Source organism: Wenyingzhuangia heitensis (assembly GCF_011762155.1).
Lineage (GTDB): Bacteria > Bacteroidota > Bacteroidia > Flavobacteriales > Flavobacteriaceae > Wenyingzhuangia > Wenyingzhuangia heitensis.
Map to the genome: position 1 here is coordinate 1 of NZ_JAASQL010000008.1, position 46637 is coordinate 46637.

Below are 46637 nucleotides of genomic sequence, written 5' to 3' on the forward strand. Positions count from 1 at the left end.
TAGCTCCAAATGATACAATTTTTAAAATTACATCCTTATCTTTAGTTATAGCTTTTAAACCTCTTGAAAAAAATGAGTCTTTAGAAGAGAATAAATTTGAAAAAGTTAGTGTTTCACTCAAGTTTTTTACTTGAATAATCTCTGTTAATTTACCCTTAGAATCGAATATATCTAAATCTTCGTATTTACCTTCAGGCTTATATTTATATGTTTTATTAGTTTCACTAATTATATTATATAGTGTATATAAAAATTGCGTTCTATATCCTCTTAAAGCTGAAATTGCACTCATTCACGAAACTATTTTTTTAAAATAAATATACATTTATTTATTAGTTTAATAATTGTCATAAAAATTCCATTAAGGATTTAAAATAATTAGGATAGTGTTTTATGAAGTTTTTTCGTAGAAATCGTTTGTTCTTTCCCTTTTAATGTTGTCAATATATCCTTAAAAATGATATAAGATGTACTAGCTTAAAAAGCAGTAAAATCAAACTGATTTTACTGCTTTTTAGGTTTTTTTAGCATTTAGAACAATTGGTATAATTAACACTAAATTATCTTGATATTATATGTTTGTTAGTTACAATACGTGACTTTTCTAGTTTTTCATTTAATTCATGTTTTTGTTCTGGACTTCCATTTTTTAAAATGTTTTGATTTACAAATTGTTCTAACAACGGTCTCTTGTAGTTAAAGATTTTATCGAAGATGGCTTCATTTCTTTCTATCCATTTTAACCTATCGAAACCAATACTGTAACTATTTCCGTTTATTACTCTGTTGATAGTGTGTTTTTCGTTTGCTAAGGGACTCAATTTCATTTTCTGAGTAATATCCTTTCTACTTACTACTAAATGAATATGGCTGTTTAAACCAGGTTTGTTGTTCCCTGAATTATAACTACCATTTTTTACTTCAGAATCATGCCCTTTAAACTTTCTGTAATGTTCCACTTTTCCAAAATAAACCAAATCAGCTCCAGATTTTAATCCTTTGTCTTGACGATTAAAATTAACAGCATAATTATCCATAACTTTTTTAGCATATTGTTTAATCAAGCTATTGTATTTTAAAAACTCTTTGGTGTTAAATTCCGAAATTTCTTTTACCACTTTACTTGAGGCTATTTTAGATAAATGTTCAAGTTCACTCTGACTAAAATTAATTGTTGGAGCAAAGTATTTAGCATCCTCTTTTCCAAGTTTCTTTTTATTGTTATCTATTTTATCGATGACGTCAATGGCATTAAAATCATTCCGTTCATGATTAAAAAAAGGTTGTTTTTTTATTTGAAACTCGCTAAAGTCTAATTTTTTTTCTAATTCGATGTTTTCTTTCTCTAGGTACATTACCAAAGAATAAGAGCTACCTGTATTGGTAGCTCCTAAAGTACTATGAGGTTTGCTTATAGGCATTACTTAAATATATTTTGAATGTTAGAAATAAGTCCATTTTTATTCTTTTTATCTAAAAAGTCTGAAATGATAATTAAAGCTTTTTGTTGCTTTTCTAATTGAAGTAAAATTGATTGATTTCTTAGGTGGTTATTTTTATCTATCTGTTTTAATATATCAATCGTTTTAGTCTGATTGTTAGAAATTAAGTGTTCTTGTTTTTTATAATAATCAAATACTTCTTGTCTTAAAGGCTTTAAAATGTCCCTTTCCTGTACCTTTAGAAAAGAGACTAATCTCTTATCTAAATTTTGTAGCTTTTCTGAAGCACTATAATTTTTTACATCGCAAGGGTTATTGCCAGATTTTCTGAAGTAATTAACCATATCTTCTATGAATGCTCCGTAATTTCTACCGAAGCCTTTTGCTAATTTTTTTAACTCATTGTGAGCTGTGTCATTAATGATAATACTTTTCTTTGCCATGTGTTAATTTTTAATACTGAATATCAATTACTCATATTTTTGTAGAATATTTAGGTGTTAAGTATTCGAGTTCAAATTTGTTGAACAACTTAAACTCGAATACTTTCTTTTTCTCTAAACGAGACTCTTTTAAAACCGTCTAGAATTTCCTGTTAGTTCCATAAAATTGAACATTTCATATAACCTGTCCATCACCCTTTCTCCATACTTTAGCTGTAATTCTTTGTGAGTAAGATTGGTAGTTATATAGGTTTTAAGTCCGTTAGATTTATAATTCATGTAGCGTAGCTCTATTATTCTGCACATTATATTTTCTTTAATACCCCAATAATTTGCAATTTTCTCTGAACCTAAATCATCAAATAGAACCGTTCCTGTTACGTAATTGTTTATGAAGAATTCCCCTTCAGTTTCAAATTTTGAAACAAAATCTTTGGTGTGAATAATTCTATGCCACAAATGTTTTAAATCATTATTTTTTCTACTCATGTTTTGAATAACATTAAATAGAGAAGATTTACCTGTTCCATGAGTTCCCATGATTAATAATCCTTTACGTAATTCACCATTATGTTTTTCTTCAAACTCTAATGAATTGTTAAAATAAAGTGATATTTTATGGAGAAATTTTTCATTGTTGTTATCTACAACAAATGTTCGATTCATTTTTGAAAAATAAATTTTAGACTCCAAATAGAATATTTTTTTAAACTTTTCTAAATTATACATCCTCTTTGATTTTGATTATTTTCTTTTTTTTCTAAAAGATTAGTATTACTATTTATTTTATTACTATGTTTAATAGTATCCTTCAAGATTTCTTTAATAGGCCTGTCTATATTTTTTGAATAGGGTATGCCATTTATGGTTATGTACCTATTCAAAATATGCTTAGTACCTTTTTTGTAAACAAGATGTCTTTTGATGTACTTATTATCTTCTAGGTTCTTTAGCCAATTATTTATAGTTTGTACAGATACATTGTATAGCTCCATAAAATGATGATTGCCACAATAACAAAATCCATACTGAGTGCTTAATGCCTTGATTTCCGCAAACAATAATTTTGCTGAGGGGATGATCTTTTTATCATATCTTATGTTTGCAGTTACAATTGCATAATATGAAGGAGAGTCTTTGTTAGGTTTAACGATGTTAGTATTGTCATTAACAGCGTTTGTCTTTTTAAGATCCTCTCTTGATTTTGAGTGATTTTCCATACCTATTTATTGTTTTTGTTATGCTCTTTGATTAATTCTAAAGCCATATCAGCGTTCACAATAATTTTTCTGGAGTTTTGAATGATAGCATCATTTATAATTCCAGATTTTTTCATTCTGTTAGCTGTTGAACGACTACATCCTAAAAGATTTTGAATACCTCTTATTCCATAAACATATTTGTTATTTAGAGTACTAGGTGTTGTCTCAATGATTTTTTCATTAGTTTTGTTATCGATGCTTAAGAGAAATAGAAACTCTTCAACAGTCAATTGAAATAGTAGTTTTGTCTTTAATACTTCTACATTCATAGTGTTAAATTTTGATTAAACTAAAACTGTGTACATCAGCTTTTAATTCGTTCGAACACTTACAAATATGGGAAGATTTTGGGGTGGGGTGTATGTGGAAATATAAACACCCTATAATGCTAGATTACTAACATTATAGGGTGTCTTATCGTGGGGGTAGAGTGGGGGTTGAATCTAAAGAACTCTTATGAGGCTAATTTATGCATATGGTTTTAAAATAATTTACCAACTTTGTTTGCAAAATCTTTATTCTCATCAGAACTGCCTTTCCAGGCTACAGATCTGTATTTACTTAGATAATATTTCTTGGTAATTCTAATTTCTTTTAGAATACTAGGTAACCATAGAGCACTTGCTTTGTTATCTAATAAATTATTTAATCTGTCAATAATGTATAAGAATTTTTGCATATCTTTTATCTTAAGATGTTTTATCGAGTTTTGTAAATTCAAAATCTTATATAGCTCTAATTCTGTAATTTCTTCAAAAAGGAAACCTGAGTATTCTTTTTCGATTAAGTGAATTATTCCCATATTAAAGAAAATGTTATGATGAATCATTAAATAATTTGAATTATACTTGTAGTACGATTTAAAATTATTCTCAATTTGTTCTATTATATACAGGCTATAATGGTATATTTCTTCATGATAGTTATGTTTAAGAAAGCCTATTTCTTTATATAAGCTTGAATTAAAATATTCCTCTCTAAGTTTTGGTTCAGCCATAGAATTAAAAATAAGCTCAAGCTCATGGTCTGTTTTATCACTTGTTGAGTAATTTCTCCTTCTAAATTCATCAATCATCAATTTTTGTCTTGGAAGTTTTTCAAAAGAAGAAATGTATTTATCATAAAGATTAATATTAGTACTAACAGACTCTTTTAGACTCTCTAGTAATACATTCCTTTCTTCTTTTTCTAGCTCAGGATCTATTTTTTCAATTAGTTCAACTTTTAAAAGAATGTTTTTAAATAGGTGACAATATATGTCTTGTGAGTCAAAGTCAAAAGAATCTCCCTTTGTATTAATTTCTTTCGTCCAGTAATTGTTTACATCATCATACACTTTTTTTAGTAATACAATATTTCCATCAATATTGTTCACATTAATTTTTTCTTTTACCATATTTGTTTTTTTAGCAATTAATAATTATCAAATGTTCTCACTATGTGTGCATTGTATATGCATTTTTAATAAAGAATTGTACAATTATTGAATTTCTAAAATAGTAGAGGAGTTAAGAATAGGGCTTGTAAAATCAGAATAATGATATTATATGTTGCGTATAGTATCCAAAGAAAATAAAAAGCAGAAATGATGTTTTAACTATTTCTGCTTTTAAGTTGTGTATTTAAGTTAAAGCACTTATTTCATGGTTGGCAATTTATTGACAATTGAGAAATAAGTAGAATTTGGAGTTACCCTTAAAATAATACTTGTGAATACTGATATACTCTTAATCATAATAGATTAAATTTATTCATTTCACTTTTTTTAGTTTCATCAGCTATGTCAATATAAGGTTTCATTGATTTGTAATCAGAATGTCCAGTCCACTTCATTACAACTTGTACAGGAATTCCAATAGACAGAGCTGTACAAATAAAGGTCCTTCTGCCTACATGTGTACCTAAGAGTTCGTACTTAGGTTTATCCTCATTGTATCTTTTATTACCTACATAATAAGTTTGTCTTGTAGGTGTATTTATCTCTGCTAGCTCTCCTAATTCTTTAATGTAATCATTCATTTTTTGATTAGAAATAACAGGTAGAGCTTTTTCATTTTCATAAGGAATATCTTTATATTTCTGTATAACGGCTTTACTATACTTATTAAATTCAATGATTAAATTATCACAAGTTTTAATCGTAGTAGTATCAATATGATTCTCTTTAATATCACTTCTTTTTAAATTATAGATATCTGAATATCTAAGACCTGTATAGCAAAGTAAAATTAGGATATCACGGACTCTGTGTAAATACTGTTTTGATTCAGGAATATAAACTTCTATTATTTTTTTCTTTTCTTCTTCTGTTAAAAAAATAATAGTTTTTGGAGCATCTTTCAGTTTTGGTTTAAAAATTTTGTAATCCTCATTTTGATGATGGTTATTTTCATTAGACCATCTTAAAAACCATTTTAAAAAACCCAGCTGTTTTTTAATGGTACTATTTCTCATGAGTTTTTCAGTTCTAAGAAATATCAAATAATCAGCAAGTCCTTCTTGATTCATGTCAGAAAACTTTAATTCAGGATTAAAGGTATGTAAATGTCTTTTAACTGTTAAGAGTTTGCTAATTGTGGCTTCACTCCAATCATTAAGTTTTTTATTTATTTTCACGAATAAATCAAAGACTTCAAAAAGAGTAATTTCATTTTTTTCTTGAAGTCCTGATACACCTTTAGTTTTATAGTTTTTAACAATTGTTTTTATTTCTTGAGGAGTAGGTATTCTTTCTTCTACTTCACAAGATTTAAATAAATCTTCAATAACTATTTCTAGGTCAGAAATTCCTGAATTGATATCTGAAGAACTTTGTCCTCTTTTGTTAAAAGCTCCATTTTTTACTTTTTCTTTATCACTATTCCATTTAGCAATATCAATACGATATCCTGTTTGTAAATCCACCCTGTTTCCATGATAGTTTATACGTAGACGAATAGGAACATTTTCAGAAATAAGAATTCCCTCTTTTTTTCGTTTTTCTATTGAACGAATTAAGTTTCTTTTTATTTGAATCATATTAGCAATTTACACCGAAAAAAACACCCGTTTTTTGTGAATACAAGTGAGATTTTATGGAATTAGAATACAAATATAAATAACAAATCCCTTATTTAAAAGGGATTTTGTACTTAACAATACTCTGTGATACACTAGGTTCAAGAGCCTCTTTCTCCGCAAAAAAAACCTACAACATTTGTTGTAGGTTTTTTTTTGTTTCTAAATTTAAAGTAATATTTTTTTAATCTGTAATAACAGTACACTCCATTAATCTAAATTGTATTTATAGCTAAATTTTTATGTAGATAGCTCAAAAAAAAGTCTTTAAGAAACATATTTAAAACTTGAATGAAACCTGTTAGTAATGAGTATTACCCTATGACTCCAAGAAGTATAAATATAGTTACTTGGTTAAAAAAAGAACAACCAAAAGAGTTTAAAAGGCAATAAATCATAGTCTTATAATTTTTCTACCGGTATTTTTGATCAGGAATCAACATTGATCAATTCTGATTTTAAAAGATATAATGTACGTGCTAATGCAAAACTAACTACAGGGGCTTTTACTTTTACGCTTGGAGTTTCTTTTCAGTATGAAAACGGTAATTCAGTACCAGCTACAGTTTATAAAAGTGCTATAGTGCTATTGGGTCAGATATAAAACTAGTAGAACTAGAATTGTCTAGTTTTACTACTAATGGAGCTATTATTCAAGATGTTTATGGTGTATTAAAGGCTTTTAATACAAATACCGAAAAAAAGAGAATACGTTTATCTTTTAGCAATCATACACAAGTTAAAGTAACAGATGATTTATCTATTATTTCTAATTTAGGATATACACAAGATATAACAATTTCAGATAATTATGTAGCAAGATTAAGTTTGTTTGCACCAAGTAAAAGGATAGATGAAATAGAAAGATCTAATAATAAAGGAACAGATGGAAGTCGTCAATTTGATTATAAATGACAGGGGTTTAAAGTAGAACACATTTTTCTACTAAGTTTAAAGATAAATTTAAAGTACCCCCCAAGTACTTATGCTAAAAAAAAAATGGAAAAGAGAGTCTAGACGATTTATGGGCGATCATATTTTTATAGAAAGCGACTTAACAGGTCATGCTCATTTTGAAGATGCGGTTGGTTATGGTGGTTGGTCTTTAGATGAACATAACCCAGGAAGAATTGAAAACCTTGTCCATCCACCAAGTTTTTTTATGAAAAGTTTTCCAAGGTATATGAAATTCCCTTTCCGAGTTTGTATTCTGTTAATGTACCAAATTTAATCCTTGCAGGAAAAAATATAAGTGTGAGTCATATAGCGCTTTCAGGGGATCTGTGCAACAATGGGACAAGCAGTAGGAAATGCAGCAGCACTTTGTTTTCATAAAAACATAGATGTCCGAGAATTAAGAAGAAAATCATCGTTGATATTTGCAAGTTCAACAAGTTTTGGAGATGCAACTTCATTAAATAATGTATCTTCAAGAGATGTTCAAGAAACAAAAGTAATCAATCACTGGCAGTTGGAATTTTTACCTGCGAATGTTGTATTGGAGTGGAAGTACCCTCAAAGTATTTCTAAAATAGAAATAAAATGCGATACCAATACTCGAAAAAACATTTTAATGCTACATGATTCTAGAGATAATTTGAACAGTTTACGAATACAGTTCCTCCGAAAATGATGCTATAGAATATGAAAATTGTGATTAAAAAAAATAGAACTAAACTATAAAAGCTTCGTTATAATTTATATAGTTTTTTCTTTCAAGTAAGCATACCAGAGGAACTTAAGACAAACATTTTTGTTTAAAAAACAACAGTTAATCTGTTTTTTTTAAAGTATATAAACTGTTATTTATCAATAAACTCAATTTTTTCTAGTTCAGAATTTAGTCCCGTTCTTTTATAACCTGTAACTTTAAACAATGCGTTAAATTGTTTAGTGTCTTTAGGAAATTGAGCATAAAATTTTTTAAGCCAAGTTTGATTCGTAAAATTTTTAGTTGTACTAATTACTCCAATATCGTGATTTGAATAAAAAAATAGGACACTATTGCCATTGTCCATTTTTCTGTAAGATACCATAGCATAATCTAGAGATTTATCAGACTTTCCGTTGTTAAAATACTTTATTGTTTCGTTACCTAAATTATATATAAATCGTCCTTTGTTGTTGCTAAAAACTTTACTGTTATCTAAAAATAAAGTTTCTGATTTGTGTAGCGATGAAAATTGACCAATAAAAATAAGATTTGCATTTTTTAAATCGTCATATTTAAAATCACTTTCTAATTCAATCGAAAAATCAGCATTGTTTTCCCAAAATTTTCTAGATAGTGATTGAATAGCAATAGGAGCCATTTTTGTAACATATGAGAAATTAACTAAAGTATAAGCAGTATCCTTTTTTTTAGCTTTGTAAATATTCAATTCAGCCTCGTTATCAATTTCTGAAATGTGAGAAAACACATTATGACGACCTTCTTTTTTAGAAACAATATATTGGTCAGATATAAAACATATTGTTTTGTTTTTAGAGTTAAAAAAAGAAGTCCATAAATAATGATCTGTTTTTAGGAGTGTGTTTATTAAATAAAACAGTAAAAAACTAGTAAATAATAATACAATCCATTTTAGTAGAGAAAAACTAAATTTATTTTTTTTTATTTTTTTAAAAGTAATATTATACTGTCCTTTTTTTATTTCAAATTGTATCTTATCAACCTTTCCTTCATTGGCATAATACTCAATTAATTTTTGACGTAGTTGATACATATAAACCCTAACCTTACTATTTCTTTCATTAGGATCGTAATCTTTTTCAAATAATTCAAATCCAACAACATGTTCTTTAACAAATTCCTTTTTTAAGGCTTTGTTAGTAAGAAATTTTAGCAAACGAGAATTCCTTCCAGAATTAGCAAAACTTTTGCTGTTGCAAATTTTACTTAACGCAAAGGTGATTTCTTCGGTTTTAATATCATTCATAGTAAACAAATATAGCTAAAATCAATTTATTTATTAGTTAGAGTTATTATGCTTTAGATGTTTTATTTATAGTGTTTTAAATAGGTTTTTAACGGTTGATTTACGGCTAAAATACCGTTTTAAAAGGTTAAAGTAATGTACTTCATGTATTTGATTGTTATTTAGCACCGACTTTAAAAATATTTAGAATTAACAAAGGAAATCAATGAGGGGAAAAAACGATATCTATTGTTTTTTATTGAGAGTTTTAGTTTCTGGAATAGTATTTTCTATGACTACTGTAAATTCTCAGAAAAAGAATATTTTATTTATAGCGGCAGATGATCTTAATTGTGACATAAATGCTTACGGAGTTTCTCAAGTAAAAACACCAAATTTAGATCGTTTGGCAGCTATGAGTATGCAATTTAACAACGCTTATTGTCAACAACCACTTTGTGGACCTAGTAGAGCTAGTGTAATGACAGGATTAAGACCTAATAATATTGGGGTTTTTAGACTGAATGATAAACTCCGTAAGGAAAAACCAGATGTTATAACTCTTGGACAATTCTTTAAAAATAAAGGATATTATTCTGGTCGTGTAGGTAAAATATATCATTATGGAAATCCATCTGAAATAGGAACCAACGGACATGATGATGAGGCTACTTGGAGCGAACGATTTAATCCTGCAGGGATAGATAAAACTCGAGAGAATGAAATTATAAGTTATGGTAACAATACTAAAGCAGTAAAAAGACAGCTTGGTATTTCTATGGCTTGGTGGGATCCTGTGAGTGAAGATGAAGAACATACAGATGGTATGGTGGCAACTAAGGCTATTGAAATGATGGAGTCACATAAAAAGGAACCTTTTTTTATAGCAGCAGGTTTTTTTAATCCACACTGTCCCTATATAGCTCCCAAAAAATATTTTGATATGTATGATATAAAAGATATCGAAATGCAAGATTTACAAGAGGCTAAAAAAGATTTAGAAGATGTGCCTGCTATGGCTATTTCTCGTGATTTAAAAGCATGGCCTTATTATTTTGATGGTGTTTCTGTAAAAGAAGCCAAACAATGCAAATTGGCTTATTATGCTTCAATTTCGTTTGTAGATGCGCAAATAGGGAGATTGTTAGATGCGTTGGAAGAAAAAGGCTTGATGGACAATACGATTGTTATCTTTTGGTCAGATCATGGTTACTTTCTTGGCGAAAAAGGACTTTGGTATAAACGTAAAGCTTTTGAACGTTCAGCACGAGTTCCTTTGTTTGTAAAGGTTCCTAAAGGACCAGAAGGAGAAATTTCAAAAGAACCTGTGGAATTAATTGACATGTACCCAACAATCGTCGATTATGCTGGTTTTAATGTTCCAAAAGAGTTGGATGGAAATAGTATGCGTCCATTGTTAACTGGGAAATCAAAAGATTGGAAAGATTTTGCCATCACACAAATTCATTACAAACCAAATGAACAAGGGTATTCTTTACGTACCAAAAAATGGAGGTATACAGAATGGAATAAAGGAGAGGCGGGAAGAGAACTTTACAATCATGTGAACGACCCTGAAGAAGTCACAAATCTAGCTGAGGATAAAAAGTATAAGAAATTGATAGATAGGATGAGTCGTAAATTACGTGAGTATAGTGATACTTACAAACCAAACCCGTCTAAAAAGAAAAAGAAGCACTAAAAAACAATAAACCAGAAATAAAACAAATGAAAAATATTAGCATACTAATAGCATTTTTAACTCTTGGAGTCTTAAGCGCTCAAGAAAAAAGCATAGAACAACGAATAGATTCAGTGATGAGTCTAATGACCTTACAAGAAAAAATAGGTCAGATGAATCAAGTAAATGGACGTAGTGCTATTACTGGACCTAATACTTATGAACCAGAGTTCGAAAAAATAATTAAAAAAGGAATGCTTGGTTCTGTTTTAAATGCTTCTGGTGTTGATTATACCAGAACTTTACAGAAACTTGCTGTTGAAGAAACACGATTAGGAATTCCTTTACTATTTGGTTATGATGTAATTCATGGTTGGAAAACAATTTTCCCTATACCGTTAGCAGAGTCAGCTTCTTGGGATTTAGAAGCAATAGAAAAAGGAGCTAGAATTGCTGCAATAGAGGCTTCTGCTGCGGGTCAACATTGGACATTTGCTCCTATGGTAGACATTGCTAGAGATTCTAGATGGGGTAGAATTATGGAAGGAGCGGGTGAAGATCCTTATTTGGGATCAAAAATAGCCGCCGCTAGAGTACATGGTTTTCAAGGGAATGATTTATCTGCTAATAATACCATTGCCGCTTGTGCAAAACATTTTGCAGCCTACGGAGCTGCTGAAGGTGGACGTGATTACAATACTGTAGATGTATCTGAACGTACATTACGTGACATTTATTTACCTCCTTTTAAAGCTGCTCTAGACGCAGGAGTGCAAACATTTATGAGTGGTTTTAATGAAATTTCAGGAGTGCCAGCAACAGGAAATAAATTTTTATTAGATCAGATTTTACGCAAAGAATGGGGGTTTGATGGTTTTGTAGTTTCTGATGCAAATTCAGTAGCAGAAATGATCAATCATGGTTTTACTGAAAACGAATATGAAGCAACTAAACTTGCTGTTAATGCAGGGTGTGATATGGATATGAGTTCATTATCTTATTATAATGAATTAAAAAAAGCAATACATGCAGGTGATGTACCCATGGTTAAGGTGAATAATTCTGTTCGTAGAATTCTTCGTGTCAAATTTAAGTTAGGTCTTTTTGATGATCCTTTTAAGTATTGTGATAATAAGCGAGAGAAAGAGATGATACTTTCAAAAGAACATAAAGATATTGCTAGAGATGCTGCACGTAAATCATTCGTGTTATTAAAAAATGAAAAACAAATTTTACCACTTAATAAAGAAATTAAAAAAATTGCTGTTATAGGCCCTTTAGCAGATTCTAAAAGAGATATGATTGCTGGTTGGAAAGCCAAGGGAGAACCAAAAGATGTAATTACATTGTTAGATGGGTTGAAAAATTCAGTGGCTAGAAAAAGTGAGGTATTATATGCCAAAGGTTGTGAAATAGAAGGTGATAATAAAAGTAAGTTTGGTAAAGCAATTGAAATTGCTAAAAAATCAGATGTGATTGTTTTAGCAATTGGAGAAGGCTTTGGTATGAGTGCAGAAAATAGAAATAGAGCAGATATTAATATACCAGGAGTACAAGTAGAATTGGCAAAAGAATTATCTAAATTAAACAAGCCAATTGTTGTGGTTTTATTTAATGGTAGGCCGTTAACTATGCCATGGATTTCAGAAAACGTTCCCTCTATTTTGGAAGCTTGGTTTCCAGGTGTACAAGCAGGAAATGCTTTAGCTGATGTTATTTTTGGAAACTATAATCCTTCAGGAAAACTTCCTGTTTCTTTTCCAATACATGTAGGTCAAACACCAATGTATTATAATTATAAAAATACAGGACGTCCAATTAGAGAAGATTCATTTAACTGGCAAACAAAGTATTTAGATGTTCCAAACCGTCCATATTATCCGTTTGGTTTTGGTTTAAGTTATACAACGTTTCAATACTCTGATTTAATTTTAAGTAAAAAAGGAGTAGGTTTTGATGAAGAATTTGAAGTTCGTGTGAAACTAAAAAACACAGGAAAATACGATGGTTCCGAAGTTGCTCAGCTATATGTTAGAGATCTTTTTGGAAGTGTTACTCGACCTGTAAAAGAATTAAAAGGTTTTGAAAAAGTATTTTTAAAAGCAGGAGAAGAAAAAGTAGTCACTTTTAAGTTAATAAGTGATGATTTTAGATTTCATAATATAGATATGGATTTTGTTGCTGAACCAGGAGAATTTAAAGTGTTTGTAGGAGGGAATAGTAATAATGTAATTGAAACTGATTTTTTTTTAGTTAAATAATCTTATAATTAGGTCTATTTTAACGAGTTTGATCCTTGCGAAGCTATTTTAAATTATAGTAAATAATAATGATATGATTGTTAGAGTTAAAATGTTTGTTGTCAATTTAGTTGTGGTTTTATTAATGATTTCTTGTAAATTAGAACAAAGTAAAATTACATATCCTTATATGTTTAAGGCAGAAACAAATCCTTTTGTAAAACATATAAGAACAGCCGATCCAGATGCTCATGTTTGGAAAGATGGAAAATTGTGGGTGTATACATCACAAGATCATGTTCCAGATAGTACTCTAATTACAGCTCCGTGGCATGTATATAATAAAATGGACGGATATCATGTGTTTTCTACTGAAAATATGATTGATTGGACTGATCATGGAGAAATATTACATTCAAAAAATGTTGAGTGGGGACTTAAAGAAGGTGGTTTTATGTGGGCACCAGGAGGAGCTTACAAAAACGGAATTTACTATTTGTATTTTCCTCATATGGATAAAGAAAACAAATTTAGAACTGGAGTAGCTACTAGTAAATTTCCACAAGGACCTTTTGTAGCAGAACCAAATTTTATTGAAGGAACTAGTGGAATTGATCCGATGTGTTTTATAGATGATGATGGTCAGGCTTATCTTTATTTTGGAAGAATGATGGTTGCAAAATTATCTGATGATATGTTAACCTTAGCTGAAAAACCTAAACGTATTAATGCAGGAAATGAGAAAATAATGGAAGGGGCATTTATGCATAAACGTAATGGTAAGTACTATTATTCATATACAAATCATAAGGAAGAAATAAACCATGGTTTTTATTCTATAGGAGACAATCCTTATGGACCGTTTGAATATAAAGGACCTGTAAACCCTTAGCCTCCAGGATCTCAAGATCATCATGCTATAGTAGCGTTTAAAGGAGACTGGTATTATTTTTATCATTTAGGAAATTTTGTAAATGCCAAAGGTGAAAAGGGAAATGGACATATGAGAAATGTTTGCGTTGATAAACTATATTATAATGATGATGGTACCATTAAGTTATTAAAGCAAACAAAAAATGATGTGTTTGATGAAAAATAAAATATTTTAATAATCCATACTGATGAAAATTTTGAAACAAAGAATGAAAGATTATGATGAACCTATATTGTTACAGAAGAAACCAATAATCTTAGAATAAATAATAGCCATATAATTATAATTTTATGAAAATCATTAGAGTAATTACGTATTTATTTTTGTTAGGTATTTCAACAATAAATGCACAGAAAAAGAAGAATATAAAACCAAATATTATCTTAATTTATGCAGATGATTTAGGAAGAGGAATGTTAGGTAATTACGGACAAAAGTATTTAACTACACCTAATATTGATAAGTTAGCTGACAAAGGTATGCGTTTTAACAATGTGTATGGATGTCAGTTTTGTGCACCTGCACGTGCTAGTTTAATAAGTGGTATGCATGATGCACATATGCAACCATGGTCACTTACAAAAGCAGGTATTTATGTAAAAGAGGCCAAAGAAATTAATTTAGAGGAAATTTATAAGAAAATTGATAAAGTATCTAAGCCTGCAAAAGAAAACGAAATATTTTTAGGTACAGTTGCACAAAAACAAGGGTACACAACCGCAGAATTTGGAAAACTAGAATGGGGTTTTGCAACAACTGCGCAAAGAGTGAAAAGTCATGGTTGGGATTATCATTTTGGTTATTATGACCATGTTAGGTGTCATGGATTTTTTCCTCCTTTTTTATTCGAAAATGGAAAACTTGTAGAAATACCTGGAAATACGCGTATTGATTGCGGTAAAACGTTTGAAAGTGAGTCTCCTGAGAATTATAAAGAAAGATGGGATATGACAGGTAAAGTAAAATATTCGGAAGATATTTTTATAGAAAAAATGCTTGGTTTTATTGATGAGAATAATCCAAAGAAGACCGATAGGCCTTTCTTTATTTATTATCCAACACAATTGCCTCATGGACCAATATCTGTTCCTGCTGTAGATCCAGAACTAAAAAACAATCCCAATTTAACAGAGTTTGAAAAAGAATATGGAACCATGGTAAAATTACTAGACGAAAGTGTAGGGAAAATATACCATCATTTAGATAAGCTTGGGATTTTAGACAATACGATAATTGTTTTTACGGGAGATAATGGTCATGAAGTATACACAAAGCAAGAAGGGAAAACTGAAAATACTAGAAGTATACTAGGAGGAGGTAAATTTGATAATATTACAACCAAATATTATAGTGATATTAATGGAGATATTTTTGATGGAAATGATGGAATGGCAGGATTAAAAAGAGACAATTGGGAAGGTGGAGTAAGAGTTCCTATGTACTGGTATTGGAAAGATAAAATTAAAGGAGGAACGGAAAGTAATCAACTTATTGCGAATTATGACATACTAAATACAATATCAGAATTAATCGGAGGTAAAAATTACGATGAAAAGGATAGTAAATCTTACGCTAAGACATTGCTTGGAGGTAAAAGTGAAGAGCATGAATATACAGTTTATGCTTCTAATTTGGGACCTGCAATTGTAACAAAAGAAGGTTGGAAGTTAAGATATCAAAAAACAACAAAAATATTTCAATTGTATTTTTTACCAGATGATTATAGAGAAGAAAAGGTTTTGAATGATAAATACCCAAAGAAAGTTAAAAAGTTAACAGCACTTTTAATTAAAGAATGTGATGGAGATTTAGAAAATGGGAGTCATGCTGTTTTTGTAAGGCCCGAAGTTAAAAATAAAAAAAAGTAGCCTAAAAATAAATATGATGATATTAAAACATCAAATACTAGTTTGCTTTTTAATTTGTTGGTCAACACAAATATTTTCACAAGCACAAAATAAAAGAGATATCAACACTGATTGGTATTTTCAAAAAGGGTAAGTATTCTTATCGTAGTTAAAAATCCAGCTTTATATACGGTAAAAACGGAGTTATATCTTGATAAAAAGTTAATAGACATTGTTATAGAAACAACTGGGTTTAGAACGGTTGCTGTATAAGGACAAAGGCTTTTTTTTAAATGATAAATCTTACCCTTTGTACGGAGCTGCAATACATTAGTATTACCTAGGAGTTGGATCGGCAATGCGTAAAGAGTTTTTTAAAGATGGAAATTCAGAGTTATACAACTTACAAAAAGATCTTTTAGAAACTAAAAATCTTGCTGAAATAGAAGTGAAAAAAGCAAAAAAACTTTTAAAACAACTTCAAAAATGGCGGGTTTCAGTGGGGCTCAAATGCCAGTTTTAAATCCAAATATGGATTTAGAAAAAGATAAAAAAAGTCAAAAAAGAAAAACAAAGAAAAAAACTAAATGATTATTTCAAAATTTATAAACTTCATAAAATCTATTGCAATTTTTTTTATAGTACTATTTTCTTTGGCATGTTTTTCAAAAAATCAACCAAATGCATTAAGTTCAGATAGTCAAGAAATAATTTTACTAGATGGTAGTTGGAAACTTGCGCTTGATTCAAACAAGTCTTTAAAAACGATTCCTGTTTTGTCTGATTTAAAATTTGATAGTTCAGTAGTTCTACCTGGTTCTTTATCTGAAAATAAAAAAGGAACTCTAAATAATAATCATGAAGTTTGGGGGAATCTATCTTTATTATATTCTTTTGAAGGAACTGCTTATTATCAACGAACGATTATCATTCCAGCTAATTGGAATGATAAGAGAATTGTTTTTAAAATGGAAAGAACTCGAAAAACTGCAGTTTGGATTGATGGAAAATTGATAGGAACCAATCCTTATTTATCAACAGCACAATTATATGAATTAAAGAACCTTAAACCAGGGAAACATGAATTGATAGTTGCAGTAGATAACATGGTTAAAGAACATCCTGCGGGAAGGTCTCATATGAATGAAGAGTCAACACAAACCAATTGGAATGGTATTCTGGGGCAAATTCAATTGGAAGCAACTCCTAAGATTTTTATCAGTAAAATTCGTGTTTTTCCTAATCTTAAAAAGAAGCAGGCAACGTTAGAATTGACATTAAATAATAATATTGGTAATGCTCAAAAAGGGAAAATAAAAATAATTACAACTAGTTTCAATTCAGCTAGAAAACATACCCCTAAACAAGTAGTTTTTGATTTTACAATAAACGAATCTAATGAGAAGGTTGAAGCAACTATTGTATTTGGAGAAAAAATGCTTTTATGGGATGAATTCAACCCCACTCTTTATCAAACTAAGGTTTTCTTAGAGTTAGAAAATGGTGATACACAACAATTAGAACGATCTTTCGGAATGCGATTGTTTACCCAAAATAAATCGCAATTTGTAATTAATAGAAATACTACTTTTTTACGAGGTAAACACGATGCTTGTGTCTTTCCTTTAACAGGTTATGCACCAATGGAGGTAAAAGAATGGGTGAGAGTTTTTAAAATAGCAAAAAATTATGGAATCAATCATTATCGTTTTCATACTTGGTGTCCTCCAGAAGCTGCTTTTGCAGCTGCTGATTTAGTAGGTATTTATCTGCAACCAGAATTACCATGCTGGGGAGAGTTAGATGCACAAGAAAAAGGGGTGTCTTTTAAAGATATTAATGCTGTTGCTTTTGGATCTGAAAAAACAAAAAAAGGAAAAAAATTTAACTCTAAAATAAAAACGCAAGCCGAAAAGTATTTTCAGAAAGATTCAGAACATATTTTAGATGATTATGGTAATTATGCCTCTTTTGTTATGTTTGCACTCGGAAATGAACTAAAAGGAAATGTTGAGGTAATGGAGCGTTTAGTTGATGAAATTCGTTCATATGATAGCAATCGTAGGTTGTATGCACAAGGATCTAATAATAATTTTAGAGATCCTAAAAAAGGAAAAAATGATGATTATTTTACAACAGTAAGAACATCTGCTAAAACATGGGAAAATTATGATAATAATACGCGTATCTCTTATAGTAGAGCTGACCAATTTGATGGTGGAATTGTAAATCATTTGAGACCTACAACACGTACTAATTTTTCCAAAGCACTTCAAAATACAAAAGTACCCATTATCGGACACGAAACAGGACAATATTCTTATTATCCAGATTATAATGAAATAAAAAAATACAAAGGTGTTACAAAAGCTTGGAATTTACAATTGGGAGAAAAACTTCTTAAAGAAAAAGGAATGTACAAGCAATGGCCAGATTTTTTTAAAGCAACAGGGAAATGGGCATCAATACTTTATTGTGAAGATATGGAATCAGGTATTAGAACCCCAGGTTTTGGAGGCTTTCAGCTACTTGATTTACAGGATTATCCTGGGCAAGGAACTGCAATTGTTGGACCTTTAAATACTTTTATGGAGTCAAAAAGAACAATTACTCCAAAAAAATGGCGTGAATTTTCTGCTCCTATAACAATACTCGGCGAATTTGATCAATATACATTAACTGCTGGAGAAGAGTTTTTAGCAGATATAAATATTGCGAACTATTCGAATAAAAACTTAAAAGGAAAATTAAGTTGGTCTGTTAAAGGAATTGGCCAGGGTGAATTTATGTTTTCATCAAAACAAGGAATGATTTCAAATGCAGGACAGATAAAAATTAAATTACCCAACTTAAAAGAAGCAAAGCAAACAACTTTATATTTAAAACTGAATGGCTCTAAAATTATAAAATCTTATCCCTTGTGGATATATCCAGTAAAGAAAAACATTGTTATACCAGAGAATGTTATCGTATCAAAAGAATTAGACGACAGTACTTTGAGAAAACTTGAAGCTGGTGGACGTATATTATTGATTCCTGAACATGATGCTATAAAAGAAAATAGTGTTGGAGGGTTGTTTATGACAGAATTTTGGTCTTATAAAATGTTTTATAAAATAGCAGTGAATAAAGGGGTTGAGCCTTCTCCAGGTACTTTAGGTTTGTTAATTGATGATAAACACAAAGCATTAAAAGGCTTTCCTACAGAATATCATACCAATTGGCAATGGTGGAGTGCTGTGCATAACTCACGTCCAATTATTTTAGACGATGCACCAAATGGTTACAAGCCAATTGTACAGAGTATTGATAATATGTGGCGTTCTCATAAATTAGGAACATTGTTTGAATTTAAAGTTGGTAAAGGAAGTGTTTTAGTAAGTTCTATTGACTTAACTGCAATTGAAAATACCATAGAAGGAAATGCTTTATATCAATCTTTATTACATTATGTGGGTTCAAATAATATGAAGCCTAAAACAGAAATTAAAGCAGAAGAATTAATAAGACTGATCTATAAATAATTAAGATGAAAGGTGGTAAAAAAGCACTTTGGTATGATTATACTTTGCCAGAAGTACTATTAGATAAGGCTACCAATTATATTTTTAATAACCTGTGATATTTATGCTCCTGGTATGTCATATCCTAGATTTGAAGGAATATTAAAATTAGGGATGCGTGGAGACAATGTAGTCAATTAGATTGGTTTGTTGGTGAGCTTATGAAAATGCCGCTTTATCATCAATTACGTTACGCAATCCACGTTCACTTGTGCTATCTGCTTGAATCATTTTTACCATAGTTTATGTCAATCTACTAACCATTCTACCATCAGAAGTATTCAACAGGAGTAACCTCAGAGCAGTTTGTAGTACTTTACCTGCTTTACCAGCCCTTCCAAATTCAGAATCATTTTCACGTGCCAAATGACCATCTTTGGTTTTGTGAAAGGTAATATCTCCAATAGTACCTTTTAGTTTAATTATGTCTTTTTGTCTTGTCATAATTTTTCATTTTTTGATTATACATTTAGAATGTTGAGGTACACTCTTTCAAACCGTATAAATCAAATCACGATGCATCTAAAACCGATTTACAAGAACAGATCTTTCATTTCAAATTGATAATCAAAAAGCACCTTAAAAAGCAAGAGTATGAGTTCATTTCTATTGATGAATTTTGCCAATATACAGGGCTTAAATTTGAGGAAGTAAACCTTTTGATAGTTGTTGGATAATAGTTTAAGAGTTAAACCTCTTAAATAGTCTTTTTTTTTGTTAAAAACAAGTTCATTAAGTAGTTCGCTATTTGGATTTAACTCTTGTGATTTCAAGGATTTATTGTACTATTTACAGATACAGTTTAATGTTCTTTATGGATATTTGATAGTGACCTATTGAAACATATTACAGCGAAATCCTTGAAAACACTAGCATAATAAAGAGGAGTACAAATACCTCTTTCTCTGCAATCAAGCGCAAAGCTTGAAAAATAAAAACCACTAAGTTTTACTTGAGTGCTTTTTTGCTTTTTAAGACTTAAGCATTTGCAAAATATTGTAAGAGAAATCTTGGGACAAAATCCCTCTTTCTCCTCAAAAACCTTAAACCTTTACTTGAAGGTTTTTTATGTTTAAAATTTAGTGTTTGTAAAACGATAAGCTTTTTTATTTTTTTTAGATTAAAAACAATCCTTACAAGTACCTGTTAAAACACAATTAACATTTTGAACAGTGTATTTGTCTGGAATCGAAAAATTAACTTCAGTAGGAAGGCATTCTATGGTTTCACATTTAACACATCTAAAGTGAAAATGATTGATAGATTTATGGATATTGTCGCAATCTAAACATAATGCAAAGTATTGCTTACCGTCTTCAGCAACAACTTTATGCAAAACTCCATCTTCACAAAAACGATTTAAAACACGGTAGATAGTTGCTCTGTTTATATCAATGTTTATTTTTTTCTCAATCGCATCTTGACTCATTGCTTTTCCTGTCTTAGTAATCACATCTAAAACAGCTTCTTTTGTTGGAGTACTTCTTCTTTTCATGTTAATGCGATATGTTTGCAATTATTATTGCGATTCTATTGCAATATTATAAAATATATAATATGTTTGCAAACTATTTAATGCGACTATGTTGCTTTAGAAGTAAAGAGTGAATTACTTAGTTGAAAATTTAAGTTTATGAAAGAAGATAATTTTTTTGAAGTTGTTATCATAGGAGGTAGTTATTCTGGTCTTTCTGCCGCTATGGCATTAGGTCGTTCTTTAAGAAAAGTTCTTGTTATAGATAATAATAAGCCATGCAATAGGCAAACACCACATTCACAAAATTTTTTAACGCAAGATGGTAAAACACCTAAAGAAATAGCCACAATAGCTAAAGAACAAGTGCAAAAATATAATTCGGTATCATTTTTAAATGATTTTGCAGTAAGTGTTAAAAAAGGAACAAATACGTTTGAGGTTAAAACAGAATTAGGAAAAACGCTTGTTGCTAAAAAAATAATTATAGCAACAGGAATTAAAGATATAATGCCTAATATAAAGGGGTTCTCTAATTGTTGGGGGATTTCTGTAATACATTGTCCTTATTGTCATGGATATGAACATAAAGCTGTAAAAACAGCAATTATAGCTAATGGAAATGAAGCACTAGACCGTATTCCTTTAATAAAGAATCTTACCAATAATTTAACCATGCTAACCAATGGGGAAATGAATTTTAATCAGGGGCAATTAAAAAAACTTAAGGAGTATAATATTGCAGTAACGGAGAAAGAAATTGTAGAAATAGAGCACAAAAAAGGACATGTTGAAAAAGTAATTTTTAAAGATGGTACCCAACAAGATTTTTCTGCAATGTATGCCGTAATTCCTTTTGAACAACATACTTTAATTCCAGTAGATTTAGGGTGTGAACTAACGGAACAAGGACACATTACGGTTAATTCATTGCAACAAACTACTGTTGATGGTGTGTTTGCTTGTGGAGATAACTCTACTCCAATAAGGTCGGTTGCATATTCAGTAGCTACAGGAAATATAGCAGGAGCAATGATTAATAAAGAACTTTCTGACGAAGTTTTTAAATAATGGTTTAGAAAACAAATTTATAAAAAATGAAAATAAAAAATAACACTATCGATATAATAGCATTCTCCAGTTCATTAATTTGTGCGGTGCATTGTGCGGCTATCCCTGTAGTACTTTCGTTTTCATCTTTAAGTAGTCTACATTTTTTAGAAAACCCATATATTGAATGGACATTTGTAAGTTTAGGACTTGTGTTTGTTCTGCTTTCTTTATTACCTAGTTATAAAAAAGTGCATCATCATACAAAGCCTCTGTTGTTTGCTAGTATAGGTTTTTTGTTTATTGCTTTGGGTAGGCTAAATTTAACGGAGTTGTTCGAAATTGTAAATACAGTTGTTGGAGCTTCTTTTGTTTCATGGGCTCATTATTCTAATTGGAAATTATTAAATACGGAAGACTGCCGTAAACATCAATCTTAATCTTTTTAGACTATATCAGCTCGCTAATTAATGAAACCGAATCGTATTAAAAATAGCATTACTTTCTTGTTTCTTGCTCTATTTTTTTTAATGAAAATAGCAGGACTACATGCACTGATTCATATAGATGATGAGCACGAAGAGCAATGTGTTGTTTGTGAATATGCGATTTCATACAATTTAATACCTATACTTTCTCCCGATGTTGAAGATTTTAGTGTTGAAAACACAGACTTAGTTGTTTGTGAAAAAAAGACTATAGACTACATTTTTAGTTTTTTAACCACTATTACTACAGATCAACTTTTCTCTAGACCTCCACCTTTCTTATTATAAGTTTCCCTATACACTACACGGTTTATTGTTTGATTGATTTAACGATTTTTTAGTTGTTGCAAAACTTCTAAAACCTAGTTTTCTTAAAACACAAGAAATACTACAATGGTTAGCTCATCAAAAAATAGAGTCTTTGTACATCGCTGTATAGGTTTTTGAATTTTCCCTTATGCAGGGAATTTGTTTAAAAATTCTAGAATACCCAATTATGTTTTATAAAACACTGAGTATATGGTTGCTTTGTAGCCTATATTCAATTGCATTTGCACAAAATACATCTCAAATAAAAGGAGTTGTTGTTAGTGAAAACACATTAACTCCTATAGCTGGAGCCAATATTATAGGTAAAAACCTATTGTCTATATCATCAACAAATGGTGAGTTTGTTATAGATCATGTACACACAGATTCCTGTTCTTTTGAGGTGTGTTGTTTAGGTTATGCATGCAAAACCGTTGTTGTACATGCTGATGACGATAAAAACGCTGTTAAAATTTATTTAAAACAAGCTTCTACAGATTTAAAGGAAGTAAATATTTCTGCAAAATCAAAACAAAGAAAAGCCTTAGAAACACCAATGGTTTCTCAAACTGTATCTAAAGATTTTTTAGATAAAAATAGAGAGAATAGTTTAATGCAAACTTTAAGTAAAATACCTGGAGTTAGTACTATTAACATTGGTTCTGGGCAATCTAAACCTGTAATTAGAGGTTTAGGATTTAACAGAGTTGCGGTGGTTCAGAACGGAATAAAACATGAAGCACAACAATGGGGAAATGACCACGGATTAGAAATAGATCAGCAAGGAATAGAAAACATTCAAATAATAAAGGGGCCTGCTTCTTTATTATATGGTTCTGATGCTATTGCGGGAGTGGTAGACATTCAGCCAAATAAAATTCCGTTACAGCATTCTTTTAAGGGAGAGGTTAATGTACTGGGAGAAAGTAATAACGATTTGTTGGGAATATCTACTGGAATAGAGTCTAGAAAAGAAAAATGGTTTTACCGTGGGAGATTCACTTACAGAGATTATGCAGATTATAAAGTTCCTACAAATAAAATTAATTACGAAAATTACATTTTTGAATTGCACGATAATAACCTAAGAAATACAGCAGGTAAAGAAATAGATGGAAGTGTTAGTGTTGGTTATGTTGCTAAAAACATAAAATCGGAAACAGTGTTTAGTAATGTAAATGCTAAAAACGGATTTTTTGCCAATGCACATGGGTTAGAGGTAAGAACATCAAAAATAGATTATGACAGTTCTAATAGAGATATTGATTTGCCTTTTCATAACGTAAATCATTTTAAAATTACCAACAATACGTCTTTAGATTTTGGGAATCATACCTTGTTTTTTGATGTAGGTTTTCAGAACAACCACAGAGAAGAACATACAGAGCCAACCGCTCATGGTTACATGCCAAAACCATCGGGTTCAAAAGAACGTGTGTTTAAAAAGAACACGTATTCTTTAAATGTAAAAGATTCGTTTACACTTAATAAAAAGCACGATGTGGTGTTGGGGGTAAACATGGAGTATCAAGATAATAATATTGGGGGGTGGGGATTTTTAATTCCAGAATATGATCGTTTTACTGCGGGTGTATTTGCTTATGACCAATTTGAAATTAATTCAGACTTACATTTTTTAGCGGGAATGCGTTATGATTTTGGTAAAGTAGACACCAAGGCTTATTACGATTGGTATCCTTCTACAGTAAGAAATGAAGACAATTCTACTTCTGATGTGTATTTGCAAAGAGCTCAAAACAAAAGTCTAAATTTTGGCAACTTGAGTGCTTCTGTAGGACTTAGTTACATTCAAAACCAAACGAGTTATAAACTAAATGTTGGTAGAAGTTTTAGAATGCCTTTGGCAAGTGAGTTGGCATCAGACGGAGTTAATTATCACATGTATCGTTACGAAAGAGGAAATTTAGATTTAGATCCAGAGGTATCATATCAATTAGATGTAGAGGTAGACCATACCACAAAACTGTTTAGTGTTGGGGTTAGCCCATTTGTAAATCTGTTTGATAACTACATCTATTTAAACCCAACACCTACTTATTTTGAAACTTTGCAAATTTATGAATACACGCAAAGCAAAGTTTTTAGAATAGGGGGAGAGGCTAGAGCTAGTGTAAACCTTTATAAAAACTTGCAGTTAACTACTTCTGTAGAATATGTATACTCTAGACAAACTAGTGGGCCTAAAAAAGATTTTACATTACCATTTTCACCACCCTTATCAGTATTGTTTTCTGCAAACTATCAGTTTAAAGACTTTTTGTTTTTTAAGAAACCACAATTTATGGCAGATTATAGAATAACAGCATCGCAAGAAGAAATTGTGCCACCAGAAGAAATAACAGATGGTTTTCAGGTATTAAATATGTCTTTTATCTCTAAAATGGATGTGTTTAAAAATGAAAATCCGATGGATGTACGTGTAAAATTAAATAATGTATTCAATACCAAATATTTTAACCATACCAGTTTTTATAGGTTGATAGATGTGCCGGAAGCGGGTAGAAATATATCCTTATCACTAACAATACCTTTTTAAAATAAATAATTAATAACAATCATTAAAATTAAATCAAATGAAAACAAAGAGTATCAAAACAAATTTTAAATTTTTAGCAATCATTGCTTTTTTAGCATTGACTTTTCAATCATGTAATAACGACGACGATAGTATTGAATTAGGAGGTCCTGTTATTTCTGAGTTTGAATATGGAGAAGGTCATCATGGAGAGGATGAAGATCATGACCATGAAGAAGAAGCATATGCTTACAAAGGATCTGACATGCATTTAGAAGCAACAATTACTTCAGATGTAAAAATAGCAAGTATTTCACTTTCTGTACATACGCATGATGTAGAACCAGGTGACGATGAAGTAGAGTGGGATTTTGAAAAAGTATTTACAGACGAAAAATATTTAGTTCTAAATCCAACATTTCACGAGCATATTGACATTCCAAGTAACATTCCTGCTGGTGAATACCACGTAGAATTAGTAGTTACTGATGAAGATGGAAAAAGCACTGAAGTAGAAGGACATGTTGATATAATGGAACCTATTACCATTAGTGAGCCTTCTGTAGATACTACTGTAACTAGAGGAGATGATTTTCATGCAGAGTTCATGATAAATGCTGTTAAAGGTATTCACAATGTTTCTGTTGATGTACATGCGCATGGGTTAACTGTTGCTGAAGGAGAAGTAGAATGGGATTTTGAAAAAGAGTTTGAGGATAAGTACCATGAAAAAACAGAAGTAGAATTCCATGAACACATAGATGTTCCTGCTACTGCACCTGCAGGAGAATACCACATTATTTTTACAGTTAAAGATGAAGATGGGAATACTCAAAAGTACGAAACTCATATAGATGTTACCAAAGAGGGAGCAATTACTAAAGCATAAAACACAAATTAAAACCCTTGTCGCTTTTTAAAGTGACAAGGGTTAAATAACAAAAGGTATGAAAATTATTAAAAATTATTTATTTTATTTTCTTGTAGCATCGCTTTTTATAGCCTGTACAAGTGATGACGGTTTTGATAAAGATGAAGAAAAACCAACCATTAGTGTAAATTATACCAATGGTTTTCCTCAGGGTTGTACTCAATTAACAAAAGGACAAACGTATAGCTTTAGAGCTCAGGTTACAGACAACAAAGAATTAGCGGCTTATAGTCTAGATATTCATCATAATTTTGACCACCATACACATGACGACCAAGTTACAGAATGTGATTTGGGAGCTATTAAATCATCTGTAAATCCTTATTTACATGTAGAAAATTATACGATTACAGAAGGGTTAACGGCTTATGAAATAAACATCAGCATTACTATTCCTGATGATGTTGATACTGGTGATTATCATTGTGCTTATTCTGTAACAGATAAAACAGGTTGGCAGTCTAGAACTTCTATAGATATAAAAATTGTAGAGTAAAATAAGACAATGAAAAAATTACCCGTAACTGTTTTAAGCGGTTTTCTAGGAGCAGGAAAAACCACATTATTAAATCATATTTTACATAATAAGCAGGGCTTAAAAGTGGCTGTTATTGTAAATGATATGAGCGAAGTAAACATTGATGCTCAGTTTATAGAAAATGAAAACACACTTTCTAGAACCGAAGAAAAACTAGTAGAAATGTCTAACGGATGTATTTGTTGTACGTTGCGTGAAGATTTAATGGTTGAGGTAGAAAAATTAGCGGCTCAAAATAAGTTTGATTATTTACTAATAGAAAGTACAGGTATTAGCGAACCTATTCCTGTTGCCCAAACATTTACGTTTGAAAGTGAGGATGGTACTATAGATTTAAGTCGATTTAGTTATATAGATACGATGGTTACCGTATTAGATGCTTTTAATTTTTTAAAAGACTTTTCTAGCGCTGATTATTTAGCCACTAGAGAACTTACCAATATTGATGGAGATGATAGAACGATTGTTAATTTGTTAACAGATCAAATTGAGTTTGCCAATGTCATTATCATTAATAAAATGGATTTGGTTACCAAAGAAGAGTTAGAAGAACTAAAAAGTATTGTTCATAAACTAAACCCAGAAGCTAAAATTATTTTTGCCAATCAATCTAACGTAGCCTTAAAAGAGGTTATTGATACAGGTTTGTTTGATTATGACAAAGCAGAAGCTTCTGCAGGTTGGATCAAAGAACTAGAAAACGAACATACTCCAGAAACCGAAGAATACGGTATTGGTTCTATGGTGTTTAAAAGTAAAAAACCGTTTCATCCAGAGCGTTTTTTAACCTACTTAAATACAGACTTTCCACAAAATATTATACGTAGTAAAGGGTTGTTTTGGATGGCATCAAGATCTGGGCAAGCCTTGGTGTGGAGTTCTGCTGGTGGTTCTTGCAAGGCAGATTCTGCAGGAGATTGGTGGGCATCTATGCCGTATAGTGAGCGAATCAATCATCCGATGTTTCATGAAAACAAAGACCAGTTAGAAAGTGATTGGGATTCTGTTTTTGGAGACAGAAAAATAGAACTAGTATTTATAGGACAACACATAGAAAAAGAAAAAATGAGAACTCATTTAGAAAAGTGCTTGCTAACGGATGAAGAAGTCTCAGTTTGGAAAAATGAATTGTTCCCTCAAAAAGACCAATGGCCTATTGTTAGATAAAAAGAAAACCTATAAATTTATATGATACAAATAAACAATCTTACGTTTCAATACCCAACCAAAGAACACGTTTTTAAATTCCCTAATATCCATTTAAAAGAACAAGAAAATTTACTTGTCTTAGGAAAATCTGGAGTAGGAAAAACAACGTTGTTACATATATTAGCAGGTTTATTACAACCTACTCAAGGAACTGTTAAGATTGATGATGTGTCTATACATTCTTTGTCTCATCAAAAGTTAGATGCTTTTAGAGGACAAAATATAGGGCTTGTTTTTCAAAGTAATCATGCCGTAAATTCTTTAACTGTTTTAGAAAACTTACAGGCTCGTCTTTTTTTTAGCAAACAACCTGTTGACCCTAAAAAGATTGATGTCTTGTTAGAAGAATTGGGTTTAATTCAGCTTAAAAAACATTATATAAATGAACTCAGTCAAGGACAATTACAAAGATTGGCCATTGCATTGTCTGTAATTCACAATCCTAAAATTATTTTGGCAGATGAGCCTACATCTAGTTTAGATGATGACAATTGTAAGGTAGTAATAGAACTACTTAAAAAAAAAGCGGAGCAGACCAATGCTAATCTTGTGGTAATTACACACGATCAAAGAGTAAAGTCATTATTTTCTAATACCCTTACATTATGAGAATCTGGAAAATAAGCCTACAAAACATCAAAAGCAAAAAAGGCTATACACTTGTGAGTATATTTACCTTGGCATTAAGTAGTATGCTTCTTTTAGGAATTCAGCAACTAAAAAAAACATTTCAATATCAAGTAAATAATAATATTGAAAAGATAGATATGGTGGTGGGAGCTAAAGGAAGTCCACTACAATTGGTGTTGTCATCAGTCTTACATATGGACAATCCTACAGGGAATATTCTATACAACGATGCCAAAAAAATTGGTGAGAGTAGACTGATAAAAACGGCCATTCCTATTTCTTATGGTGATAATTACAAAGGATATAAAATTGTAGGAACCACCAAAGAGTTTGCTAGTCTTTACAATGCAGTGTTAGATAAAGGACGTGAGGTAAACAAAGCTATGGAAGTGGTATTAGGACATGATATTGCTAAAAATTTAGAATTAGAGTTAGGGGATACTTTTTTAAGCTCTCATGGTCTGTTAGAAAATGATCTAGATGTTCATTCGGAATATTTAACCGTTGTGGGTATTTACAAACAAACTAACAAAGTAATAGATAGATTAATTATAACGGATTTAGAAAGTATTTGGGAGGTTCATCATCATGAAAAAGAAGAACATCATCATGATGATGGGGAGCACTACCACAAAACAGAACATCATTCTGAAAAAGAAATAACCTCTTTGTTAGTGACTTTTAAATCTCCTACAGGGCTTTTAACAATGCCTAAAAGAATTAATAAAAACACCAATATGCAGGCAGCATTGCCAAAATATGAATTAGATAAATTGTATGAATATACAGGAGTAGGATTTACAATTATTTCTGTAATTGCCTATGTTATCTTTTTAGTTTCTAGCCTTATTATTTTCATTAGTATTTACAAAATGATCAAAGAGCAGCGTTTTTACCTAGCTCTTTTTAGAACCTATGGAGCAAGTAATCTTCAGTTGTTGCAAATTATAGCCTATGAAACTTTTACCATTGTATCTATTGCTTTTTTGTTAGGAATAGCGATGGCAAAGGGAGGTCTTTATTTTATGTTTTCTATACTAAATGCTAACTACCAACAAACTCGTATTCAAGATCTTGCTATTACAGACTACTTAGAGTTAGGAAGCTTGGTTTTTACCGTGGTTGTTTTATCTGTGTTACTGGCTATATATCCTATTGTAAAAATGAATATTTCAACAACGTTAAGTCATGAAAAATAAAATCATTCTTATAGTGTTTTTGGGAGTTTGTTCGGTGAGTTTTGGGCAACAAACTATTACTTGGCAAGATTTAGCAAAGGTAAAATTTACAGAAAAGTATTTTCCTGCATTGAAAGAAACTTTTTTATATCCACATTTTTCTGTCTCGGTAAAAAGTTTAGAAGGAAAACAAGTACAACTCAAAGGATATTTTTTAGATGTAGATCCTCAAGGAAAATTATATGTATTGTCTAAAGGACCTATGTCTTCCTGTTTCTTTTGTGGAGAAGGTGGCCCCGAAACTGCTGTAGAAATACAATTGGCATCTGCAGCTAATTTTAAAACAGATGACGTGTTAGTGGTTACCGGAACTTTGTACTTAAATGCAGATGATATTGAGCATTTTAATTACATTTTAAAAGATTGTAGAGCAAAACGAATTGACAAATAAATTTTAAAAAATAAAAAGGTGGAAAATAAAAATTTTGAAGAAATGGGAGACAGTCATCAAATGACTTCTTTAGAAACACCTTTAAGATCAGATGCTTTTAAAAAATCTGATGAAGAAAAAATAAAAGCCATTCAACAACATTTTTCTAAAATTATGGAAGAGTTGGGGTTAGATTTAACCGATGATAGTTTAAAAGGAACTCCTTATAGAGTAGCAAAAATGTATGTAAAAGAATTGTTTATGGGATTAAACCCCGCCAACAAACCCAAACTATCTGTGTTTGACAATAAGTACGATTATAACAAAATGTTGGTAGAAAGTGACATTACTTTTAATTCATCGTGCGAACATCACTTTTTACCTATTGTAGGAAAAGCTCATGTGGGGTATGTATCTAGCGGAAAAGTAATAGGATTGTCTAAAATTAATAGAGTAGTAGATTATTATGCAAAAAGACCTCAGGTACAAGAGCGTATGAGTTTGCAAATATTTAACGAATTAAAAGAAGTATTAGATACAGACAATGTAATTGTGGTGGTAGAAGCAGAGCATTTATGTGTGTCTAGCAGAGGGATTAACGATAAAACATCTAAAACAACTACTATAGAATACGCAGGAGTTTTTAAAGATGCTAACACAAGAAATGATTTTTTTAAACTGATGAATCCTAAATAATAATTTGTGGAAGCCAGAAATATTTTAAAGCAACACTCTTTACGAGCTACCTCTCATAGGTGTAAGGTATTAGATTATATGATACAATCTAACCGTGCCTTAACGCATTTAGATTTAGAGGGAAATTTTAAGAATAAAATAAACAGGGTAAGTTTGTATAGAATGTTGTACTCGTTTTCTGAAAAAAATATTGTGAATGAAATTATAGACTCTAACAGGGTCACTAATTATATTTTTAACAAGCAATTAAAAAAGCACGTACAACATTCTTATTTTAAATGTAAAACATGCAATAAGGTGATAAAACTACCAGCATTGCCTATAGAGTATGTAAAATGTTTTGAGCATATACACATAGAAAAACTAAATGTGTTGGCAGAAGGAACTTGTAAAACCTGTTGTACAAAAATTACTGACAATTAGCCGACATTGAGTTCGTGTTTAAAATACAAAAATCAGGTTTTATCTAAAAGCTAAAATTACTCACAATCCTGATTGTAAAAACCTCCTTTGTTTTGTTTACGCTCCATAGATGCTTGTATAATAAGGTGTGCGTTGGTAATTAAATTTCGCAATTCACAAATGGGTACAGAAAGTTTTGCGTTTTTGTACAACTCTTTATTTTCTTGATATAAAATTTCTAAACGGTTGGCAGCTTTTTGCAAACGAATGTCAGAACGGACTATACCTACATAGTTGCTCATTATTTTCTGGATGTCTTTTCTGTCGTGCGTAATTAAAATGTTTTCTATGTTTTTAGAAGTGTTGGTGTCATCCCAACCAGGAATATCGGATCTAAATTCTAAAGAATTAAAAATAGAAGTCCCGTGTTTAAAACTTTTATGTGCATACACAATAGCTTCTATTAAAGAGTTAGAGGCTAATCTATTTGCACCATGCAATCCGGTTCTAGAACATTCTCCGCAAGCATATAAGTTCTCTATAGAAGTTTGTCCGTTTTTATTAACAGCAATTCCTCCACAAATATAATGAGCAGCAGGAGTAATGGGTATAAAATCTTTGTGAACATCAATCCCAATAGATTTACATTTTTCGGTAATATTAGGAAAGTGATTTATAAAATGTTCTGGGTTTATATGTGTACAATCTAAGTAAGCATAATCTTCACCTGTAATCTTTAATTCGGTATCAATAGCTCTTGCAACAATATCTCTAGGAGCTAGTTCTAAACGGTCATCATAACGTTCCATAAAACGTTCTCCGTTGCTGTTTCTAAGAATTCCACCTTCACCTCTAACGGCTTCGGTAATTAAAAAAGCAGGAGATTGTGCAGGTTCTTGGTGTAATGCTGTTGGATGAAACTGAATAAATTCTATATCCTGAATTTTAGCTTTAGCTCTATAAGCCATGGCAATACCATCACCTGTGGCAATTTTAGGATTGGTGGTGGTTCTATACACTTGTCCGCTACCACCAGCAGCTAATAAGGTGATTTTTGCCTGTATGGTTTTTATTTCTTGTGTAGCCTCATCTAAAACATAAGCACCGTAACAAGTAATATGGTCTCTGTGAGTAACTGTTTTTTCGTGACCTTGTGCTCTTAGTATATGATGATCTGTAATAAAATCTACAGTAAAATGATCTTCTAACAAAGTAATGTTAGGAGTGTTTTCTACTTTTTGTAACAAAGCACGAGCAATTTCGTACCCTGTAATATCTTTGTGATGTAAAATCCTGTTTTGTGAGTGTCCTCCTTCTCGACCTAAACTGTAATCTCCTTTGTTGGTTTTGTCAAACTGAGCTCCCCAAGCAATTAATTCATCTAAACGTTTAGGGGCTTCTTCTACCACCATTCTAACCACTTCTTCGTCACACAAACCGTCACCTGCAATAAGTGTATCTTGTATGTGTTGCTCAAAAGAGTCTATGTCTGTATTGGTTACAGTGGCAATACCACCTTGTGCATATTTGGTATTGCTTTCTTCTTTTTGTGCTTTTGTAACTAAAGTAATGGTTGCTTGTTTGTGAAAACTAGCTACTTTTAAAGCGTAAGAAAGTCCTGCAATTCCGGATCCAATAACTAAAAAATCTGTTTTAATCATATTGTTATTTAGAAAGCGCTAACATTTTCTCGATAGGAATTAATGCAGCTGCTGCTAATTTTTCTTCTACCTCAATGGCAGGCAATTCGTGTTCTAAACATAAGAATAATTTTTTCATGGTATTCATACGCATGTAAAAACATTCGCTACAAGCACAACTGTTGTCTTCTTCCGATGGAGCAGGAATCAATTCTTTGTTAGGTACTTGTTTAATCATTTCGTGTAAAATACCAGCTTCGGTAGCCACAATAAATTTGTGATTTTTACTTTCTCTAGCGTATTTTAACAAACCAGCAGTAGAACCAATATAGCTTGCTGTTTTTAAAATATGTGAAGGAGATTCTGGATGTGCAATAATTTCAGCATCAGGATGTTCAGAAGCTAAGGTTAATAGTTTTTCGATAGAAAAAGCTTCGTGTACCATACAGGCACCGTCCCATAAAACCATGTCTCTACCTGTTTCTTTATTTAAATAATCACCTAAGTTTTTATCGGGAGCAAATATTATTTTTTGATCTTCAGGAAATGAGTTGATGATTTTTACGGCATTAGAAGACGTACAAACAATGTCACTCATGGTCTTAATTTCTGCAGAACAGTTAATATAAGTAACTACTTTATGATCTGGATACTTTGCCTTAAATGCTTTAAAATCTTCTGGCGGACAAGAGTCTGCTAAAGAACAACCCGCATTTAAATCGGGTAATAAAACTTTCTTTTTTGGATTTAATATTTTAGCGGTTTCTGCCATAAAATGCACTCCACAAAATACAATAATATCGGCACTAGTTTTAGCTGCTTCTTGTGCTAACTGTAAACTGTCTCCTACAAAATCTGCAATATCTTGTATGGCTTCTTCTTGATAATAGTGTGCTAGAATTACAGCGTTTTTTTCTTTTTTTAGTCGATTAATTTCAGCAACATAATCGGTATTGCTTTGGGTATCGATATCTAAAAATCCTTTTTTATTTAAGTTGTCTTTTGCTTGAGCTAAAGTGTCCATTAAAAATAGTTTTGAGGTACAAATTTACAAAAAAAGAGCCTATAAAGGCTCTTTTAATTATATGTCGATTTGGTTATATAGATCTTACAGCATATTTCCATCCAAATGGATCTTCTACTTTACCTGTTTGTATATCGGTAATTTTCTTTTTGATACTTGAAGCATAACTATCTTCTAATTTAGGAAGATTGTAATCGTTTCCTTTAAAGTTAAAACTAACAATAGGATTAATTACGGCAGCTGTTCCTGCACCAAACATTTCTAGTAAGGTTCCGTTTTTAGCAGCATCTTCAACTTCATATACAGAAATATCTCTTACTTCAACTTTATAACCTTCTTTTTCTGCAATTGCAATTACACTTTTACGAGTAATACCATCTAAAATTCTATCAGATGTTGGAGCCGTAATTAGCGTGTCACCAATTCTAAAGAAAACATTCATTGTTCCTGCTTCTTCTAAATTTTCGTGTGTGCTAGAATCTGTCCATACTACTTGTTGATAACCAGCATCGTTTGCTAATTTAGTAGGATAAAATTGTCCGGCATAGTTACCCGCACATTTTGCAAAACCTACACCACCACTAGCAGAACGGCTATATTTATCAGCAAATAATACTTTTACCTCTCCGCTGTAATAAGATTGTGCGGGAGATAAAATAAACATAAACTTATAACGCTTAGCTGGAGAAGCCGAAACTCCTTCCTCTGTAGCAATAATAAAAGGACGGATGTACATCGAACTTCCTTCAGAAGTTTGGATCCATTCTTTATCAATATTTAACAAAATTTCCATTCCATCAAAAAATAAATCTTTAGGAAATTCTGGAATAGCCAAACGTATAGCAGATTTGTTTAATCTGATTAAATTTTCTTCAGGTCTAAATAACCAGACGGCACCATCAACAGATTTGTAGGCTTTCATTCCTTCAAAAATTGCTTGACCGTAGTGAAAAACTTTAGCAGATGGGTCTAGAGAAATAGGACCGTAAGGTCTCACTTGTGCATTTGTCCATTTTCCATCAATATAATCACATTCAAACATGTGATCTGTAAAGTTTTCTCCAAACGATAAGTTGTTAAAATCTACCTCATTAATTTTTGTAGTTGTAGATTTTGTAATCGTGATGTTCTGGTTGTTAATTCCCATGATTTCGTTTGTAAAAAAATATTTATAGAAGAACAAAAGTAAATATAAAAATTGTAATGTATGCAATAAAAATACTTTTTAGTTATGGGTTTTTATGGGATGTATTTTAAAGAGGATTTTCTTGTTTTTTTTAGTTGATGAATGTAAGATAAAGGTGATTTAGAATAGGCTTTGTTAAATAAATAAGACTGATTAAACAATCAATCATTAACACAATTGACGATGAAATATAATACCTATATTTGCAGCAACAATTCAATCGTTTTGAAAAGAAAAATTATTCTTACATCGGATGGGTCTACCACCATTCATATACCCAGTTGGAATGAAAGTTATCATTCTACACATGGAGCTATACAAGAAGCCTATCATGTTTTTATAGAGATGGGGTATAAAGCTGTGGAAAAAAACGATATTTCTATTTTAGAAATTGGTTTTGGTACGGGACTAAATGCCTTTATTACATTGTTAGAAACAGCCAAAGAAACTCGTACAATTAATTATGTTGGAGTAGAAGCGTATCCGGTAAGAGAAGATGAATTGTTGGCGTTAAATTATGTGTCGGAATTAGATACAAGAAACTTATCGCACAAGTTTGAAGAAATGCACTTAACTCCTTGGAACAAACCTCAAAAAGTTACAGATAATTTTACGTTGACCAAACGTCAAATGTTTTTTCATAATATTACAGATATAAACACTTTTGATTTAATTTACTTTGATGCTTTTGGTGCTAAAGTACAGCCCGAATTGTGGTCTGAAGAAATTTTTGAAATTATGTTCAAAGCCATGAAACCCGGAGGGAAAATAGTAACCTATGCTGCTAAAGGAAGTGTGCGTAGAGCTATGCAAACGGTAGGTTTTGTAGTAGAAAGATTGCCTGGTCCTCCAGGAAAAAGAGAAATGTTAAGAGGAACAAAAACAGTATAAAATGACAGAGTTTTCTAGATTAAAAAGAAAAAAGCCAAATAGACTAAGAGTAATTTTATTGGTAGTAGTATTGTTTGTTGTGTTGTATTTATTAAAAAATGCAGATGGCTTAGTTTCTCAGTTTTTTGGAAAATAAAATATTAAACTATTTCTTTAAGTGTTTTAATTTGTATTCGGTTATTGGAAGGACTAAAATTAAAGAGATGACTCCAATAACAATACCTGTTACGATAACGATTTTATAATTTCTTTCAGGTATTTTAAGCATTGATCCAATTATACAGATGAGTAATAGTATTCCTCCTATTTGGATCATTTTTTTTGCTGAATATTTTTGAGCAAAATTCCAATTAAATATACTAGACATTGATTGTTTAGTTCTATATCCATAAAACATGTTTATGTGTTTAGGAGGGAATTTTAGCATAATAACTCCCATTAAAATTGAAATGATACTTATAGCATAAGGAGTTATGAATGGCATGAGTTGGTTTTGCATATTTTTTTTGATTACAGGTTTGATATTTATCTTCTAAATACTCTATCTTTCCAAGTATAGCCACCAAATAAAGCTCTAATGCCTATATAAGTATTTATAAACGGATATAAAATAGCAATAGGAAAATAGTTCCAAAAATTCGTTTTTTGATTTAATTTTTCGGTAGTTATAAACAGTAAAATTCCATCAACTCCAATTTTTAAAATCCATAAAAACACGGCTAATAAAGGTTGGTGAAAAAGACTAATTAATAAGGTTAATTGAGTCACTAATACCAACAAACCTACCAATTTGGTAAATATACTTTGGTAATGTGTGCTTTTTGCAGCCCACCTAATACGTTGTTGTGTAACTGCTTTCCAGCTTGTTTCTGGTTTTGTAACAACAATAGCTTCTGTGGTGTTTAAAAAGTGAACTTTTGCTGGGTTTGTTTTTACAAAAGATTCTAAGGTAAAAATATCATCTCCACTAGCTATGTTAGATTTTGTGTTGTTATGAAGTTGTAAATAAGCCGTTTTATGAAATCCCATATTTGCAGCATTGCACATTATAGGGTTTTTTAGTCCAAAACTACCCAAAGTAGCACCTAACAAACTTAAAGAATCAAACAATTGATATTGATATAGAAATCCTTTTTTATTTTCTAAAACAAGAGGACCTGCAACAAATAAACTTTGTTGTTGTTGAATAATGGTGTTGTAGGCTTGTAGCCAATTTTTAGGCAATATACAATCTGCATCGGTGGTGATAATCCAATCAAAAGAAGAGGTTTTAATACCTATTTGCAGAGCATCTTTTTTAGGAGAGTTGCTTTTTCTTTTGTTTTTTAATAAATGAATGTTGGGTATTATTTGTTGCCATTTTTTTACAATCGATTCAGATTTGTCTGTAGAGTTATCATCAATTAAAAGGATTTCAAAATTATCGGAGTTATACTCTAAATTTTCAATGCTTTTTAAAAGTGTTTCTAAAGAATCTTCTTCGTTTCTAAACGGAATAAGGATGCTAAATTTTTGTTGGGGAATAGTGATATCTATTTTTAATGTAGACAAAGAAATTAAGCCAACCACAAAACAAATAATTAAGAAAGTGTATAGGAGTAAAATAATCATTAGTTTTCTTTTGAGGTGTAAAATTGTAATAAACTTCCTGTAATAGCTGGAGCTGCATGGTTACATATCCATAAAATAAAATAGGCAATTAAAATAGAGGCTTGGGAATATCCTATGGGATTTAAGACAAATAAAGCCACACTTCCTTTAATAGCAAAATCTAAAATATTTAAAATGGGTAATAAAGAACTTAATAAATATACAGCACAAATCCCGGCATACAATTCGGTTGTGTTTAATGTTGATTGATGTAACAATACCATCAGCAAAAAAGAAAAGAAAATAAATTTAATAACAGAAAACACAAACAATTGAATATGAACATTTATAGGTATGCTTTTTATGTGTTGTATAATTTTTTTCCTAAAAATAAAACCAACAACAATACCTACTAGGGCTGTCGCTATTAAAAATGTTTTTTGATTGAAAGCTCTGGTGTCTATTTTTTCTATCAATTTATAAACTCCCCAACTTCCAAAAAGTAGAGTGGTTAGCATTTGATAGACTCCTTTACTCAGGTTTAAAAACACAATTTGTTTGCTGTTTTTTTTGGGATAGAATAATATTTTTTTTAAATAATTTCCAGAGTTAAAAGGAGTAATTAATCCGTAAGTAAAGGCAACCAGTGTTTGATAAGCAGCTTTTTTAAAAGAAATTGGAGCAAAAGTCTGAATGACAATTTTCCATTTTAAAATTTCAAAAGTCCAATTTCCAAAAGAGCAAATTACAATCAGTAAAAAAGAAACAGGATTTAAAAACGTATATATATCTATGGCACTAAAAGAAATAGTTACAATTCTGTAACCTATATAAAATAACGCAGCAAAACTAACCGCATATTTTAAAATGCGATTGAGGAGTGATAAATGTTTACGAATTGATTTAAGCATGCAGTATGGTAGCATTCATTTTAACTATCTTTGCTAAAATAGTTAAATCCACTTTATTGGCCTTAGAAAAAATCATATTAGGAATAGACCCCGGAACTACCATTATGGGTTTTGGAGTGATAAAAGTTGTTGGGAAAAAAATGGAATTTGTTCAAATGAATGAATTGTTGTTAAGTAAATACAGCGATCCTTATGTAAAATTAAAGCTGATTTTTGAAAGGACTATTGAGTTGATAGAAACATATCATCCTGATGAATTGGCAATAGAAGCACCATTTTTTGGGAAAAATGTACAGTCTATGTTAAAATTAGGTAGAGCACAAGGAGTCGCCATGGCTGCAGGTTTGTCTAGAGAAGTTCCGGTGACAGAATATTTGCCTAAAAAAATTAAAATGGCCATTACAGGTAACGGAAACGCTAGTAAAGAACAGGTGGCTTTAATGCTAAAAAGTTTGCTAGATTTAAAAACGTTGCCTAAAAACTTAGATGCTACCGATGGTTTGGCAGCAGCCGTTTGCCATCATTTTAACAGTGGCGTAAAAGTTGGCGGTAAAAACTACAGTGGTTGGGCAAGCTTTGTGAGTCAGAACGAAAGTAAAATTGTAAAGTAATGGCGGGTATTTATTTACATATTCCGTTTTGTAAAAAAGCGTGTCATTATTGCGATTTTCATTTTTCTACTTCTTTAAAATATAAAAAAGACTTTTTAGGAGCTTTAGAAAAAGAATTGATTTTAAGAGCAGGTGAGTTTAAAAATGAAACGGTAGAAACTATTTATTTTGGAGGAGGAACTCCAAGTATTTTAGAGGTTGATGAGATTACAGCTATTTTAAAAACAATTGAAAAAGAGTACAATGTAATTGAATTTCCTGAAATTACATTGGAAGCCAATCCTGATGATTTATCGGATAAAAAAATTAGAGAATTAGCCAAAACAGACATAAATAGACTAAGTATTGGGGTGCAATCTTTTGGAGATAAAGAGTTGCAAATGATGAACAGAGCACACAACGCAACCGAAGTAAAGCAATGTTTAGAGACCGCTACCCTGTATTTTAATAATATTACCATTGATTTGATGTATGGAATTCCAGGTTTGTCTAACGCAGAATGGAAAAAAAATATTGAGCAAGCATTGTTTTATGGAGTCAATCATATTTCGTCTTATGCACTTACGGTAGAAGAAGGTACGGCTTTGCATCATTTTATAAAAAATAAAAAATATCCAGAAGTAGATGAAAATGTGGCAGCTGCTCATTTTCATATTTTAGTGTCAGAATTAACGCAAGCTGGTTTTGATCATTATGAGATATCTAACTTTGGGAAACCTAATTTTTATTCCAAGCACAACACCTCTTATTGGTTGGCAACTTCCTATTTAGGTTTTGGACCCTCAGCACATTCTTACAACCAAAACACCCGAAGTTGGAACATAGCAAACAATGCTAAATACATAAAGTCTTTACAAAATGATGAGTTGCCTTTAACACAGGAAACCTTGACTGTAAAAGATAGGTTTAACGAATATATAATGACAGGTTTAAGAACTATTTGGGGTGTTTCTTTGCACAAAATAGAAACAGATTTTGGAGTAGAAATCAAGGAGTTTTTAGAAAAACAGATAGAGCCTTTTATAGAAAATGGTACTTTGGAGTTGAAACAAAATCAACTAAAAACAACTCACAAAGGAAAGTTTTTAGCTGATGGAATTGCTTCAGATTTATTTTGGATTTAAAAGTTGATAACTTTTTCGTTCAAAAAAGTTTTAAAACCAGCCTCTCCTAATTCTTTTCCATATCCAGATTTTTTAACTCCACCAAAAGGGTAGCGTACATCCGATCTTACAATTTTGTTAATAGTAACAAATCCTACTTCTATTTGTGTAGCCCATTCTTTTGCCTTTTCTAGGTTGGCAGACCAAATAGCAGTTCCTAATCCGTAGTCTGTATTGTTAATTTCTGAAAGTAAATTAGTTTCATCATCATAAGAAATTATACACAATACAGGTCCAAAAATTTCTTCTTTTAAAATAGTATTGTCGTTGTTTACAAGTAACAAAGTAGGTTCAAAAAAAGGAGTTTTAATTTTTCCACCTGCGATTAATGTAGCTCCAAGTTCTATGGCTTTTTTTACTTGTTTCTCTAAAACAGGTAAAAATTGAGATTTAGAAATAGGTCCCATTGTTGTTTTTGGGTCTAAGGGATTTCCTAAAATCAATTCGTCTATTTTAGATTTAAAAAAAGTAATGACTTCTGTTATTTTGTTTTTGGGAACAAATATTCTTTTAGGAGCAATACAAACTTGTCCTGCGTTGGTCATTCTAGAATTAAAAGTAGCTGTTAAAGCAGTTTCAAAATCGGCATCTTTAAATAAAACACAAGCATCTGTACCTCCTAACTCTAAAACCGATTTTTTTAAATATTTTCCTGCTAAACTAGCTACAGAACTACCAGCTTTTGCACTACCCGTAACGCAAACTCCTTGTACAATTGGAGTACTAATTACTTGCTCTGTTTGTGAAATATCAATAATTAAGTTGGTAAAAACATTTGAAGGAAATCCTGCTTTTATAAATAATTCCTCTACTGCTTTTCCGCAACCAAAAGTGTTAGGAGCATGTTTTAACAAAGCAACATTTCCTCCCATTATGGTAGGAAAAGCGTATCTAAATATTTGCCATAAGGGAAAATTCCAAGGCATAATTCCAAATACAGCTCCTGTAGATGTGTAGTTGATATAGGTAGTTGTGTCTAAAAAGGAAGGGCTAAGGAAATTATTCACATTTTGAGTGATGTAATCTACCAAATCAGCACATTTTTCTACTTCTGCAATAGTCTGTTTTATGGGTTTTCCCATTTCAGAGCTAATTAAAGTAGCCAATTCTACTTTTTCAGAAAATAATAAATCACTTAGTGTTTTTCCTAATTTTATTTTTGTTTCAATCGATTCATTTTTCCAATCTGCATAGGTTTTAGCAACAGCATCAAGTTTTTGTTCTAATTCTGTATTTGATAAGTAAGAATATTCTTTTAACTTGTCTTGGTTGTATGGATTAATAGTAACGTACATTAGGTATCTTAGTTTGTATTTTAAACTTACAAAAATAGATAAGATTCTTAATCCACTTGTATAAGTAGCCGTAAATTTAGATAAAATATGAATATTGAAGAACTAAGGATTTATTGTGTTGAAAAAAAAGAAGTTACAGAGAGTTTTCCTTTTGATACTTCTACGTTAGTATTTAAAGTTGCCGATAAAATGTTTGCTTTAATCGGTTTGGATAGAATGCCACATGCAGTAAACCTTAAATGTAATCCAGATAAAGCCATAGGATTAAGAGAGTCTTACCAAGCTGTTACTTCAGCTTATCACATGAGCAAAAAACACTGGAACACCATTACTTTAGAAGATGACATGGATGCAAAAGAGATAAAACAATGGATAGATCATTCTTATAATTTGGTGGTAAACGGGTTAACAAAAAAGAAACAAAGAGAGTTGGGTTTTATCAAATAGTTAAATTGCTTGTAATTAGCTGGTAAGAAAAATATTTAGTTAACTTTGAAAATCTAACAAAAGAGGAAGGTAAATGTTTTGGTATCAAGAAGAATTAGATAGGTTAGAAAAAGAAAAAAAAGAGTTGAGTTATACACCCGATTTGGTGTTTTATGGTAGCTCTTCTTTTACATTGTGGGATGATATATCTGTGTTGTTTAAAGAACATAACCCTATAAATATTGCTTTTGGAGGTTCTACATTAGCAGCTTGTTCTTGGTTTTATAAACAAAATTTTAAAGGATTAAATCCCAAAGCAATTCTAATATATGCAGGGGATAATGATTTAGGAGATGGAAGACATCCCGAAGAAATAGTTTTATTTTTTAAGACTTTATTAACACAAATAAGAGAAGATTACGGAAATATTCCTGTTACTTTTCTTTCTATAAAACCAAGCCCTAGTAGATGGTATTTAGAAGGAAGTATTAGATATACAAATAGCAATATTCAAGATTTATCAGAAAAAGATGAAAATTTTCATTTTATAGATATTTACAAAGCTACTTTGGATATTTCTGGAAAACCTAATCAGGCTTATTTTTTAGAAGATGGATTGCATTTAAATAAAAAAGGATACAAAGTTTGGTACGATATTATTTCTAAACATTCCGAAAGTTTTCCAGAATTACAACCTGTATAATGATGTATAAATAATCTTATGAAAAGAGAATACCATAATTGGTATAGTCCCAATTTAGAAAGAGATATGGAGTTGTTGATTTTTGGACACTCCGGAGCAAAAGTTCTTTTTTTTCCACCTAGAATGGGTCGTTTTTATGATTATGAAAATTGGAAAGTAATACATGCTTTAGAAGAAAAAATAAACAATGGAGAGCTACAAGTCTATTGTTTAGATAGTATAGATTTAGAAACTTTTTATAACAATTATGATCATCCTGGTCATAGAATTTACAGACACAATCAATACGAAAATTATATTTTAAGTGAAGTAATTCCGTTAATGGAAGTGCTTAATGAAAATCCTAATATTATTTCTGCAGGATGTAGTTTAGGAGCTTATCATGCAGTAAATATTGCCATGAGACATCCCAGTGTTTTTTGTAAAGTTGTGGGCATGAGCGGTCGTTATGATTTAACGGTTTCTAAAGGTTATTTTAATGATTTGTTAGATGGATATCACAATGAGTATGTGTATTTTAATATGCCTAATCAATATCTTAAAAACATTAACTGTAAAACACTAATTAGCGAAATAAAAAAGCTAGATATTATTTTGGCAATTGGTAAAGAAGATTTGTTTTTAGAAAGCAATTATCATTTAAAAAATATTTTTGATGAGAAAAATATTCAATATCAGTTTTATGAATGGGATGGTGAAGCACACAAAGCTAAATATTGGCGAAAAATGGTTCAGATTTACATTTAGTTAATTATAGGATTGTGTTTAATGATAAAATTACAAGACCTGGCTATAAAACAATAATCTTCTGCTTTAGAAAACAATTCATATAATAGAACAGTGTCTTTGCAAGAGGTTTTAATAACGGGCTGTAACATTACTTTTTCAAACTGTCCGCTACCGTTAGGGTTTACTTTTAAAAACCCAACAGGGCTATCGTAGTAACTATCTATTTTAATTTTTTGTTTGCTACATAAGTAAAAAAAAGACATCATATAACAAGAAGCCAATGCAGACAATAACATTTCTTCTGGATTGTATAAGTCTTTATCACCATGAAAAGTAGCATCAGCAGAACCTACAATGTTAGGTTTGTTTTCAAATTCTAATTCGTAGGTCTTATCGTACCTGTAATTTTTAGAAACATCAATAGACCCTTTCCAAGTAATTCCAATTTTATATTCATGTAAATTACGCATGTTCCTCTTTGTATAATTCTGTAAAATGTTTGTAAAAATAAGGAATGGTTTCTATTCCTTTGTAAAAGTTAAACAAACCATAATGTTCGTTAGGAGAGTGGATGGCATCACTATTTAAACCAAATCCCATTAATATGGTATGACTTTTAAATACATCGCTAAACAAAGAAACAATAGGAATACTTCCGCCTGAAGGTTGTGGAATTGGAGTGTTGGTAAATGTTTCTGCATACGCTTTGTAGGCTGCTTTGTATCCTGTAGAATCTAAAGGAGTTCTGTATGCTTTTCCTCCATGATGAGGTTTTACGATGACGTTAACAGATTTTGGAGCTAAACTGATAAAATAATCGGTAAACAATTGAGTGATTGTATCTGGATCTTGACCAGGAACTAAGCGCATAGAAATTTTAGCATGTGCTTTTGATGGTAATACTGTTTTTGCTCCCTGACCAATATAACCTCCCCAAATACCGTTTACATCTAAAGTAGGTCTTATCGTACTTCTTTCTAGGGTAGTGTAACTTTTTTCTCCCCACTCTTCGTCAATATTTAAAGCTTTGTTGTATTCTTTTTGACTAAAAGGAGCTTTGGCCATTTCTGTTCTTTCTTCAGATGATAATTGATAGACATTATCATAAAAACCAGGAATGGTAATATGATTGTTTTCATCGTGAAGTTTTGCAATCATTTGATTTAAAATATTGATAGGATTTGCCACAGCACCTCCATAAAAACCAGAGTGTAAATCTCTATTAGGGCCTGTAATTTCAACTTCTACATAACTCAACCCTCTTAACCCTGTGGTGATAGAAGGTTGTGTGTTAGAAATCATTCCAGTATCTGAAATTAAAATCACATCATTTTTAAACAATTCGGCATGTTCTTTAATAAAAGGAGCCAAACTAGGAGAGCCTACTTCTTCTTCTCCTTCTATCATAAATTTTACATTGCATGGTAATTGATGGGTTTCTATTAAGAATTCAATAGCTTTTACATGCATAAATAGTTGGCCTTTGTCATCGCAAGCACCTCTGGCAAAAATAGCTCCATCAGGATGAATCTCTGTTTTTTTTAGAGTAGGTTCAAAAGGAGGAGTTTCCCAAAGTTCTATAGGGTCCGCAGGTTGTACATCGTAATGACCGTAAACTAATATTGTTGGGAGATTAGAATTTATAATTTTATCAGCATACACAACAGGATTTCCTTTGGTTGGTAATATTTGTACGTTTTCACAACCCGCATTTGTTAATGCCTGTGCTACGTGCTCTGCAGTTTGTAAAAGCTGAGGTTTGTAGTTAGAATCTGCACTAATAGAGGGGATTCTAAGCAACTCAAACAGTTCATTTAGAAAACGATCTTTGTGTGTATTGATATAGGTTTCTATGTTTTTCATGATAAAAAATTAAAGTAGTACTAAAATATACTATTTCTCTTTGCAAATTGTAACTATTGTTTATATTTGCAGTCGTTAAAGATTTTAACTGCAGGCGTGGTGGAATTGGTAGACACGCTAGACTTAGGATCTAGTGCCGCGAGGTGTGAGAGTTCGAGTCTCTCCGCCTGTACAAAAAAAGCTCTTGTGAAAACAGGAGCTTTTTTTATGTAAAAAAGAGACGAGAAGTTTATACTGACCGCAGTCAAAGTGAGTCTTTCTTTTTTGCTGTTTATAGACTATTTCTTACATCATTAGAATTTTTCAATTCTATTAAGGACTTTGGATCAGTCGTAAAAGTTGTGGGATCTGAATAATTAGGCAAAAATATTAGAGAGTCTAAATAGAAAGAAGGGTATATTTCTGACTCCTCTAAATTGTGCTCTGAAAGCTTTTATCTTGGCGTTAAAAGATTCTGCTGAAGCATTTGTGCTTCTGTTGTTAAAGTAGTTTAATATTCCTTGATAATATATTGACATTGTTCTAGCTATAGAGCTAAAAGATTTAAAACCAGATTGCCTTACTTTTTCATACCAATACGCCAATCTAGTCAACCCTACAGTTTTATCGATGGTTTTTTCAAATATCCATGATAAATTTTGTGCTAGGTCATAGGCTTTTTTCATATCAGGATAAATAGAGAATAGTATTTCTGCTCTTTTAGATTGACTATGAGTCCACTTACTTGGGTTTTTAAAAAGAAGATAGCGACTTCTAGCTAGTAATTGTTTTAAGGAATCTCCATTGTTTAGAGTGTCAGCAATGTATGCTGTTCCTTTGCTTCTTGCGTATTCTATAGCCTCATTTTCTTTATTAATAGCCTCCCAACGATGCTTAATCCTTATTTCCTGTACTGCCTCTGAGGCTAGTTTTTGTACGTGAAATCTGTCAATTACTCTAGCAGCATTTATAAATGAACGTTTGACAATCAATCCCATATTGGCCGCCATATCTAAAGTTACTTCTTCAACCTTATTTCTTTTCTTCACAGGTATTTTTGAAAGTATTTTTATGATAGTATCAGCTTTGGTTCCTTTAACCATTGCTACAATTGCTCCTTTTTTACCCTTTGCTTTTTTATTAGTTACGATAGTGTAAAGTTCTCCATTAGAGAGAGCTGTTTCATCTATAGACAAGTGTTTGCCTATGTTTTCTGGAAACAGTAACCACTTATCAGCATGAGTTTTTTGTTCCCATGAACTGAACTCACTTAGATAATCTTTATATTGTCTTTGTAGTTTTTTGCCATTAACCCCATAAAAAGCAGCGATCGTATTTACGCTAGAGGGATGATTAGAGATGGATCTC

Annotated in this window: 49 protein-coding genes, 1 tRNA gene and 1 pseudogene; 30 read left to right on the top strand and 21 right to left on the bottom strand. The window is 31.0% G+C overall.

The features are described 5' to 3' along the window. From FHR24_RS14930 to FHR24_RS14965, 8 genes are all read right to left on the bottom strand, one after another. Positions 1–292: hypothetical protein (locus FHR24_RS14930; RefSeq protein ID WP_167190807.1), on the bottom strand; the 292-nt coding region annotated here is incomplete at its 3' end. A 268-nt stretch (positions 293–560) separates the two neighbouring features. Then, positions 561–1421: a DUF5712 family protein gene (locus FHR24_RS14935; protein ID WP_167190811.1), complete on the bottom strand. Its 861-nt coding sequence runs from the start codon at positions 1419–1421 to the stop codon at positions 561–563. Beyond that, a complete protein-coding gene (locus FHR24_RS14940; RefSeq protein ID WP_167190814.1) occupies positions 1421–1885 on the bottom strand; it encodes a BfmA/BtgA family mobilization protein in 465 nt (154 codons plus the stop codon). Before FHR24_RS14940 ends, FHR24_RS14935 begins: the two co-directional genes overlap by 1 nt. Before the next feature lie 129 nt (positions 1886–2014). After that, entirely contained in the window at positions 2015–2551 is a 537-nt protein-coding gene (locus tag FHR24_RS14945; RefSeq protein ID WP_167190818.1) for a P-loop NTPase family protein, read from the bottom strand. Positions 2552–2601: 50 nt separating this feature from the next. Then, complete coding sequence (locus FHR24_RS14950; RefSeq protein WP_167190821.1) at positions 2602–3105, bottom strand: helix-turn-helix domain-containing protein; 504 nt, start codon at positions 3103–3105, stop codon at positions 2602–2604. A gap of 2 nt (positions 3106–3107) precedes the next feature. After that, a complete protein-coding gene (locus FHR24_RS14955) occupies positions 3108–3416 on the bottom strand; it encodes a DUF3853 family protein (protein WP_167190824.1) in 309 nt (102 codons plus the stop codon). Positions 3417–3628: 212 nt separating this feature from the next. Beyond that, positions 3629–4543, bottom strand: a complete 915-nt coding sequence (locus FHR24_RS14960; RefSeq protein WP_167190827.1) for a hypothetical protein — start codon at positions 4541–4543, stop codon at positions 3629–3631. A 335-nt stretch (positions 4544–4878) separates the two neighbouring features. Further along, on the bottom strand, positions 4879–6165 hold the full coding sequence (locus FHR24_RS14965; RefSeq protein WP_208412378.1) for a site-specific integrase: 1287 nt from the start codon (positions 6163–6165) through the stop codon (positions 4879–4881). Positions 6166–6825: 660 nt separating this feature from the next. Between FHR24_RS14965 and FHR24_RS14970 the strand changes: the two genes are divergently transcribed. From FHR24_RS14970 to FHR24_RS14985, 4 genes are all read left to right on the top strand, one after another. Then, entirely contained in the window at positions 6826–7119 is a 294-nt protein-coding gene (locus FHR24_RS14970; protein WP_167190832.1) for a hypothetical protein, read from the top strand. Positions 7120–7189: 70 nt separating this feature from the next. Continuing rightward, a complete protein-coding gene (locus FHR24_RS14975) occupies positions 7190–7435 on the top strand; it encodes an FAD-dependent oxidoreductase (protein ID WP_167190835.1) in 246 nt (81 codons plus the stop codon). After that, the gene (locus FHR24_RS15800; protein WP_167190838.1) at positions 7408–7539 is read left to right on the top strand and encodes a hypothetical protein; all 132 of its coding nucleotides are present in this window, start codon (positions 7408–7410) and stop codon (positions 7537–7539) included. The genes FHR24_RS14975 and FHR24_RS15800 overlap by 28 nt, the downstream gene beginning before the upstream one ends. Next, positions 7496–7837: a hypothetical protein gene (locus FHR24_RS14985; RefSeq protein WP_167190841.1), complete on the top strand. Its 342-nt coding sequence runs from the start codon at positions 7496–7498 to the stop codon at positions 7835–7837. Before FHR24_RS15800 ends, FHR24_RS14985 begins: the two co-directional genes overlap by 44 nt. 169 nt (positions 7838–8006) lie before the next feature. Here FHR24_RS14985 and FHR24_RS14990 read toward each other — a convergent pair whose 3' ends face one another. After that, complete coding sequence (locus FHR24_RS14990) at positions 8007–9143, bottom strand: hypothetical protein (protein WP_167190844.1); 1137 nt, start codon at positions 9141–9143, stop codon at positions 8007–8009. Between the two features lie 205 nt (positions 9144–9348). On the opposite strand from FHR24_RS14990, the gene FHR24_RS14995 reads away from it, so the two are divergent. From FHR24_RS14995 to FHR24_RS15020, 6 genes are all read left to right on the top strand, one after another. Continuing rightward, a complete protein-coding gene (locus FHR24_RS14995) occupies positions 9349–10824 on the top strand; it encodes a sulfatase (RefSeq protein ID WP_208412379.1) in 1476 nt (491 codons plus the stop codon). Between the two features lie 26 nt (positions 10825–10850). Further along, on the top strand, positions 10851–13064 hold the full coding sequence (locus FHR24_RS15000; RefSeq protein WP_167190847.1) for a glycoside hydrolase family 3 N-terminal domain-containing protein: 2214 nt from the start codon (positions 10851–10853) through the stop codon (positions 13062–13064). A gap of 73 nt (positions 13065–13137) precedes the next feature. After that, positions 13138–13935, top strand: a complete 798-nt coding sequence (locus tag FHR24_RS15005) for a family 43 glycosylhydrolase (RefSeq protein ID WP_167190850.1) — start codon at positions 13138–13140, stop codon at positions 13933–13935. A 332-nt stretch (positions 13936–14267) separates the two neighbouring features. After that, positions 14268–15845 carry a sulfatase-like hydrolase/transferase gene (locus FHR24_RS15010; protein WP_167190853.1) on the top strand — a complete coding sequence of 526 codons (1578 nt, stop codon included), beginning with the start codon at positions 14268–14270 and terminating at the stop codon, positions 15843–15845. Positions 15846–16182: 337 nt separating this feature from the next. Next, positions 16183–16347 carry a hypothetical protein gene (locus FHR24_RS15015; RefSeq protein WP_167190856.1) on the top strand — a complete coding sequence of 55 codons (165 nt, stop codon included), beginning with the start codon at positions 16183–16185 and terminating at the stop codon, positions 16345–16347. Between the two features lie 130 nt (positions 16348–16477). Further along, positions 16478–19348 (top strand): sugar-binding domain-containing protein, encoded by a 2871-nt coding sequence (locus tag FHR24_RS15020; RefSeq protein ID WP_167190859.1) that lies wholly within the window; start codon positions 16478–16480, stop codon positions 19346–19348. Positions 19349–19558: 210 nt separating this feature from the next. Here the strand turns inward: FHR24_RS15020 and FHR24_RS15025 are convergent. Then, positions 19559–19831, bottom strand: a pseudogene (locus tag FHR24_RS15025) (hypothetical protein); the annotation flags it as partial. Positions 19832–20507: 676 nt separating this feature from the next. Then, complete coding sequence (locus FHR24_RS15030; RefSeq protein WP_167190862.1) at positions 20508–20882, bottom strand: Fur family transcriptional regulator; 375 nt, start codon at positions 20880–20882, stop codon at positions 20508–20510. Positions 20883–21020: 138 nt separating this feature from the next. On the opposite strand from FHR24_RS15030, the gene FHR24_RS15035 reads away from it, so the two are divergent. The 12 genes from FHR24_RS15035 to FHR24_RS15090 all read left to right on the top strand — a co-directional run bounded on the left by FHR24_RS15035 (position 21021) and on the right by FHR24_RS15090 (position 31279). Next, entirely contained in the window at positions 21021–21932 is a 912-nt protein-coding gene (locus FHR24_RS15035; RefSeq protein ID WP_167190865.1) for an NAD(P)/FAD-dependent oxidoreductase, read from the top strand. Positions 21933–21958: 26 nt separating this feature from the next. Next, entirely contained in the window at positions 21959–22351 is a 393-nt protein-coding gene (locus FHR24_RS15040) for a MerC domain-containing protein (protein WP_167190868.1), read from the top strand. A 90-nt stretch (positions 22352–22441) separates the two neighbouring features. Next, a complete protein-coding gene (locus tag FHR24_RS15045; RefSeq protein ID WP_167190871.1) occupies positions 22442–22687 on the top strand; it encodes a hypothetical protein in 246 nt (81 codons plus the stop codon). A gap of 169 nt (positions 22688–22856) precedes the next feature. Continuing rightward, positions 22857–25265, top strand: a complete 2409-nt coding sequence (locus tag FHR24_RS15050; RefSeq protein WP_243846572.1) for a TonB-dependent receptor — start codon at positions 22857–22859, stop codon at positions 25263–25265. Between the two features lie 37 nt (positions 25266–25302). After that, on the top strand, positions 25303–26133 hold the full coding sequence (locus tag FHR24_RS15055) for a DUF4625 domain-containing protein (RefSeq protein WP_167190874.1): 831 nt from the start codon (positions 25303–25305) through the stop codon (positions 26131–26133). 58 nt (positions 26134–26191) lie between these two features. After that, the gene (locus FHR24_RS15060; RefSeq protein ID WP_167190877.1) at positions 26192–26671 is read left to right on the top strand and encodes a DUF4625 domain-containing protein; all 480 of its coding nucleotides are present in this window, start codon (positions 26192–26194) and stop codon (positions 26669–26671) included. Between the two features lie 9 nt (positions 26672–26680). Continuing rightward, entirely contained in the window at positions 26681–27880 is a 1200-nt protein-coding gene (locus tag FHR24_RS15065) for a GTP-binding protein (RefSeq protein WP_167190880.1), read from the top strand. Between the two features lie 21 nt (positions 27881–27901). Then, positions 27902–28531, top strand: a complete 630-nt coding sequence (locus FHR24_RS15070) for an ABC transporter ATP-binding protein (RefSeq protein WP_167190883.1) — start codon at positions 27902–27904, stop codon at positions 28529–28531. Then, the gene (locus FHR24_RS15075) at positions 28528–29751 is read left to right on the top strand and encodes an ABC transporter permease (protein ID WP_167190886.1); all 1224 of its coding nucleotides are present in this window, start codon (positions 28528–28530) and stop codon (positions 29749–29751) included. The genes FHR24_RS15070 and FHR24_RS15075 overlap by 4 nt, the downstream gene beginning before the upstream one ends. Then, positions 29741–30181, top strand: a complete 441-nt coding sequence (locus FHR24_RS15080) for a hypothetical protein (RefSeq protein WP_167190889.1) — start codon at positions 29741–29743, stop codon at positions 30179–30181. The genes FHR24_RS15075 and FHR24_RS15080 overlap by 11 nt, the downstream gene beginning before the upstream one ends. Positions 30182–30199: 18 nt before the next feature. Beyond that, a complete protein-coding gene (gene folE, locus FHR24_RS15085) occupies positions 30200–30856 on the top strand; it encodes a GTP cyclohydrolase I FolE (RefSeq protein ID WP_317166212.1) in 657 nt (218 codons plus the stop codon). A gap of 6 nt (positions 30857–30862) precedes the next feature. Next, the gene (locus tag FHR24_RS15090) at positions 30863–31279 is read left to right on the top strand and encodes a Fur family transcriptional regulator (protein WP_167190892.1); all 417 of its coding nucleotides are present in this window, start codon (positions 30863–30865) and stop codon (positions 31277–31279) included. A 56-nt stretch (positions 31280–31335) separates the two neighbouring features. Here FHR24_RS15090 and nadB read toward each other — a convergent pair whose 3' ends face one another. The 3 genes from nadB to FHR24_RS15105 all read right to left on the bottom strand — a co-directional run bounded on the left by nadB (position 31336) and on the right by FHR24_RS15105 (position 35069). Beyond that, positions 31336–32919 (bottom strand): L-aspartate oxidase, encoded by a 1584-nt coding sequence (gene nadB / locus FHR24_RS15095; RefSeq protein WP_167190895.1) that lies wholly within the window; start codon positions 32917–32919, stop codon positions 31336–31338. Between the two features lie 4 nt (positions 32920–32923). After that, on the bottom strand, positions 32924–33922 hold the full coding sequence (gene nadA / locus FHR24_RS15100) for a quinolinate synthase NadA (protein ID WP_167190898.1): 999 nt from the start codon (positions 33920–33922) through the stop codon (positions 32924–32926). A 73-nt stretch (positions 33923–33995) separates the two neighbouring features. Then, complete coding sequence (locus tag FHR24_RS15105) at positions 33996–35069, bottom strand: branched-chain amino acid aminotransferase (protein ID WP_167190901.1); 1074 nt, start codon at positions 35067–35069, stop codon at positions 33996–33998. A gap of 264 nt (positions 35070–35333) precedes the next feature. On the opposite strand from FHR24_RS15105, the gene mnmD reads away from it, so the two are divergent. Both mnmD and FHR24_RS15740 read left to right on the top strand, forming a co-directional pair. Continuing rightward, positions 35334–35999, top strand: coding sequence for a tRNA (5-methylaminomethyl-2-thiouridine)(34)-methyltransferase MnmD (gene mnmD / locus FHR24_RS15110; protein WP_167190947.1), 666 nt, complete (start codon positions 35334–35336; stop codon positions 35997–35999). Between the two features lies 1 nt (position 36000). Next, on the top strand, positions 36001–36135 hold the full coding sequence (locus FHR24_RS15740) for a hypothetical protein (protein WP_262886531.1): 135 nt from the start codon (positions 36001–36003) through the stop codon (positions 36133–36135). Between the two features lie 9 nt (positions 36136–36144). Here the strand turns inward: FHR24_RS15740 and FHR24_RS15115 are convergent, their stop codons facing one another. The 3 genes from FHR24_RS15115 to FHR24_RS15125 are packed head-to-tail and all read right to left on the bottom strand — an operon-like array spanning position 36145 to position 38500. Beyond that, positions 36145–36483: an SdpI family protein gene (locus FHR24_RS15115; RefSeq protein ID WP_167190904.1), complete on the bottom strand. Its 339-nt coding sequence runs from the start codon at positions 36481–36483 to the stop codon at positions 36145–36147. Between the two features lie 41 nt (positions 36484–36524). Further along, positions 36525–37610, bottom strand: coding sequence for a glycosyltransferase (locus tag FHR24_RS15120; RefSeq protein ID WP_167190907.1), 1086 nt, complete (start codon positions 37608–37610; stop codon positions 36525–36527). After that, the gene (locus tag FHR24_RS15125; RefSeq protein ID WP_167190910.1) at positions 37610–38500 is read right to left on the bottom strand and encodes a hypothetical protein; all 891 of its coding nucleotides are present in this window, start codon (positions 38498–38500) and stop codon (positions 37610–37612) included. Before FHR24_RS15125 ends, FHR24_RS15120 begins: the two co-directional genes overlap by 1 nt. Positions 38501–38556: 56 nt before the next feature. Here FHR24_RS15125 and ruvC point away from each other — a divergent pair, with 56 nt between their 5' ends. Together ruvC and hemW are read left to right on the top strand one after the other, a co-directional pair. Beyond that, positions 38557–39111: a crossover junction endodeoxyribonuclease RuvC gene (gene ruvC, locus FHR24_RS15130; RefSeq protein WP_167190950.1), complete on the top strand. Its 555-nt coding sequence runs from the start codon at positions 38557–38559 to the stop codon at positions 39109–39111. After that, positions 39111–40235, top strand: a complete 1125-nt coding sequence (hemW, locus tag FHR24_RS15135; protein WP_167190914.1) for a radical SAM family heme chaperone HemW — start codon at positions 39111–39113, stop codon at positions 40233–40235. The genes ruvC and hemW overlap by 1 nt, the downstream gene beginning before the upstream one ends. Here the strand turns inward: hemW and FHR24_RS15140 are convergent. After that, positions 40232–41569 carry an aldehyde dehydrogenase family protein gene (locus FHR24_RS15140; protein WP_167190917.1) on the bottom strand — a complete coding sequence of 446 codons (1338 nt, stop codon included), beginning with the start codon at positions 41567–41569 and terminating at the stop codon, positions 40232–40234. The genes hemW and FHR24_RS15140 overlap by 4 nt on opposite strands. An 87-nt stretch (positions 41570–41656) precedes the next feature. Between FHR24_RS15140 and FHR24_RS15145 the strand changes: the two genes are divergently transcribed. The 3 genes from FHR24_RS15145 to FHR24_RS15155 all read left to right on the top strand — a co-directional run bounded on the left by FHR24_RS15145 (position 41657) and on the right by FHR24_RS15155 (position 43445). Then, entirely contained in the window at positions 41657–42016 is a 360-nt protein-coding gene (locus FHR24_RS15145; RefSeq protein WP_167190920.1) for an MmcQ/YjbR family DNA-binding protein, read from the top strand. A gap of 73 nt (positions 42017–42089) precedes the next feature. Further along, positions 42090–42698, top strand: coding sequence for a GDSL-type esterase/lipase family protein (locus FHR24_RS15150; protein WP_167190923.1), 609 nt, complete (start codon positions 42090–42092; stop codon positions 42696–42698). An 18-nt stretch (positions 42699–42716) separates the two neighbouring features. Continuing rightward, positions 42717–43445, top strand: coding sequence for an esterase family protein (locus tag FHR24_RS15155; RefSeq protein WP_167190926.1), 729 nt, complete (start codon positions 42717–42719; stop codon positions 43443–43445). Here FHR24_RS15155 and FHR24_RS15160 read toward each other — a convergent pair. Further along, entirely contained in the window at positions 43442–43897 is a 456-nt protein-coding gene (locus FHR24_RS15160; RefSeq protein ID WP_167190929.1) for an OsmC family protein, read from the bottom strand. The genes FHR24_RS15155 and FHR24_RS15160 overlap by 4 nt on opposite strands. After that, positions 43890–45290, bottom strand: coding sequence for a dipeptidase (locus FHR24_RS15165; RefSeq protein ID WP_167190932.1), 1401 nt, complete (start codon positions 45288–45290; stop codon positions 43890–43892). The genes FHR24_RS15160 and FHR24_RS15165 overlap by 8 nt, the downstream gene beginning before the upstream one ends. A gap of 90 nt (positions 45291–45380) precedes the next feature. Between FHR24_RS15165 and FHR24_RS15170 the strand changes: the two genes are divergently transcribed. Further along, positions 45381–45462: transfer RNA gene (locus tag FHR24_RS15170), tRNA-Leu, on the top strand. Between the two features lie 184 nt (positions 45463–45646). Here FHR24_RS15170 and FHR24_RS15175 read toward each other — a convergent pair. Continuing rightward, positions 45647–46630, bottom strand: coding sequence for an ISAon1 family transposase (locus FHR24_RS15175; RefSeq protein WP_167190953.1), 984 nt, complete (start codon positions 46628–46630; stop codon positions 45647–45649). Positions 46631–46637 lie beyond the last annotated feature (7 nt).

What these genes read in the sequence shown, in the direction of transcription:
- FHR24_RS14935 (WP_167190811.1), bottom strand. Translation starts at nt 1,421, where the DNA reads ATGCCTATAAGCAAACCTCATAGTACTTTAGGAGCTACCAATACAGGT.
- FHR24_RS14940 (WP_167190814.1), bottom strand. Translation starts at nt 1,885, where the DNA reads ATGGCAAAGAAAAGTATTATCATTAATGACACAGCTCACAATGAGTTA.
- FHR24_RS14945 (WP_167190818.1), bottom strand. Translation starts at nt 2,551, where the DNA reads ATGAATCGAACATTTGTTGTAGATAACAACAATGAAAAATTTCTCCAT.
- FHR24_RS14950 (WP_167190821.1), bottom strand. Translation starts at nt 3,105, where the DNA reads ATGGAAAATCACTCAAAATCAAGAGAGGATCTTAAAAAGACAAACGCT.
- FHR24_RS14955 (WP_167190824.1), bottom strand. Translation starts at nt 3,416, where the DNA reads ATGAATGTAGAAGTATTAAAGACAAAACTACTATTTCAATTGACTGTT.
- FHR24_RS14960 (WP_167190827.1), bottom strand. Translation starts at nt 4,543, where the DNA reads ATGGTAAAAGAAAAAATTAATGTGAACAATATTGATGGAAATATTGTA.
- FHR24_RS14965 (WP_208412378.1), bottom strand. Translation starts at nt 6,165, where the DNA reads ATGATTCAAATAAAAAGAAACTTAATTCGTTCAATAGAAAAACGAAAA.
- FHR24_RS14975 (WP_167190835.1), top strand. Translation starts at nt 7,190, where the DNA reads ATGCTAAAAAAAAAATGGAAAAGAGAGTCTAGACGATTTATGGGCGAT.
- FHR24_RS14985 (WP_167190841.1), top strand. Translation starts at nt 7,496, where the DNA reads ATGGGACAAGCAGTAGGAAATGCAGCAGCACTTTGTTTTCATAAAAAC.
- FHR24_RS14990 (WP_167190844.1), bottom strand. Translation starts at nt 9,143, where the DNA reads ATGAATGATATTAAAACCGAAGAAATCACCTTTGCGTTAAGTAAAATT.
- FHR24_RS14995 (WP_208412379.1), top strand. Translation starts at nt 9,349, where the DNA reads ATGAGGGGAAAAAACGATATCTATTGTTTTTTATTGAGAGTTTTAGTT.
- FHR24_RS15000 (WP_167190847.1), top strand. Translation starts at nt 10,851, where the DNA reads ATGAAAAATATTAGCATACTAATAGCATTTTTAACTCTTGGAGTCTTA.
- FHR24_RS15005 (WP_167190850.1), top strand. Translation starts at nt 13,138, where the DNA reads ATGATTGTTAGAGTTAAAATGTTTGTTGTCAATTTAGTTGTGGTTTTA.
- FHR24_RS15010 (WP_167190853.1), top strand. Translation starts at nt 14,268, where the DNA reads ATGAAAATCATTAGAGTAATTACGTATTTATTTTTGTTAGGTATTTCA.
- FHR24_RS15015 (WP_167190856.1), top strand. Translation starts at nt 16,183, where the DNA reads ATGCGTAAAGAGTTTTTTAAAGATGGAAATTCAGAGTTATACAACTTA.
- FHR24_RS15030 (WP_167190862.1), bottom strand. Translation starts at nt 20,882, where the DNA reads ATGAAAAGAAGAAGTACTCCAACAAAAGAAGCTGTTTTAGATGTGATT.
- FHR24_RS15035 (WP_167190865.1), top strand. Translation starts at nt 21,021, where the DNA reads ATGAAAGAAGATAATTTTTTTGAAGTTGTTATCATAGGAGGTAGTTAT.
- FHR24_RS15040 (WP_167190868.1), top strand. Translation starts at nt 21,959, where the DNA reads ATGAAAATAAAAAATAACACTATCGATATAATAGCATTCTCCAGTTCA.
- FHR24_RS15045 (WP_167190871.1), top strand. Translation starts at nt 22,442, where the DNA reads ATGAAAATAGCAGGACTACATGCACTGATTCATATAGATGATGAGCAC.
- FHR24_RS15050 (WP_243846572.1), top strand. Translation starts at nt 22,857, where the DNA reads ATGCAGGGAATTTGTTTAAAAATTCTAGAATACCCAATTATGTTTTAT.
- FHR24_RS15055 (WP_167190874.1), top strand. Translation starts at nt 25,303, where the DNA reads ATGAAAACAAAGAGTATCAAAACAAATTTTAAATTTTTAGCAATCATT.
- FHR24_RS15060 (WP_167190877.1), top strand. Translation starts at nt 26,192, where the DNA reads ATGAAAATTATTAAAAATTATTTATTTTATTTTCTTGTAGCATCGCTT.
- FHR24_RS15065 (WP_167190880.1), top strand. Translation starts at nt 26,681, where the DNA reads ATGAAAAAATTACCCGTAACTGTTTTAAGCGGTTTTCTAGGAGCAGGA.
- FHR24_RS15070 (WP_167190883.1), top strand. Translation starts at nt 27,902, where the DNA reads ATGATACAAATAAACAATCTTACGTTTCAATACCCAACCAAAGAACAC.
- FHR24_RS15075 (WP_167190886.1), top strand. Translation starts at nt 28,528, where the DNA reads ATGAGAATCTGGAAAATAAGCCTACAAAACATCAAAAGCAAAAAAGGC.
- FHR24_RS15080 (WP_167190889.1), top strand. Translation starts at nt 29,741, where the DNA reads ATGAAAAATAAAATCATTCTTATAGTGTTTTTGGGAGTTTGTTCGGTG.
- nadB (WP_167190895.1), bottom strand. Translation starts at nt 32,919, where the DNA reads ATGATTAAAACAGATTTTTTAGTTATTGGATCCGGAATTGCAGGACTT.
- nadA (WP_167190898.1), bottom strand. Translation starts at nt 33,922, where the DNA reads ATGGACACTTTAGCTCAAGCAAAAGACAACTTAAATAAAAAAGGATTT.
- FHR24_RS15105 (WP_167190901.1), bottom strand. Translation starts at nt 35,069, where the DNA reads ATGGGAATTAACAACCAGAACATCACGATTACAAAATCTACAACTACA.
- FHR24_RS15740 (WP_262886531.1), top strand. Translation starts at nt 36,001, where the DNA reads ATGACAGAGTTTTCTAGATTAAAAAGAAAAAAGCCAAATAGACTAAGA.
- FHR24_RS15115 (WP_167190904.1), bottom strand. Translation starts at nt 36,483, where the DNA reads ATGCCATTCATAACTCCTTATGCTATAAGTATCATTTCAATTTTAATG.
- FHR24_RS15120 (WP_167190907.1), bottom strand. Translation starts at nt 37,610, where the DNA reads ATGATTATTTTACTCCTATACACTTTCTTAATTATTTGTTTTGTGGTT.
- FHR24_RS15125 (WP_167190910.1), bottom strand. Translation starts at nt 38,500, where the DNA reads ATGCTTAAATCAATTCGTAAACATTTATCACTCCTCAATCGCATTTTA.
- hemW (WP_167190914.1), top strand. Translation starts at nt 39,111, where the DNA reads ATGGCGGGTATTTATTTACATATTCCGTTTTGTAAAAAAGCGTGTCAT.
- FHR24_RS15140 (WP_167190917.1), bottom strand. Translation starts at nt 41,569, where the DNA reads ATGTACGTTACTATTAATCCATACAACCAAGACAAGTTAAAAGAATAT.
- FHR24_RS15145 (WP_167190920.1), top strand. Translation starts at nt 41,657, where the DNA reads ATGAATATTGAAGAACTAAGGATTTATTGTGTTGAAAAAAAAGAAGTT.
- FHR24_RS15150 (WP_167190923.1), top strand. Translation starts at nt 42,090, where the DNA reads ATGTTTTGGTATCAAGAAGAATTAGATAGGTTAGAAAAAGAAAAAAAA.
- FHR24_RS15155 (WP_167190926.1), top strand. Translation starts at nt 42,717, where the DNA reads ATGAAAAGAGAATACCATAATTGGTATAGTCCCAATTTAGAAAGAGAT.
- FHR24_RS15160 (WP_167190929.1), bottom strand. Translation starts at nt 43,897, where the DNA reads ATGCGTAATTTACATGAATATAAAATTGGAATTACTTGGAAAGGGTCT.
- FHR24_RS15165 (WP_167190932.1), bottom strand. Translation starts at nt 45,290, where the DNA reads ATGAAAAACATAGAAACCTATATCAATACACACAAAGATCGTTTTCTA.